General features: G+C 53.8%; 44 protein-coding genes (1 of these 44 only partly in view). 19 read left to right on the forward strand and 25 right to left on the reverse strand.

Annotated elements, in window-relative coordinates:
• Positions 1 to 340: the 5' portion of a 1-acyl-sn-glycerol-3-phosphate acyltransferase gene (locus tag PFRI_RS11730; protein WP_072630898.1), read on the reverse strand. Its footprint begins 1,016 nt before the window's first position; the window shows 340 of its 1,356 coding nt (coding positions 1–340); the start codon lies at positions 338 to 340; its stop codon lies beyond the left edge, outside the window.
• Positions 341 to 411: 71 nt separating this feature from the next.
• On the opposite strand from PFRI_RS11730, the gene PFRI_RS11735 reads away from it, so the two are divergent.
• From PFRI_RS11735 to deoD, 4 genes are all read left to right on the forward strand, one after another.
• On the forward strand, positions 412 to 1,005 hold the full coding sequence (locus PFRI_RS11735; protein WP_072630899.1) for a GNAT family N-acetyltransferase: 594 nt from the start codon (positions 412 to 414) through the stop codon (positions 1,003 to 1,005).
• A gap of 101 nt (positions 1,006 to 1,106) precedes the next feature.
• Positions 1,107 to 3,086, forward strand: coding sequence for an ethylmalonyl-CoA mutase (locus tag PFRI_RS11740; RefSeq protein WP_072630900.1), 1,980 nt, complete (start codon positions 1,107 to 1,109; stop codon positions 3,084 to 3,086).
• A gap of 36 nt (positions 3,087 to 3,122) precedes the next feature.
• Positions 3,123 to 3,569 (forward strand): GNAT family N-acetyltransferase, encoded by a 447-nt coding sequence (locus tag PFRI_RS11745; RefSeq protein ID WP_072630941.1) that lies wholly within the window; start codon positions 3,123 to 3,125, stop codon positions 3,567 to 3,569.
• A 9-nt stretch (positions 3,570 to 3,578) separates the two neighbouring features.
• Positions 3,579 to 4,283: a purine-nucleoside phosphorylase gene (gene deoD / locus PFRI_RS11750; protein ID WP_072630901.1), complete on the forward strand. Its 705-nt coding sequence runs from the start codon at positions 3,579 to 3,581 to the stop codon at positions 4,281 to 4,283.
• On the opposite strand, the gene PFRI_RS11755 is transcribed toward deoD, so the two are convergent.
• The 11 genes from PFRI_RS11755 to PFRI_RS11805 all read right to left on the reverse strand — a co-directional run bounded on the left by PFRI_RS11755 (position 4,280) and on the right by PFRI_RS11805 (position 12,420).
• Complete coding sequence (locus PFRI_RS11755) at positions 4,280 to 5,125, reverse strand: urea carboxylase-associated family protein (RefSeq protein WP_072630902.1); 846 nt, start codon at positions 5,123 to 5,125, stop codon at positions 4,280 to 4,282. The two genes, deoD and PFRI_RS11755, sit on opposite strands and share 4 nt — an antisense overlap.
• A 97-nt stretch (positions 5,126 to 5,222) precedes the next feature.
• Positions 5,223 to 6,002, reverse strand: a complete 780-nt coding sequence (locus PFRI_RS11760) for a succinate dehydrogenase iron-sulfur subunit (protein WP_072630903.1) — start codon at positions 6,000 to 6,002, stop codon at positions 5,223 to 5,225.
• Between the two features lie 12 nt (positions 6,003 to 6,014).
• Positions 6,015 to 6,332 carry a succinate dehydrogenase gene (locus tag PFRI_RS11765; protein WP_072630904.1) on the reverse strand — a complete coding sequence of 106 codons (318 nt, stop codon included), beginning with the start codon at positions 6,330 to 6,332 and terminating at the stop codon, positions 6,015 to 6,017.
• A complete protein-coding gene (gene sdhA / locus PFRI_RS11770) occupies positions 6,332 to 8,137 on the reverse strand; it encodes a succinate dehydrogenase flavoprotein subunit (RefSeq protein ID WP_072630905.1) in 1,806 nt (601 codons plus the stop codon). Before sdhA ends, PFRI_RS11765 begins: the two co-directional genes overlap by 1 nt.
• Before the next feature lie 18 nt (positions 8,138 to 8,155).
• Positions 8,156 to 8,527, reverse strand: a complete 372-nt coding sequence (gene sdhD / locus PFRI_RS11775; RefSeq protein WP_072630906.1) for a succinate dehydrogenase, hydrophobic membrane anchor protein — start codon at positions 8,525 to 8,527, stop codon at positions 8,156 to 8,158.
• A gap of 13 nt (positions 8,528 to 8,540) precedes the next feature.
• Positions 8,541 to 8,924, reverse strand: coding sequence for a succinate dehydrogenase, cytochrome b556 subunit (gene sdhC, locus PFRI_RS11780; protein WP_072630907.1), 384 nt, complete (start codon positions 8,922 to 8,924; stop codon positions 8,541 to 8,543).
• Positions 8,925 to 9,076: 152 nt separating this feature from the next.
• Entirely contained in the window at positions 9,077 to 9,772 is a 696-nt protein-coding gene (locus tag PFRI_RS11785) for a DUF4344 domain-containing metallopeptidase (RefSeq protein ID WP_072630908.1), read from the reverse strand.
• On the reverse strand, positions 9,769 to 10,800 hold the full coding sequence (locus PFRI_RS11790) for a MaoC family dehydratase (RefSeq protein ID WP_072630909.1): 1,032 nt from the start codon (positions 10,798 to 10,800) through the stop codon (positions 9,769 to 9,771). Before PFRI_RS11790 ends, PFRI_RS11785 begins: the two co-directional genes overlap by 4 nt.
• A complete protein-coding gene (locus tag PFRI_RS11795; RefSeq protein ID WP_072630910.1) occupies positions 10,801 to 11,007 on the reverse strand; it encodes a DUF1737 domain-containing protein in 207 nt (68 codons plus the stop codon).
• Positions 11,008 to 11,010: 3 nt separating this feature from the next.
• Positions 11,011 to 11,556 (reverse strand): NnrU family protein, encoded by a 546-nt coding sequence (locus PFRI_RS11800; protein WP_072630911.1) that lies wholly within the window; start codon positions 11,554 to 11,556, stop codon positions 11,011 to 11,013.
• A gap of 6 nt (positions 11,557 to 11,562) precedes the next feature.
• A complete protein-coding gene (locus tag PFRI_RS11805; RefSeq protein ID WP_072630912.1) occupies positions 11,563 to 12,420 on the reverse strand; it encodes an HpcH/HpaI aldolase/citrate lyase family protein in 858 nt (285 codons plus the stop codon).
• A gap of 300 nt (positions 12,421 to 12,720) precedes the next feature.
• On the opposite strand from PFRI_RS11805, the gene PFRI_RS11810 reads away from it, so the two are divergent.
• Positions 12,721 to 13,038 (forward strand): hypothetical protein, encoded by a 318-nt coding sequence (locus PFRI_RS11810; protein WP_072630913.1) that lies wholly within the window; start codon positions 12,721 to 12,723, stop codon positions 13,036 to 13,038.
• Here the strand turns inward: PFRI_RS11810 and PFRI_RS11815 are convergent.
• Complete coding sequence (locus PFRI_RS11815; RefSeq protein ID WP_072630914.1) at positions 13,035 to 13,787, reverse strand: sulfite exporter TauE/SafE family protein; 753 nt, start codon at positions 13,785 to 13,787, stop codon at positions 13,035 to 13,037. The two genes, PFRI_RS11810 and PFRI_RS11815, sit on opposite strands and share 4 nt — an antisense overlap.
• Before the next feature lie 158 nt (positions 13,788 to 13,945).
• On the opposite strand from PFRI_RS11815, the gene mdh reads away from it, so the two are divergent.
• From mdh to lpdA, 11 genes are all read left to right on the forward strand, one after another.
• Positions 13,946 to 14,908, forward strand: coding sequence for a malate dehydrogenase (gene mdh / locus PFRI_RS11820; RefSeq protein ID WP_072630915.1), 963 nt, complete (start codon positions 13,946 to 13,948; stop codon positions 14,906 to 14,908).
• Positions 14,909 to 15,149: 241 nt separating this feature from the next.
• Positions 15,150 to 16,346, forward strand: a complete 1,197-nt coding sequence (gene sucC / locus PFRI_RS11825; protein ID WP_072630916.1) for an ADP-forming succinate--CoA ligase subunit beta — start codon at positions 15,150 to 15,152, stop codon at positions 16,344 to 16,346.
• A gap of 5 nt (positions 16,347 to 16,351) precedes the next feature.
• Positions 16,352 to 16,555 carry a hypothetical protein gene (locus PFRI_RS11830; protein WP_072630917.1) on the forward strand — a complete coding sequence of 68 codons (204 nt, stop codon included), beginning with the start codon at positions 16,352 to 16,354 and terminating at the stop codon, positions 16,553 to 16,555.
• A 53-nt stretch (positions 16,556 to 16,608) separates the two neighbouring features.
• Positions 16,609 to 17,121, forward strand: coding sequence for a hypothetical protein (locus PFRI_RS11835; RefSeq protein WP_084649673.1), 513 nt, complete (start codon positions 16,609 to 16,611; stop codon positions 17,119 to 17,121).
• An 11-nt stretch (positions 17,122 to 17,132) separates the two neighbouring features.
• Positions 17,133 to 18,014, forward strand: coding sequence for a succinate--CoA ligase subunit alpha (gene sucD, locus PFRI_RS11840; protein WP_072630919.1), 882 nt, complete (start codon positions 17,133 to 17,135; stop codon positions 18,012 to 18,014).
• A gap of 6 nt (positions 18,015 to 18,020) precedes the next feature.
• A complete protein-coding gene (locus tag PFRI_RS11845; RefSeq protein ID WP_072630920.1) occupies positions 18,021 to 18,674 on the forward strand; it encodes a hypothetical protein in 654 nt (217 codons plus the stop codon).
• A complete protein-coding gene (locus PFRI_RS11850) occupies positions 18,671 to 21,631 on the forward strand; it encodes a 2-oxoglutarate dehydrogenase E1 component (RefSeq protein ID WP_072630921.1) in 2,961 nt (986 codons plus the stop codon). The genes PFRI_RS11845 and PFRI_RS11850 overlap by 4 nt, the downstream gene beginning before the upstream one ends.
• Before the next feature lie 3 nt (positions 21,632 to 21,634).
• On the forward strand, positions 21,635 to 23,122 hold the full coding sequence (odhB, locus tag PFRI_RS11855) for a 2-oxoglutarate dehydrogenase complex dihydrolipoyllysine-residue succinyltransferase (RefSeq protein WP_072630922.1): 1,488 nt from the start codon (positions 21,635 to 21,637) through the stop codon (positions 23,120 to 23,122).
• A 206-nt stretch (positions 23,123 to 23,328) separates the two neighbouring features.
• Entirely contained in the window at positions 23,329 to 24,312 is a 984-nt protein-coding gene (locus tag PFRI_RS11865; RefSeq protein WP_072630924.1) for a glycosyltransferase family 2 protein, read from the forward strand.
• Positions 24,309 to 24,698: an MAPEG family protein gene (locus PFRI_RS11870; RefSeq protein ID WP_072630925.1), complete on the forward strand. Its 390-nt coding sequence runs from the start codon at positions 24,309 to 24,311 to the stop codon at positions 24,696 to 24,698. The genes PFRI_RS11865 and PFRI_RS11870 overlap by 4 nt, the downstream gene beginning before the upstream one ends.
• Positions 24,699 to 24,789: 91 nt before the next feature.
• Positions 24,790 to 26,178, forward strand: coding sequence for a dihydrolipoyl dehydrogenase (gene lpdA, locus PFRI_RS11875; RefSeq protein WP_072630926.1), 1,389 nt, complete (start codon positions 24,790 to 24,792; stop codon positions 26,176 to 26,178).
• Between the two features lie 32 nt (positions 26,179 to 26,210).
• Here the strand turns inward: lpdA and PFRI_RS11880 are convergent, their stop codons facing one another.
• The 3 genes from PFRI_RS11880 to PFRI_RS11890 are packed head-to-tail and all read right to left on the reverse strand — an operon-like array spanning position 26,211 to position 28,521.
• Complete coding sequence (locus PFRI_RS11880; protein WP_072630927.1) at positions 26,211 to 26,948, reverse strand: lysophospholipid acyltransferase family protein; 738 nt, start codon at positions 26,946 to 26,948, stop codon at positions 26,211 to 26,213.
• The gene (locus PFRI_RS11885) at positions 26,945 to 27,847 is read right to left on the reverse strand and encodes a cell division protein FtsX (RefSeq protein ID WP_072630928.1); all 903 of its coding nucleotides are present in this window, start codon (positions 27,845 to 27,847) and stop codon (positions 26,945 to 26,947) included. Before PFRI_RS11885 ends, PFRI_RS11880 begins: the two co-directional genes overlap by 4 nt.
• Complete coding sequence (locus PFRI_RS11890; RefSeq protein ID WP_072630929.1) at positions 27,844 to 28,521, reverse strand: cell division ATP-binding protein FtsE; 678 nt, start codon at positions 28,519 to 28,521, stop codon at positions 27,844 to 27,846. Before PFRI_RS11890 ends, PFRI_RS11885 begins: the two co-directional genes overlap by 4 nt.
• Positions 28,522 to 28,750: 229 nt before the next feature.
• Here PFRI_RS11890 and PFRI_RS11895 point away from each other — a divergent pair, with 229 nt between their 5' ends.
• Positions 28,751 to 29,560 carry a zinc-ribbon domain-containing protein gene (locus PFRI_RS11895; RefSeq protein ID WP_072630930.1) on the forward strand — a complete coding sequence of 270 codons (810 nt, stop codon included), beginning with the start codon at positions 28,751 to 28,753 and terminating at the stop codon, positions 29,558 to 29,560.
• A gap of 9 nt (positions 29,561 to 29,569) precedes the next feature.
• Here PFRI_RS11895 and PFRI_RS11900 read toward each other — a convergent pair whose 3' ends face one another.
• The 5 genes from PFRI_RS11900 to argH form a co-directional block, all read right to left on the reverse strand.
• A complete protein-coding gene (locus PFRI_RS11900; protein WP_072630931.1) occupies positions 29,570 to 32,167 on the reverse strand; it encodes a TIGR02302 family protein in 2,598 nt (865 codons plus the stop codon).
• Positions 32,168 to 32,201: 34 nt separating this feature from the next.
• Positions 32,202 to 33,467 carry a diaminopimelate decarboxylase gene (lysA, locus tag PFRI_RS11905; RefSeq protein ID WP_072630942.1) on the reverse strand — a complete coding sequence of 422 codons (1,266 nt, stop codon included), beginning with the start codon at positions 33,465 to 33,467 and terminating at the stop codon, positions 32,202 to 32,204.
• Between the two features lie 124 nt (positions 33,468 to 33,591).
• Positions 33,592 to 33,909: a DUF2834 domain-containing protein gene (locus PFRI_RS11910; RefSeq protein ID WP_072630932.1), complete on the reverse strand. Its 318-nt coding sequence runs from the start codon at positions 33,907 to 33,909 to the stop codon at positions 33,592 to 33,594.
• 27 nt (positions 33,910 to 33,936) lie between these two features.
• The gene (locus PFRI_RS21380) at positions 33,937 to 34,104 is read right to left on the reverse strand and encodes a hypothetical protein (RefSeq protein WP_170124826.1); all 168 of its coding nucleotides are present in this window, start codon (positions 34,102 to 34,104) and stop codon (positions 33,937 to 33,939) included.
• Positions 34,101 to 35,492: an argininosuccinate lyase gene (argH, locus tag PFRI_RS11915; RefSeq protein WP_072630933.1), complete on the reverse strand. Its 1,392-nt coding sequence runs from the start codon at positions 35,490 to 35,492 to the stop codon at positions 34,101 to 34,103. Before argH ends, PFRI_RS21380 begins: the two co-directional genes overlap by 4 nt.
• Positions 35,493 to 35,513: 21 nt before the next feature.
• Here argH and PFRI_RS11920 point away from each other — a divergent pair, with 21 nt between their 5' ends.
• Complete coding sequence (locus PFRI_RS11920; RefSeq protein WP_072630943.1) at positions 35,514 to 36,086, forward strand: TlpA disulfide reductase family protein; 573 nt, start codon at positions 35,514 to 35,516, stop codon at positions 36,084 to 36,086.
• A gap of 101 nt (positions 36,087 to 36,187) precedes the next feature.
• Here PFRI_RS11920 and PFRI_RS11925 read toward each other — a convergent pair whose 3' ends face one another.
• From PFRI_RS11925 to PFRI_RS11935, 3 genes are all read right to left on the reverse strand, one after another.
• On the reverse strand, positions 36,188 to 37,252 hold the full coding sequence (locus PFRI_RS11925) for a Hint domain-containing protein (protein WP_072630934.1): 1,065 nt from the start codon (positions 37,250 to 37,252) through the stop codon (positions 36,188 to 36,190).
• 110 nt (positions 37,253 to 37,362) lie between these two features.
• Positions 37,363 to 38,298, reverse strand: coding sequence for a lipid A-modifier LpxR family protein (locus PFRI_RS11930; RefSeq protein ID WP_072630935.1), 936 nt, complete (start codon positions 38,296 to 38,298; stop codon positions 37,363 to 37,365).
• Positions 38,299 to 38,489: 191 nt separating this feature from the next.
• Positions 38,490 to 38,948, reverse strand: a complete 459-nt coding sequence (locus PFRI_RS11935) for an Lrp/AsnC family transcriptional regulator (protein WP_072630936.1) — start codon at positions 38,946 to 38,948, stop codon at positions 38,490 to 38,492.
• 140 nt (positions 38,949 to 39,088) lie between these two features.
• Here PFRI_RS11935 and ald point away from each other — a divergent pair, with 140 nt between their 5' ends.
• Complete coding sequence (ald, locus tag PFRI_RS11940) at positions 39,089 to 40,204, forward strand: alanine dehydrogenase (RefSeq protein WP_072630937.1); 1,116 nt, start codon at positions 39,089 to 39,091, stop codon at positions 40,202 to 40,204.
• A gap of 58 nt (positions 40,205 to 40,262) precedes the next feature.
• Here the strand turns inward: ald and mscL are convergent, their stop codons facing one another.
• A complete protein-coding gene (gene mscL / locus PFRI_RS11945) occupies positions 40,263 to 40,676 on the reverse strand; it encodes a large conductance mechanosensitive channel protein MscL (protein ID WP_072630938.1) in 414 nt (137 codons plus the stop codon).
• Positions 40,677 to 40,739: the final 63 nt, after the last annotated feature.

A 40,739-nucleotide genomic window follows, 5' to 3' on the forward strand; every position in this document is an offset into this window, starting at 1 on the left:
ACGCTGTGGCACTAAACGACGGCACAATCTCGCGCGCATATTTGCGTGCTTGCTCAAACGCCACATTCTCAGGAACGCCATTGCGGCGCGCATGATCTGCAATCGCTTGGCTCACATCTGGATCATAGATCAAACGCTGAATCATGTCGTAGCGCCGCGCCAGCTTGAATGGTTCAATCGGACGCTCAAGCCGTTCATTCACACGTTTTACGACACGTTCCATCCGACGACGGAAAAACCAACGCACAGATGGAAATAGGAAATGCGACGCAAAGGTAACGACCGCAAAAAGCAGGATCAGGCTAAAGAACCAAATGGGCATTTCTACAGTTTGCGTCATGGCGCGACCCTTGCAGTAAGGCGGTGGAGGGTAAATATGATTCTTAGGAACGAGTTAAGGATTGAAGAGACATGTCTGCCATTCGCATCACATCCGGCTTTGCCGAGACCGAACGCGCAGCAGTCGCCGCGCTCTATTGGGAAGCCTTTGCGCGCAAACTCAACTTCGGTCTTGGTCCAATGACGAAAGGCATCGCATTTCTGGCCCGTGTCGCAGATCCGCGTTTCGCCCTTTGTGCACGCAGTGACACAGGCGCACTCCTAGGCATCGCTGGATACAAAACGTCTGAGGGCGCGCTGATTGGCGGCGGCTTTTCCGACCTCGCTGCAATTTACGGTCTTTTGGGCGCAACGTGGCACGCGGCTTTGCTTTCTGTTCTTGAGCGAAATCTCGAAAGCGGCACTTTGTTGATGGATGGCATCTGCGTCACCCGCGAAGCTCAGGGCATGGGGCTAGGCACTGCGCTTTTGCGTGCGATCAAAGACGAGGCAAGCGCACAAAACTGCGACGATGTCCGCCTCGATGTGATCGACAGCAATCCCCGTGCTAAGGCGCTTTATGAACGCGAAGGCTTTGTTACAGGCAAAACCCAGTCACTTGGCCCGCTCAAACATCTCTTTGGATTTTCCACTGCGACTGAAATGCGTTTCATACTCTCACTTTAGCCAATGAAATGCCGCAACGCAGCGAATTGACACTTGCGCAAAATTACATATACATATCTTCAAACGTAATAAAATTACCAAGATGATTCATGAGGGCCGCTATGACCGACACATCGAATGCTGTGAAAAAAGATCGCCCTTGGCTCATTCGGACCTATGCTGGCCACTCAACAGCGAAAGCGTCAAACGCACTCTATCGCGGCAATTTGGCGAAGGGTCAGACGGGCCTGTCTGTGGCTTTCGATCTGCCCACGCAAACAGGCTATGACAGTGATCACGTACTCGCGCGCGGCGAAGTCGGCAAAGTTGGCGTGCCTGTTTGTCATTTGGGCGACATGCGCACATTGTTTGATGACATCCCTCTAGAGGACATGAACACATCCATGACAATCAACGCGACGGCCCCTTGGTTGCTGGCGCTTTATGTCGCTGCTGCCGAAGAACAAGGCGCGGATGCCTCCAAGCTGCAAGGCACGGTGCAGAACGATCTGATCAAGGAATACCTATCGCGTGGCACCTACATTTGCCCCCCGAAGCCCTCGCTCAAAATGATCGCGGACGTGGCTGAATATTGCTACACGAACATCCCAAAGTGGAACCCAATGAACGTCTGTTCTTACCACTTGCAAGAGGCAGGCGCGACACCGGAACAGGAACTCGCGTTTGCTCTGGCGACTGCTACTGCCGTCCTCGATGAACTGCGCCCGCGAGTTCCAGCCGAAGATTTCCCGACGCTTGTGGGTCGTATCTCATTCTTTGTGAATGCAGGTATCCGTTTCGTGACCGAGATGTGCAAAATGCGCGCGTTTGTTGATCTCTGGGATGAGATTTGTCTAGAGCGGTATGGTGTTGAAGACCCCAAGATGCGTCGTTTCCGATATGGCGTTCAAGTGAACTCGCTCGGTCTGACAGAGCAACAGCCAGAAAATAACGTCTACCGCATCCTTCTTGAGATGCTCGCAGTGACTTTGTCGAAAAACGCCCGCGCCCGCGCTGTACAACTGCCCGCTTGGAACGAAGCCCTTGGTCTGCCGCGCCCTTGGGATCAGCAATGGTCCATGCGCATGCAGCAAATCCTAGCCTATGAAACGGATTTGTTGGAGTTCGACGACCTCTTCGATCAAAACCCCGCTGTGGATCGCAAGGTTGAGGAGCTCAAAACGGGCGCGCGCGCAGAGCTTGCCAACCTCGGTTCCATGGGCGGCGCGATAGACGCAATTGATTATATGAAATCGCGCTTGGTGGATTCCAACGCGGACCGCCTTAACAAGATCGAGCGCAATGAGACCATCGTTGTTGGCGTGAACAAGTGGCAGCAAGGTGAGCAATCACCGCTTCAAACAGAAGACGGCGGCATCATGGTTGTTGATCCAGCCGTAGAAGATGAACAAATAGCGCGCCTGGAAGAGTGGCGTTCAAGCCGCGATGACGCCGCGGTTCAAGTCGCCCTAGCCGCGTTGCGCGAAGCGGCGCGCAATGGCGAAAATGTCATGCATGCCTCAATCCAAGCCGCGAAAGCTGGCGTCACGACGGGTGAATGGGCCGCACAAATGCGCGCAGTGCATGGCGAATATCGTGGACCGACGGGCGTGTCTGCGTCTGTGTCCAACAAGACCGAAGGCCTTGATGACATCCGTGATGCGGTAAATGTTGTAAGTGACAAACTGGGTCGTCGCCTGAAGTTCCTCGTCGGCAAGCCGGGGCTTGATGGTCACTCCAATGGCTCTGAACAGATCGCTTTCCGCGCACGTGATTGCGGCATGGACATTGAATATGACGGCATCAGGCTCACACCTGAAGAACTCGTTGCCTCCGCGTTGGAAACCCGCGCGCATGTTGTTGGCCTCTCAATCCTTTCAGGCAGCCATATTCCGCTGGTTGAAGACTTGATGAAGCGCATGCGAGAGGCAGGTCTTGGTGACACGCCGGTGATTGTTGGCGGGATCATCCCCGATGACGACGCAGATCGCCTTCGTGCAATGGGTGTCGCGCGGGTCTACACGCCGAAAGATTTCGAACTGAATGCGATCATGAAAGACATTGTCACCCTGGCTGATCCCGCGCCGATTGCCGCTGAGTGATTGACGCTATCGCGCGGCGGACTTACCGTCGAGCGCATGAACACATCCCTTATCATCCGCCCACTTGAGCAAAGTGATGAAGCCGATTGGCGCCGTCTTTGGACCGCCTATCTAGAATTTTACGAAAGCTCGGTGAGCGAGGAGGTCTATGCGACCACTTTCGAACGCCTCCTCGATCCTGCGAACACTGCTCAATGCGCGGCCTTGGCGCTCTTGGACGGTACACCTGTAGGGCTCGTTCATTGGATTTATCATCCGCATAATTGGAAGATTGAGGACGTTATCTACCTGCAAGACCTCTATGCGGATCCATCTGTGCGCGGCACAGGTGTCGGGCGTGCGCTGATTGAACATGTCTACGACGTTGCGGATCAAGGCGAAACGCCAACAGTCTATTGGATGACCCAAGAGTTCAACGCGACAGCGCGACAGCTTTATGATCGCATCGCGAGCAAAACCGTTTTTGTGCAATACAAACGCTAGGAAGTTATCATGACCATTCATATCGGTGCAAAACCTGATCAAATCGCTGAAACAGTCCTGATGCCCGGTGATCCCTACCGTGCCAAATGGGCGGCGGAGACGTTTTTGAAGGATGTCGAACTCGTCAATGAAGTGCGCGGGATGCTGGGATTTACGGGCACTTGGAACGGCAATCGCGTCACGATCCAAGGCAGCGGAATGGGCATGCCATCTTTGTCGATTTACGCCAATGAATTGCTCAAAGACTATGGCGCGAAAACACTGATCCGCATCGGATCATGCGGGGCGATGCAACCTTATGTTGGCATCCGCGACGTGATCATTGCGATGACATCTTCGACACTTTCGACACCTTCACTCGGGTTTTTCAAAGAGCTGAATTACGCGCCTTGCGCTGATTGGAGCCTGCTACGAGCGGCTGTGAATGCGGCTGAAGCAAAGGGCACTAAGACCCACGTTGGTGGCATTTATTCTGCCGATGTTTTCTACGATGAACGCCCTGATCTCAATGAGCAAATGATGCGCCATGGCATTCTTGGTGTCGAGATGGAGGCAGCCGAGCTCTACACACTTGCCGCGCGTTTCAATGCACGCGCGCTTGCGGTTCTGACAGTCTCCGATCACCTGATCACAGGCGAAGCGCTGCCGTCCGAAGATCGCGAGCGAAGCTTTGGCGAGATGGTTGAAATCGCGTTGGAAGCCGCTTTCACTTAACGCCCATGCGTGCCGTCGTACCCGTTTGGTTGCGGCGGCTCCCACCCGTCCAGCGCACCTACCGCAGGTTTGAACACCTCAACCAAAAGCGGGTGACATTGCGCTTCGTCGCTTGAATGCTCGCTTGAACAATCTCCGCCTGGGCAAGCGCTGAGAGCGCCCAGCAGATCAATCTCTGCAAACAGTTCGAGATAATCGCCTTGCCGCACAGGGCTGGCCTTCATGAAGTACTGCCCTGTATCGCGTGTAAAACCAGTGCACATGAAGACATTGAGAACGTCATGAACATGCGGTTCCGCCTCTTTCAACGCTACATCGAGATGATCCGCCAACGCACGCGTCAGGTTGGAATGACAGCAATGATGATAGTGCGTTCCAGAGAGCAAGTTGCCCGTATACGGATCACAGCGCGTACCAATTACATCGTGCACAGAGCCACCGAAGGGATCGATGCCATACCAACCAAGCGTGTCAGTTGTGACTGTTGCCATGGGGCGAAGCATAGGGAAGGAGCTCCACAGGCTTTCCCCCGTTGTGACATGCGTGCCGTGCAATGCTCGGGTTTTTCCAGTGTAAAACCGTTCCGTTATGTCATCAGCATTCCACAGATTGAGATCGCCAACCTGCGGACCTTCAGGGCAGGACATACGAAAAAAATGTCCCGCAGGAACAGTAAACATGCGCGCATCACGTGCCGGCACGAGCGTTTCACCGATTTTCTCTGCTCCTTCAAGCGCTTTGGCATATAGCAGCAAATCGCGTCGCGGCAGACCATCTACAGGATAGCAAATGACAGGTTTAATGTTGCGCCGCTGATCCGCGTCGCTGGGTGGGCTTTGCATCATCTGCTCCTTGAGACCTTAAGAGGACGGATCAAAAGAAAACCCGCCGCACCAGAGTACGACGGGTTGTTTCGATTTTTCTAGAAAAATCGTGCGCTTAAACAGTGCGCTCGACCATCATTTTCTTGATCTCTGCGATTGCGAGCGCCGGATTCAATCCCTTTGGACAGGTCTTGGCGCAGTTCATAATCGTGTGGCAACGATAGAGCTTGAACGGATCTTCCAATTCATCCAAACGCTCGCCCGTCGCCTCATCACGGCTATCGATGATCCAACGATAGGCATGAAGCAACGCCGCAGGTCCAAGGTAGCGATCACCATTCCACCAGTAAGATGGGCAAGACGTTGAACAGCATGCGCACATCACGCATTCATACAGACCATCAAGCTTTTTGCGATCTCCGATAGACTGCTTCCACTCTTTCGCAGGGCGGTTTGTTTTCGTCTCAAGCCACGGCATGATGGATGCATGTTGCGCATAGAAATGCGTCAAATCGGGGATCAAATCCTTGATTACAGGCATGTGCGGCAGCGGGTAAATCTTAACGTCGCCTTTGACTTCATCCATGCCATAGATACAGGCAAGCGTGTTGATCCCGTCGATATTCATCGCACAAGACCCGCAAATGCCTTCACGACAAGAACGGCGGAACGTCAGCGTTGGATCAATCTCGTTCTTGATCTTGATCAGCGCGTCCAGAATCATCGGACCACAGTTGTCCATATCCACCCAATAGGTATCCACAGACGGGTTTTTGCCGTCATCAGGGTTCCAGCGATATATCTGGAATTTGCGAATGTTGTTCGCACCTTCGGGCTTTGGCCAGGTTTTGCCAGTCGTCATGCGGGAATTCTTGGGGAGGGTCAGTTGTACCATCGTCTCACTCCTTTACAGAAACAGGCCAAGGCCGTTTTTGGAAATGCATTGCACCGTTTCAGGACGCGATGCGATTGCTGTTACGGTTTCGACGGTCGCGGGCGTCACACCTGTGGCACCCGCTTTGGCGATGTCGAAAATTTCAAAACGCGAGGCGTTGTCGATCACACAATCCGTCACCGGTGCGGCATTCACACCTGGAAACTTTTGCGCGACCACATCGTTCACAACACCTTTGGCAGTATTGCGAGCGACCGTGTCAGCTGCATCATTCGCTTGGACACAGGCACCCAAAGTCAGCGCGATCGTCAAGATCAAAACCGCGCGCATTAGAACGTCCGCTCTTTCGGAGCAATCCTGTTAAGGTTAATGCCACCTTCCGCTTCCGTCGAAAGCGGAGCGGTGATCACTGGGCGATGGCTCAACTCAACATCTTTGCCATCAACGCGGCTGATCGTGTGGACACGCCAGTTTTCGTCATCACGCGTTGTGTAATCCTCATGGGCATGAGCACCACGGCTTTCTTTGCGCGCTTCAGCACCAACAATCGTCGCCAATGCGTTTGGCATCAGGTTTGTCAGCTCGAGTGTTTCCATAAGATCAGAGTTCCACACGAGCGAGCGATCCGTTACTTTCAGATCATCCACTTTCGCGGCAACATTGGTCATCTTCTCAACGCCCTCTTTCAATGTCTTGTCGGTGCGGAAGACGGCTGCATCTTCTTGCATGGTCTTTTGCATCTCGAGGCGCAACTCCGCAGTCGGCGTGCCACCATTCGCATTGCGCAGACCATCAAAACGATCAAAGGCCGCATCGACAGAAGCTTGGTTCAAAGCCCCATTTGCCGCTTCAGCATCCACAACCTTGCCCGCGCGGATCGCAGCGGCGCGGCCAAAGACCACAAGGTCAATCAAGGAGTTTGAGCCCAAACGGTTTGCACCGTGAACCGACGCACAGCCCGCTTCGCCAACAGCCATAAGGCCAGGAACAACTGCGTTGGGATCTTTCGCAGTGGGGTCGAGAACCTCACCAAAGTAGTTCGTGGGAATGCCGCCCATATTATAGTGAACTGTCGGCAAGACCGGAATTGGCTCTTTATTAACGTTCACGCCTGCAAAAACCTTGGCAGATTCGGAGATGCCGGGCAGGCGCTCAGCGAGAGCCTCCGCAGGAAGGTGCGATAGGTTGAGGTGGATGTGATCCCCACCAGCACCGACACCGCGACCTTCGCGAATTTCCATTGTCATGCAACGCGAGACATAGTCGCGCGGCGCGAGGTCTTTGTAGTTCGGCGCATACCGCTCCATGAAACGCTCGCCTTCGGAGTTGGTGAGATACCCACCTTCCCCACGCGCACCCTCGGTTATAAGACAGCCGGAACCGTAAATACCCGTCGGGTGGAATTGAACGAACTCCATGTCCTGCAAAGCAAGACCTTGACGTGCAACCATGCCGCCGCCATCGCCTGTGCATGTGTGCGCTGAGGTGGCAGAGAAATAGGCACGACCATAGCCACCCGTCGCCAGCACAACCATCTTCGCGTTGAAGACGTGCATCGTGCCGTCGTCGAGCTTCCAGCAGACAACGCCTTGGCAAACGCCGTCATCCGACATGATCAGATCAATCGCGAAATACTCAATATAGAATTCCGCATTGTTCTTCAGGGACTGCCCATAAAGTGTGTGCAGGATCGCGTGACCCGTGCGATCTGCCGCGGCGCATGTGCGCTGAACGGGAGGACCTTCGCCAAATTCAGTGGTGTGACCACCGAATGGACGCTGGTAAATCTTGCCTTCTTCCGTGCGCGAAAACGGCACGCCGTAGTGTTCTAGTTCGTAAACCGCTTTGGGCGCTTCGCGCGCGAGGTATTCCATCGCGTCCGTGTCACCGAGCCAGTCAGAACCCTTGACCGTGTCATACATATGCCACTGCCAATTATCGGGCCCCATGTTGGACAAAGACGCCGCAATGCCACCTTGCGCCGCAACAGTGTGCGAACGCGTTGGGAAAACCTTGGTTACACAAGCGGTGCGCAAGCCTTGCTCGGCCATGCCAAGTGTTGCACGCAAACCAGCACCGCCGGCACCAACCACAACAACATCATAGTCGTGGGTTTCATATTCATAAGCTGCCATTTGGGTCGCTCCGAAAAATTATAGGGCCAGCTTAGCGATGGCGAAAACGCCGACCGCTGCTGCACCGTAGCTGAGGCAAGTAAGAACGATGATAAGGACTTTCTGCATGAGGCCATGCACGTAATCCTCGATCAGCACCTGTGCGCCATCGTTGAAATGTTTGAACCCGACGAGGATCGTCAAAGCGGCTACAATCGCCGGGAATGGCCGCGCAAAGTAGGCTGTAACCTCTGTGTAGCTGGATCCAAGGATCCCGCCGAACGTGAAGATGAAAACGGGTACGAGAAATAGCAAAGCAACGGAGCTTACTTTCATCGACCAGAAATGATGTGTGCCGGATTTTGCGCTGCCCATGCCGGTTGCGCGTTTGCGGTCTGTTAAAAATGCCATGTCTCGCGCTCCCTTAGATGATGATGACAGTGAGAAGCGTCAGAACGATAGAGCCGCCGATGACTGCATATCCCATCTTTTCCGCTGTCTTAATCTCGAGGCCAATCGCATTGTCCCAGATCAAATGCCGCACCCCAGCGAGCGTGTGATACCACATGCCCCAGAGCGAGAAGAACAGGACCAAATCACCAAACCAGCTGGTCAGAAACCCATTCGCCACTGCGAAGTAGCTCTCTGATGTCGCGGCGGCCAAGAACCACCAAACGATAAGCAAAGACGCGATCAGCATTGCGTTGCCAGTAATCCGTGTGAGAATGGAGGTCATCGACGTCAATTGCGGACGATAAATCGATAGATGCGGTGAGAGCGGGCGATTGCCCCTGTTCACATCAGCCATAGCTGTTTCCTTTTGATGTCCCTTGACCTTGTTCTAACGTATTATTCGCCGCTGTCACCTAACAGGAGATAAACAACGCGCGGTAAATTGGCGCAATTTGCAGAAATTTTCAACTTTGTGATCACACGCAAAGTTTGCGTGATCACAAAATGCTAATCCGCAGCAATCTGAGTCGCAATACCATCAAGCCAATCAACGAGCTCAGTGCACATTGTGATGCTTTGCGCGTCCAGATCGTAAAAGGCGTTCGCCTCGTCGCAGCTTTCAAGGGTCACAGTTATATTGCGTGGCCATTTGAACTCAGCATTCAGAGCTTTGATTTCGTGCGAAATCAACTCCATCGCGACGGAGCCGTTCAGCACCAGTTGACCTGTTAAGCCTGAATTCGCGCTCATGCCATCCAGGACAGAATGCCAACTGTCAGCTGCCAAAGCGAATTCATCTTCGCAACCCTCTGCGCGCTCTTCAGGCAATTCCAAATCCTGCGCAAACTCTTCGCGCCCGTCCGGATCAGCCCCATAAAACAAGCAAACGGTGTTAAAATAGCGCTGTTCATCTGGACCGTGGGTGTCCCAGAACGCGGGCTCATTCTGCGCTTCTGCCCAAAACAGATTGGCACTGTCGTAGGCAATCACTTCAGCATCTTCGGCCTCATAGAGCGCATCAATCAGAAGGATCGACAAAGCGTCCGCCGCATCCTCTTCCTGACCAAAAATCGGCACATCCATTTGATGGATCACAGCATGGCCAAGCTCATGATAAAAAATCGCGAGCAAGTTGCTTTCAGTGAAGTCCGCCATCGCTGGCGCAGGCACAAGCGCCAAACACAATGCCCCCGCGCGCATCATTTCGGCATCACCACCCAGTAATCAAGATCGAGCAAAACCTGCGGCATGTATTTACCGTTCTCTTGCTTCAACTGGAAAACCGCATCGCTCTTATAAGCCACCAATCGCAAACGCACCGCGCCAACGCTCGGTGTGTTTGTGTCTGCTTTATCAAGCACTTCAGACCAAGCGCGCACAGTATCCCCGCTAAAACAAGGGTTCGCATGCGCACCGCCATTTAAACCGATAATCATCTGCGCGTTCGCCAAGCCGTTAAACGAAAGCGCTCGTGCCATCGAAATCACATGACCGCCATAGATCAACCGTTGGCCATCATCGCGGTGCGTCGCATCGAAATGCACTTTTGCAGTGTTCTGCCAAAGACGCGTCGCCATCATGTGTTCTGCTTCTTCAATCGTCACGCCATCGACGTGATCAATCTTTTCACCGATTTGGTAATCACCCCAACGATGCGGCTCACCAGAAAGCGCAATGTCGTATTTACCAAAATCGAGACCCTCGGGGATCAACAGATCAGCAATCTCCAAAGTGCCCTTGAGCTCTGGCACAACCGTTTCAGGCGCAGGCGCGTTTTCATCGCGTTTGCGTACCATGACCCAACGCACGAATTGCATCACAGGTTCATCGTTCTGATTAATGCCCGATGTGCGCACGTATACGACACCCGTTTTACCGCTGGAATTCTGCTTAAGCCCAATCACTTCCGACACAGAACGCAGCGTATCGCCAGCATAAACAGGTTTCAGCCAGCGCCCTTCTGCATAGCCAAGGTTGGCAACGGCGTTGAGCGAAATGTCAGGGACCGACTTTCCAAAAACCACATGAAACGCTGCAAGATCATCCAGAGGGGATTCTGGCAAACCGCTCGCACGGGCGAATTCATCCGACGAATACAGGGCATGACGCGCAGGATAAAGCGCATGATACAAAGCGCGTTCGCCCCTTGATACAGTGCGTGGTACAGCATGGTGGATCACATCGCCAATGGTGTAATCCTCGAAAAAGCGGCCCGCGTTGGTCTTGAGCATTTATTGTGCTCCTAGTTTCATATCTGGCGAGTAGTCCGCTTCGACAGCTTTGGTCACAGCTTGGCCACACCGCATGTTGCCTTTGACGGGATCAAACGTTTGCGTCGGCGCGCCGTAGAGCTCCCAGCCTTTGGCCAAAGCATCACTCACCTTATGGCAAAAGGCCGATGTGTCGTCCTCACTAAGAAAGCGGTAAATCGTGCTCATGGTTTAGCCCCCAAAAGGTGAAACGCCCAAAAGCGCGTGAATGACAGTGATGACCACAAAGCTCACCACTGTAATGATAACAAGTAGTTTGTCTTTTTTCGCGTCACCCGCCTCTGGGCGCACCCATTCTTCGCTGCGATTGATCAAAATGACCGAGGCCACAGCCCAAACCAACATGCCACCGAACAAGATGATCGAAGCAAGATCGCCATTCACCATCAGGTGCGCAATCGCCCAGATTTTCACGGCAACAAGCTGGGGGTGACGCATCTTGCCACGCAAACGGCCGGTTGTCGCGCTCATACCAAAGACAAATAAAGCAATCAGCATCAGAAGGTTGTTGATATGTGTGAAAAAGGCAGGCGGCGACCAAACCGGAATGAATTCTGCCCAACGATACCCGAAGATCATCAAAAGCAGCGCAATGATAAGCGCGATAGCGATCGGACCTTTGCCCTTATCGCCCAGTTTGGCGCGATGGGCTGGCATCAAGCGTTTGTAAAAGTGGGCCAAGCTCCACAAGATAAGGCCGAGAATCAAAAGGGTCATGGCGGGTTATTCCTTTGCTAGCGCGTCTATCGCTTTCGCTTTTGCCAGTATTTCACGTCCGCTGGCAACGTGTAGGTTTTCCACAATGCGCCCGTCGACGACTGCAACACCTTGTCCAGCCGCTTCGATCTCTTCAAAGGCAGTGATCTGACGCTCAGCCAGATCAATTTCTGCCGCACTTGGCGCGAACGCTTCGTTGGTGACCGCCACCTGCGCAGGATGGATCAAAGTCTTGCCATCAAAACCCATATCGCGCCCTTGATCACATTCGACTTTTAGCCCTTCGTCATCTTTGAAGGCATTATAAACGCCATCAATAATGACGAGCCCTTCGGCCTTGGCCGCAAGTAGGCACAGCTGGAGCGATGTCAGCATCGGCATGCGGTCCGCGCGTGTGCGACATTGCAACTCTTTGGCAAGGTCATTGGTGCCCATCACCATGCCCGCAAGCTTTGGATGTGCTGCGATTGCACCAGCGTTTAACATGCCACGCGGGGTTTCCATCATCGCCCAGATCGCCAGATCACCCGTAATTGCGGCCAACGCGTCGAGATCATCAGGGCTTGCCACCTTCGGCAATAGAACTGCATCCGCGCCCATGTCTTTCACGGCTTTTGCATCATCCATACCCCATTCAGTGTCGAACCCGTTGATGCGTACAATCTTGAAGCGTGCGCCATAGCCGCCTTGATCCAGTGCCTCTTTCAACGTCGCGCGTGCTGCCACTTTTTCATCAACAGTCACGGCATCTTCTAAATCAAAGATGATCGCATCGACTTGTAATCCACGGGCTTTATCAAGAGCACGCGGTTTGGACGCGGGAATATAAAGTACAGAGCGAAACGGGCGTTGACGCAGATCCATGAGAGAGTCCTGACTGAAGTTTTGTAATAATGTTGCGCGCAAGTGCGCATTTATTTGCATTTCATTCAAGGTGAAAATGCCGCGATGCAGCAAAAATAGTTAAAATACGAGTGAGCCGCTCGGATCGCACGCACGCTTAACCTTATCTATACACCTGTACCTGCATCCTTGGTTAGGTCGAGCACTTGAACGCTTCACCCGATGATGAGCGTTCATAAGGTCGGCCAGACATATTAATTGGCGCGCCTCCTCTCACACTCAGGACGCAAATTCAGCGCCACTTTCGAAAAGGATGACGCTATGAATAAGCAATTGATTATTGGCGCGCTCGGATTTGGAATTCTTGCGCTTGCAGCAACGACAGGCTTTACACAAAGCCAACGTAACTGCGCACCGCGCGATATCGTGGTAGAGCGATTGGCCAGTAAATATGGAGAAGCACGCCAGTCTATCGGCATCGGTGCAAACAATTCGGTGGTAGAGACATTTTCGTCCCAAGAAACCGGCTCTTGGACAATCACAGTGACGATGACCAATGGCACGACTTGCTTGGTGGCCTCTGGCCAAAACTTCGAAGCAACCGCCGAAGCTTTGCCAGCCGCAGGCAATGACGCTTAATTTAATGCGTCGAAAATCAACTTGGTGCCTGTGATCGCTAAAAGCACATATGTTATGGCATAAAACAGCTTTTCAGGCACCAAATGATGCGCCTTTACACCTAGCCACGCGCCTAACAAAGCGAACGGTGCCAGGATAAGGTCGACCATTAATAGATCTAAAGTGAAGATGCCCAGAAACGCGTAAGCCGCCGCTTTCAGGCTATTCACAATCCAGAAAACCAGCACTGTATTGCTTTGGTACTGTGTTTTCGTCAGCTTCAACGACAGCATGTAGATCGCCGCAGGTGGCCCGCCTGCATGGCTGACGAAACTGGTAAACCCAGCCGTCGTTCCGGCAAGAAGCCCCGCGCTATTTCCGAGCGGACGCTCTGAAATTTTGATCAAACCGCGTGCTTTTGCAATTTGCCAGACCACAAATAACAAAGACATCGCACCAATCAAAAAGCGGATCACATCATCATTCGCCACGCGGTAGACCAGCGCGCCGATAATGACCCCCGGAACACCACCAAGGATCAATAGCTTTGCGGATGGCCAATGCCACTTGCGCCAGTAAGGTCCCAAAGTAGCCACATCAATCAACATCAACAGCGGCAACATCAGACCCAACGCCTGCCCCGGCGGTAAGATCAGCGCGAGAATCGAAGCTGAGGCAAACGCAGCCCCCGAGCCAAACCCCCCTTTGGAAATGCCCGCAAAGAGAACCGCAGGGGCCGCAATGGCAAAAAAGCTTAGATCCCAGATCACATCGAGGCCTTTCAATTTTATAGACTTACTATGACTTTAGCCGTCAGCCGTCGCAGTTGCCAGTTATCACAATCTTAACGCTGCATCGCAGCACACTTGCGCAAACGCGCATAAACCACTAGCCATGCGCCAAATTTAATAGGACCGGAGAGAGATCCATGGCCAGACCTAAGATAGCACTTATTGGAGCAGGACAGATTGGTGGCACACTTGCTCACCTTGCAGCATTGAAAGAGTTGGGCGACATCGTCCTCTTCGATATTTCCGAAGGCACGCCTGAGGGCAAAGCGCTCGACATCGCAGAATCGGGCCCATCCGAGGGTTTTGACGCCGCTATGTCCGGCACGCAGTCTTATGAAGATATCGCAGGCGCAGATGTGTGCATCGTGACAGCGGGCGTTCCGCGCAAGCCCGGCATGAGCCGCGATGACCTGCTTGGTATCAACCTCAAGGTTATGAAATCCGTTGGCGAGGGCATTCGCGATCACGCTCCAGACGCGTTTGTGATCTGCATCACCAACCCGCTCGATGCGATGGTTTGGGCCCTGCGTGAATTCTCTGGCCTGCCGCATGAAAAAGTCTGTGGCATGGCGGGTGTTCTCGACTCCGCACGCTTCCGTCACTTCCTCTCGACTGAGTTCAACGTTTCCATGCGTGACGTCACAGCCTTCGTTCTGGGCGGTCACGGCGATACGATGGTTCCTTTGGCGCGTTATTCAACGGTTGGCGGCATCCCACTCCCTGATCTGGTTGAAATGGGTTGGACGACGCAAGACAAGCTTGATGCAATCGTTCAGCGCACACGCGATGGCGGTGCCGAGATTGTTGGTCTGTTGAAAACAGGCTCTGCCTTCTATGCCCCTGCCACATCTGCGATTGAGATGGCTGAAGCCTTCCTCAAAGATCAAAAGCGCGTCTTGCCATGTGCAGCTTATGTTGACGGTGCTTATGGGCTTGACGGTTTCTACGTTGGCGTTCCGACTGTAATCGGCGCGGGTGGTGTTGAGAAAGTGGTCAACATCAACATGAACAAAGACGAGCAAGCGATGTTCGACAAGTCGGTTGATGCGGTCAAAGGCCTTGTTGCTGCTTGTAAAGAGATCGATCCTTCGCTCGCGTAAGATCAACAAAAAAGCAATCAATAAGCCCCGGAGTTCTTCTCTGGGGCTTTTTTGTATGCATTGAGTCGTTTTCAGAGGTTTCGCTGCGAAACCTCTTGCTTGCTCATTTTTGTGATCACAGAAAATTTGCGTGTGATCACAAATGTGCGATTTATCCTGTCTGCGTCATTTTATCGTTTAATCTAGCCTTAATACACACACTATAGAGGCAAGTAATAGAAGCAAGACGGGACCGTTTCTCATGAACATCCATGAATACCAAGCCAAAGCGCTGCTTGCCAGCTACGGCGCGCCAATTTCTGATGGCCGCGCTGTGTTAAAGGCAGAAGATGCAAAAACAGCCGCTGGCGAGATGGACGGCCCGCTTTGGGTTGTTAAGGCACAGATCCACGCAGGTGGACGCGGCAAAGGCACCTTTAAGGAAGCCGACGCAGGCGAGAAAGGTGGCGTTCGCCTTGCTTTCTCCGCAACAGAAGCCGCCGAAGAAGCCAAGAAAATGTTGGGGCGCACATTGGTGACGCACCAAACTGGACCTGCGGGCAAGCAAGTGAACCGCATCTATATCGAAGATGGTTCCGATATCGAGACAGAGCTTTACCTTGCTCTACTCGTTGACCGCCAAACATCGCGCATTTCGTTCGTCTGCTCCACAGAGGGCGGCATGGACATCGAAGAAGTGGCAGCCTCGACACCCGAGAAAATCATCAGCTTCTCCGTTGATCCTGCGACGGGTTACCAAGCGTTCCACGGCCGCCGCATCGCATTTGAGCTCGGCCTAAAGGGTGCGCAGGTTAAGCAGTGTGTCAAACTGATGGGCCAGCTTTACCAAGCCTTCGTCGAAAAAGACATGGAACAGCTAGAGATCAACCCGTTGATCGTTCTTGAAGGTTCTGGCGATCTTAAAGTTCTCGACGCCAAAGTCGGTTTCGACGGCAACGCCCTTTATCGCCACGCCGATATCATGGCTCTGCGCGATGAGACGGAAGAAGACAGCAAAGAGCTTGAGGCGTCCAAATACGATCTCAACTATATCGCGCTCGATGGCGAAATTGGCTGCATGGTCAACGGCGCGGGTCTTGCGATGGCGACCATGGACATCATCAAACTCTACGGCGCTGAGCCTGCCAATTTCCTAGACGTAGGCGGCGGCGCGACCAAAGAAAAGGTGACGGAAGCGTTCAAAATCATAACCTCTGATCCACAGGTCAAAGGCATTCTCGTGAACATCTTTGGCGGTATCATGCGCTGCGATGTGATCGCGGAAGGCGTTGTCGCTGCGGTGAAAGAAGTCGGCTTGAAAGTTCCACTCGTTGTGCGCCTAGAAGGCACGAATGTGGAAGAAGGCAAAGCCATCATCAACAACTCAGACGTCGACGTGATCGCGGCGGATAACCTAAAAGACGGTGCTCAAAAAATCGTCAAAGCTGTTAAGGGATAAAAATTATGACATGTATTATTGTATCAATCGCACTCATCGGTTCTTTGACGGCTTGTGGCATGTCACGCGACACAACCAACCTGCCGGTACGCAATGGTCCGCAAACGCAAAACCCGAACCTTCCGTTTGATCCGAACCAGCCAAGCGGTGAGATGATCAATTCAGCGCGCACAACGTTTGGTGTGAACAACAGCGGCTTTATTCGCTAATCGCTCATCAGATGTAAATAGGCCCGCGCAGAGTGGGTTGAAAGGGAAACATTTTGCCTCACAAAAGCATCATCACGCTTGCAAGCATCTGCTTTGCAAGTATCGCGGCGGCTGGCACTAGCGTGCCGTCCAAAGCGATGCGTGGTTTTGCAGAGCATTGTTTCTCTCCCTATTTGACGGCTGAAAAGGCGACAACGCGTTTGGGAATGACAGGCGTGCGATTGGAATTTTACGACCTTGATCCGTTCTCCAGCGCGGCACCTTCGCCCGTAACAGGGCGTGCCGCAAAGGTTGGTACAGATCGGCGCTGCGAAGTGGCCTTTGACGGGGATCATGCTGCGCAAGCTGCAAAAACCGCTGTTGATGCACTCACGAGTCAAGGGATCGTTACACCAGCAGCGCTTCCAAGTTCCTTCCAATCGACAACAGGCACAGAAATTCTCGCCGCGCGTCAGCTAAATCCCAAACGCATCGCAGTTGTTCACGTCGGGACCCGAAAAGGTCCGGGCGGCATCGAAACATTCATGACAGTGGAGCGGCTTTTGCCCTCCGAACTCAAAGATTAAGGAGCCAGAAAATGGCAGTCCTCGTAGACGAAAACACAAAAGTCATCTGTCAGGGCCTCACCGGCTCGCAAGGTACGTTCCACTCCGAGCAAGCGATTGAGTACGGCACAAAGATGGTCGGCGGCGTGACACCGGGCAAAGGCGGCTCAACGCATTTGAACTTGCCTGTGTTCAACTCCGTACATGAAGCCAAGCACGTCACCGAAGCGAACGCTTCTGTGATTTACGTCCCTCCGCCCTTCGCAGCCGATTCCATTCTGGAAGCGATTGATGCCGAGATGGAGCTTATCGTGTGCATCACAGAGGGCATTCCAGTCCTCGACATGATGCGTGTGCAACGCGCGCTTGAGGGTAGCAAAAGCCGTCTCATCGGGCCGAACTGCCCCGGTGTGATCACGCCTGACGCATGCAAAATCGGCATTATGCCCGGCCACATCCACAAGCGCGGTTCTTGTGGCGTTGTCTCCCGCTCTGGCACGCTGACCTATGAAGCGGTGAAGCAAACGACAGACCTAGGCCTTGGCCAGTCCTCAGCGGTTGGCATCGGTGGTGATCCAATCAAAGGCACGGAGCATATCGACGTCCTCGAGATGTTCTTGGCTGATCCTGAAACCACGAGCATTATCATGATTGGTGAAATCGGCGGTTCTGCGGAAGAAGAGGCCGCGCAGTTCCTCGCGGATGAGAAGAAAAAGGGCCGTTGGAAACCAACAGCTGGCTTTATTGCTGGCCGCACAGCCCCTCCCGGCCGTCGCATGGGCCACGCTGGCGCGATTGTTGCTGGCGGCAAAGGTGGTGCCGAGGACAAAATCGAAGCCATGCGCTCCGCTGGTATCATCGTTGCAGACAGCCCTGCGACTTTGGGCGAAGCTGTGATCGAAGCGATCGGGTAAGATCAGATGTCAGGGTTCAGCAAATACGGATTTATCGGGTTGAGTGCGTTCTTCTTCGCGCAAGCCGAAACCGTTGCTGCGGACTCAACACGTGAGTCCATCCGTGCGGCCATAAAAATCTGCACGGATATTCCAAAAGAGATCGACGTGGCCCGCGCCAACCTGTTGAAGAACGGTTGGGAGAGGACGAAGGAAGGGGCGTTGATTGCTTTGTTCAATGGCATGATCGCTTCCAAATTCAGAGCACATGATCTTGATTACACGATCAGAAACGCATTCTTTATGTCTGCATCTATTCTGGGAAATTCTAGTTTAGGCGCGAACCAAATCAGCATGGAATTCGGCAGCTACCATCTCGCTTTGTTAGGTATACGCGAGGGGTCACCTTATTGCGTATTGTCTGGTCCAAGCGAGCTAAGCACTCTAAATTTTTCAGCTGAAAGTAACCTCACATGGGCGTATAACGTTAACACTGAATTTTCTAGGCGTACCGCATTTGCGCTGAGCAACACACATTTGATCTCAGGAAACCACTTCACAGAAGAAGGTTTCCAAAAGCTACGCGCGTCTTCAGATTTATCTGCTGATCATATCGCTGCTATCGATGAGTATCTAGCCTTCACCACACTTCACATCTCACCTCTGGAGGTCCAACAATGACCGACCAATCCTCTAACGACCAGTTCCACGCATCCAGCTTTATGCAAGGCCACAACGCCGAGTATCTTGAGCAGCTTTATGCGCAATACGCCAATGACCCGAACGCGGTCGATGCGGCGTGGCAGGACTTTTTCTCCCAGCTTGGCGACGCTGATCTGGATGTGAAGGCTGAGGCCGCTGGCCCCTCTTGGGCACGTGCCGATTGGCCGCCTATGCCCAACGATGATCTGACGGCGGCGCTTGACGGGCAATGGCCTGCACAGCCAGAAACCAAAGCCGCAGGCGACAAGATCAAAGCGAAGGCCGCAACTGCCGGTGTTGAGGTCAGTGACGAGGCGATCAAACGCGCTGTGCTCGACTCCATCCGCGCGTTGATGATCATTCGTGCCTACCGTATCCGGGGCCACTTGGCCGCCGATCTCGACCCGCTTGGGATGCGCGAAGCGTCCAAGCACCCTGAGTTGGACCCAAAATCCTACGGCTTCACAGAAGCTGACATGGACCGCCCAATCTTTATCGACAACGTTTTAGGGCTCCAGATCGCCTCCATGCGTCAAATCGTGGACATTGTGAAGCGCACCTATTGCGGTACTTTTGCGCTGCAATACATGCATATTTCCGACCCTGAAGAAGCGGCTTGGCTCAAAGAACGCATCGAGGGGCTTGGCAAAGAAATCGAGTTTTCACGTGAAGGGCGCAAAGCGATCCTGAACAAGATGGTTGAGGCCGAAGGTTTCGAAAAATTCCTGCATGTGAAATACATGGGCACCAAACGTTTCGGCCTTGATGGCGGCGAAAGCTTGATCCCTGCGATGGAGCAGATCATCAAACGAGGTGGTGCTTTGGGTGTGCGCGACATCGTCATTGGCATGCCCCACCGTGGCCGTCTGTCGGTCCTTGCGAATGTGATGAGCAAACCCTACCGCGCGATTTTCAACGAATTCCAAGGCGGTAGCTTCAAGCCGGAAGATGTTGATGGGTCCGGTGACGTGAAATATCACCTTGGTGCCAGTTCGGACCGCGCGTTTGACGGCAACAACGTTCACTTGTCTTTGACCGCAAACCCATCTCACTTAGAGGCGGTTAACCCTGTCGTCATTGGCAAAGTCCGCGCGAAACAAGATCAGCTAAACGACACGGATCGCACCAAAGTTATGCCGATCCTTTTGCATGGCGATGCAGCCTTCGCGGGCCAAGGCGTGGTCGCAGAGTGTTTCGCGCTGTCTGGTCTGCGTGGTCACAAAACTGGTGGCACCATGCATATCGTTGTGAACAACCAGATCGGTTTCACGACTGCACCACACTTCAGCCGTTCGTCTCCTTATCCGACGGACAACGCGCTGGTTGTTGAATCGCCAATTTTTCATGTGAATGGCGATGATCCAGAGGCGGTTGTACACGCTGCAAAAGTTGCGACAGAGTTTCGTCAGAAGTTTCACAAAGACGTCGTCATCGACCTCATTTGTTACCGCCGCTTTGGTCATAACGAGGGGGATGAACCGATGTTCACAAACCCCGTCATGTACAAGAAGATTAAAACGCATAAAACCACGCTTAGCCTGTATACAGAGCGGTTGGTCAAGGACGGTCTGATCCCTGAGGGTGAGATCGAAGACATGAAAACGGCGTTCCAAGCGCATCTGAATGATGAGTTTGAAGCAGGCAAAGACTACAAACCCAACAAGGCCGATTGGCTCGATGGCAAGTGGTCCCATCTTGATAGCCGTAAGGAAGAATACCAGCGCGGCGAAACTGCAATTGCGCCTGAAACACTCGCGGATGTGGGCAAAGCGCTGACGCGCGCGCCTGATGGCTTCCCGTTGCACAAAACGGTTGGTCGTTTGCTCGATGCGAAGACTAAAATGTTTGAAAGCGGTGAAGGTTTTGACTGGGCGACGGGCGAAGCCTTGGCGTTTGGCTCGTTGTTGACAGAAGGCATGGGCGTCCGCCTCTCTGGCCAAGACAGTGCGCGCGGCACTTTTTCGCAACGCCATTCCGCATTGATCAACCAAAATACGGAAGAGCGGTATTACCCGCTCAACAATATTCGCGAAGGTCAGGCAAATTACGAGGTCATCGACTCGATGCTCTCTGAATATGCGGTTCTTGGGTTCGAGTATGGCTACTCCATGGCAGAACCCAACGCGCTGACCCTATGGGAAGCGCAGTTTGGTGATTTCGCCAATGGTGCGCAGATCATGTTTGATCAATTCATCAGTTCCGGTGAAAGCAAATGGTTGCGCATGTCAGGTCTGGTTGTTCTCTTGCCGCACGGCTTTGAAGGACAAGGTCCAGAGCACTCTTCCGCAAGATTGGAGCGCTTTTTGCAGATGTGCGGTCAGGACAACTGGATCGTCGCAAACTGCACGACACCTGCGAACTACTTCCACATTTTGCGTCGTCAGCTCCACCGCACTTTCCGCAAGCCGCTTATTTTGATGACGCCGAAATCCTTGCTGCGCCACAAAATGGCTGTCAGCAAAGCGGAAGAATTCACCACAGGGTCCAGCTTTCACCGCGTCCTTTGGGACGACGCACAATATGGAAATTCGGACACGAAACTGGTGGCTGACGACAAAATCAAACGCGTCGTGATGTGCTCTGGCAAGGTCTACTACGATTTGCTTGAAGAACGTGACGCACGCGGCATCGATGACATTTACATCATGCGATTTGAGCAGTTCTACCCTTTCCCTGCGAACTCCGCGGTGAAAGAGTTGGGCCGCTTCACAAATGCGGACATGGTTTGGTGTCAGGAAGAACCCAAGAACCAAGGCGGTTGGACCTTTATGGAGCCGAACCTTGAGTGGGTGCTAACGCGCATCGACGCAAAACATCAGCGCCCTGTGTTTGCGGGTCGTTCGGCAAGCGCCTCACCTGCGACAGGTCTGGCCAGCATACACAAAGCACAACAAGCAGCGCTGATTGACGACGCGCTGACACTGGAAGGGAAATAACCCATGAGCACTGAAATTCGCGTTCCAACATTGGGCGAGTCGGTCACAGAGGCGACTGTCGCCACATGGTTCAAAAAGCCCGGCGACGCCGTGGCCGTTGATGAAATGCTCTGCGAGCTTGAGACGGACAAAGTAACCGTCGAAGTTCCTGCCACTGCCGCTGGTGTTATGGGCGAAATCGTTGCAGCTGAGGGTGAAACTGTCGGAGTCGATGCTTTGCTCGCGACGATTGTCGAAGGATCAGGAGCAGCAAGCGCGCCTGCGAAAGCAACGAAAGCACCTGCCAAGGCAGAGGGATCGGGCGATGCAAGCGTGGACGTCATGGTCCCAACTTTGGGTGAGTCCGTGACGGAAGCAACAGTCAGCACCTGGTTCAAAAAGGTCGGCGACACTGTCGCACAAGACGAAATGCTTTGTGAGCTTGAGACAGACAAGGTTTCGGTCGAAGTCCCCGCGCCCGCCGCTGGAATTCTATCTGAAATCGTCGCGGCTGAGGGCACAACTGTCGGCGCTTCTGCAAAACTCGCGGTGATCGGTGGCGCCACAACCAGCGCAAGCGATACGCCAGTAACGGCCGCCTCTGCGACCAGCGTTGGTGGCAAAGACGTGGAAGATGCACCATCTGCGAAAAAAGCGATGGCCGAGGCAGGCGTGTCGCGTGATGCGGTGACGGGCTCAGGCCGTGATGGTCGCATCATGAAAGACGACGTTGCCAAAGCACTCGCAGCAACACCTGCACCAAGCGCGGCACCTGCAAGCGTGCCACGCGCACCTGTCACAGCGGACGACGCATCCCGTGAAGAGCGTGTGAAGATGACGCGCCTGCGTCAGACCATCGCGCGTCGCTTGAAGGAAAGCCAGAACACAGCCGCGATGCTCACCACCTACAATGAGGTTGACATGACCGAGGTGATGGCGCTTCGCAAAGAGTACAAAGAGCTGTTCGAAAAGAAGCATGGCACAAAACTAGGCTTCATGTCTTTCTTTACCAAAGCTTGCTGTCATGCGCTGCGCGAAGTTCCTGAAGTGAACGCAGAAATTGATGGTACAGACGTCGTTTACAAGAACTTCGTCCATATGGGCATCGCCGCTGGCACACCTTCTGGACTTGTTGTGCCTGTCATTCGAGATGCGGATTCGATGTCCTTCGCGGATATCGAAAAAGCGATCGCGGAAAAGGGCAAACGCGCTCGCGACGGCAAGCTCTCGATGGCCGAAATGCAGGGCGGCACCTTCACCATTTCCAACGGTGGTGTCTACGGCTCGCTCATGTCCTCGCCCATCTTGAACCCCCCACAGTCGGGCATCCTCGGCATGCACAAAATTCAGGACCGCCCAATGGCGATCAATGGACAAGTGGTGATCCGCCCGATGATGTATCTCGCCCTGTCGTATGATCACCGCATCGTGGATGGCAAAGGCGCTGTGACCTTCCTTGTGCGCGTCAAAGAAGCGTTGGAAGACCCACGTCGCCTGTTGATGGATCTGTGATCCAACGCGATGGCCTATCTTCAGCCCAAAACGCTGACCTGCCCCAAGTGCAGCTTTAGCGCCAAGGTGAATTGGGTCATCGGAGTGGGACCAAATAGCAAACTTGGTCAGACGCCCTATCGGCGTCTGCACCACATCGCGCCTTTTACACGTGATCCTGAGGATCGAAACATTTTGATCTGCCCTGAATGCAAAGCAATTGTCACATGAGCGCCGTTGAGAAAACGGCCATTGTCGCATGTATGCGCAACGAAGGGCTCTTTATTGTCGAATGGGTCGCCTATCACCGTGTCATCGGGTTCGACCAAATTGTGATCTGCTCAAATGATTGCACCGATGGTTCTGACGTGCTGTTGGATGCCCTCGAATCCGCAGGTGCCCTCACTCATTTACGTCACACCGTACCGCCACAAAGCACTCCACAGGACAGCGGAATACGCAAAGCTTTCGCACATCTCGCTCACACCAACATTGAGTGGATCGCGCACATAGACGCTGACGAGTTCATCAATATCGCGATTGGCGCAGGCTCTGTTTCGGATTTACTTAAAAGCGCGGGACAAGGGGACGTGATCGCGCTTCCTTGGTGGGCATTTGGCGATAGCAATCATACTGCTTGGCCTGGTGATATTCTGGACCAGTTCACTCTGGCCGAAAGCCAACCCACTGAAAAACGTGTAAAATTCAAATCCATGTTTCGCTTTCGTAAGTTCACCCACGCAAATGATCACATGCCAATCGGGCCTAAAGTGCCCTCTCCTGATGTGCGCTCTGCCCTTGGCGCGCGCCTCAGCGACGAAGGTCTCTATGATAAAAAGCGTGCGAAGTACCGCCCATTGGAACGCGCGCTGCAGCCGAACACTGCATGCATAAATCACTATGCCGTCCCTTCACGCGACGTGTTCTTGATGAAGAATGATCGCGGTGATGGGCAGGGTAAAACTACCGATAAATACCATCTCGGCTCTCGCTGGCATGAAATCGCCAACCAAAACGAGCGCCAAAACACGACAATTCATCGCCACCTCATAGCGGTGCAAGCAGAAATCAAACGCCTGCGCGCTATTCCTCAAATCGCAACCGCCGAACGCGCCTGCCAAGACTGGTTTACAGCACGCCGCGAGGCTATCCTAACCCCCGATCAAATCCGACATTGGTCAAAACCACATGCAAGGACTGCGCAAACATGACACCCGAACTCATGGCCCTCACGCTCGCCGCGCTCCTGCAAGTTTTGCAGTTTTGCGCCTATTCCCTCGCCTCCATCATGCAAGTGGGCGTTAACAAGGCCGCTGGCCCGCGCGACAAAGCGATCGTGCTCACGGGCACTGCTGGCCGCCTACAACGCGCAATGAACAACCACTTCGAGGGTCTCATTCTCTTCACCATTGCCGTTGTTGTGATCACCTACACAGATCAATCTGATAGCAAAACGATGCTCTTCGCCTTTACCTATCTCGGTGCGCGAATTTTATATGTGCCTGCCTATGTGTTCGGCCTCGCGCCATGGCGTTCGCTCATATGGTTCATCGGACTGGCCGCAACTGTTGCCATGTTACTGTCCGCTCTGTTTTGACCCTTCATCTTTCTAAATAAACTTTGGGGGAGGCTCGGCTTGCCGAGACGGGGGCAAAGCCCCCACCCCAACAAATCAAAAAGGATACATCATGTCTGACTATGACGTTATCATCATCGGGTCTGGTCCCGGCGGCTATGTCTGCGCAATCCGTTGCGCACAACTCGGCTTAAAAACAGCCTGTGTTGAAGGGCGCGACACGCTCGGCGGCACCTGCTTGAACGTAGGTTGTATCCCCTCCAAGGCGCTCTTGCACGCCTCGCACCAACTTCATGAAGCTGAACATAACTTCGCTAAAATGGGGCTCAAAGGCAAAACGCCATCTGTCGATTGGACACAAATGCTCGCCTACAAAGACGAGGTGATCGAGGGCAATACAAAAGGCATCGAGTTTCTGTTCAAAAAGAACAAAATCGACTGGCTCAAAGGCTGGGGAAGCATTCCCGAAGCGGGCAAAGTCAAAGTGGGTGATGAGACTCATAGTGCGAAGAACATCATCATCGCTTCTGGTTCCGAACCCTCGTCCTTGCCCGGTATCGAGATTGACGAAAAGATGGTCGTTACCTCGACGGGTGCGCTTGAGCTTGGCAAAATCCCCAAGAAAATGGTCGTGATCGGCGCGGGCGTCATTGGTCTTGAGCTTGGCTCTGTCTACGCACGTCTTGGCGCTGATGTGAGTGTTGTTGAATTCCTCGATACGATCACGCCGGGCATGGACGCTGAAGTGCAAAAAAGCTTCAAGCGTATCCTTGAAAAACAAGGTTTGAAGTTCGTGCTCGGGGCCGCGGTTCAAGGTGTCAGCACCGACAAAACCAAAGCAAAAGTCACCTATAAACTGCGAAAAGATGACAGCGAACATGTGATCGATGCGGACGCCGTTCTGGTCGCAACAGGACGTCGTCCCTTCACCGATGGTCTGGGACTTGAAGCGCTTGGCGTTGAAATGTCAAAGCGCGGACAGATCAAGACAGGCAGCGATTGGCAAACCAACGTCAAAGGCATTTACGCGATTGGCGATGCGATTGACGGCCCGATGCTCGCACACAAAGCCGAGGATGAAGGCATGGCCGCCGCCGAGCAAGTGGCAGGCAAGCATGGGCATGTGAACTACGGCGTTATTCCCGGTGTGATCTACACGCACCCCGAAGTCGCCAATGTGGGCAAAACAGAACAAGAGCTGAAAGAGGCCGGCACAGACTACAAAGTCGGCAAGTTCTCTTTCATGGGCAATGGTCGCGCGAAAGCAAATTTTGCGGCAGACGGGTTTGTCAAAATTCTAGCTGACAAAAAGACGGATCGTATTTTGGGCGCGCATATCATTGGCCCAAGTGCAGGTGATCTGATCCATGAAGTCTGTGTTGCGATGGAGTTCGGAGCCTCTGCCGAGGACCTCGCGATGACTTGTCACGCACACCCAACTTATTCAGAAGCCGTGCGCGAAGCAGCACTGGCCTGTGGGGATGGCGCAATACACGCGTAAGGGGGCCACGATTTTTCTAGAAAAATCGCGCGCTAAACGTCGAAACCCGCTTCACGCATCAAAGCGTTGGAGCGGGTCTCGACCCGCTCTTCTAGTACACGCATAAACTCGCCGCGTTCCAAGCCCGCTTCAATCGGTTCCAGAAATTCCACAACAGCAACGCCGGGCTTGCGATAAATACCTGTCTTGGGCCAGAACACACCCACGTTGGTTGCGACCGGATAACAGGTCTGCTCCATTTGCTCATAGAGCACACCGGTCCCAACCTTATACGGCAACTTCGCACCTGGTGCGACGCGCGTGCCTTGGCTGTAGATAATCAATTGTCCCGCTTCAACGAGACCCGCTTTCACATCAGCAACCATCTTTTCAATCGCCGCCCCGCGCTTGCCACGATCCACGGCGATGCAGTTCAAAAGCTTGGCGTACTGACCAATAACCGGCGTCCACAAAATCTGCTTTTTCATGATAAACTTGCCAGCAGGAATAGCCGTGAAGATCATCATAATATCAAGGAAACTCTGGTGCTTGGCCGCAACGAGCCCCGGCTCTGTCGGAGGGGTGCCGCGTACTTCAACCTTCAAGCCAACCATCCAACTGGCGGTCCAAAACACCCAACGGCTATAGCTTTTGCAGCACGCGCGTGCACCGCGCTTGGAAAACAACGCCCATGGGGCGAACAAAAGCCCGATAATTGGCATCATGAAATAGATTTGCCCAACGAACAAAAGGGAGCGCAGCCACTGCACAGGATTTTTCTTTTCACTCATGTGAGGCTCCGTAACGTGTTATGTGCCGCAAGACGGGTCGCAAGGAAGGCGACGACCGCTGCGAGAATGGGTATCAAAATCAGCAAAAGCCAATGCGCCCCTTGAAGGCCAAGTCCAGTAAGGAACCCGCCTTCTTCAGACGCGCTTGGCAGCAACAGCAAGGCCAGAGCCCCAAACACTGTTCCAGCCGCCGCCCCAGCCAATGCGCGAAGGGTGAAACGGCGCATAAAGGCCTGCGCGATATAGCTGTCGCGCGCACCGACCAGACGCATCACCGCGATGACCTGTGCATTTGCCGCAAGTGCTGCGTTGGCCGCCAAAGTGATCATCGCGCCAGTCGCGAAGGCAATCAAAATAATCGAAACCCAACCAAGCAACCGCAAAGAGCTGGCAGCCGACACAAGCGGGCCGCGCCAACGCGCATGATTGTCGAGCACCGCGCCCGGCACCTCACCTGCGAGACGTAGACGTAGCCCGTCTCCATCAAAGCCCGAGGCCGTTTCGATCACTTCAATCATCTGTGGCAAAGGCAACGCATCAAGCGGAAGCTCTGGCCCGAACCAAGGCGCCAGCAATTCTCGTTGTTCCTCCAAGGTAAGAGCGCGCGCAGACTCGACACCTTCGGTCGTGCGAAGCACATTCAAAGCCGCTTCTGTCTGCGCCGCCATTTGCTCCACGGGGGCCGAAATACGCACAGTTGCACTGCGTGCCAGTTCATCACTCCAACGATCTGCAAGCCGTCCTGCCGCAAGAGACAGCGCCAAAGCAAAGACCACCAAAAACGCCATAGCAGCCGCGCTGAACACTGTCAGGCGCACGGTAAAGCCAGTGGGTGGCACCGCTTTTTCTGCCTGCGCATCGCCAATTGCGAAATCTATAACAGAGCGAAGCGCGCTCATAGGTCTGCCCCAGCAAGCTGCAAGCGGCGTTCGGAAATACGCAACACGCGTGCTTGCACATGGTTTTTTGCAGCGCGGATCAAACCCAGATCATGGGTCGCGATCATGATTGTTTTGCCCATACGATTAAGCTCGATCAACAACGTCAAAAGGCGTTGCGACATCTCCCAATCCACGTTTCCTGTCGGTTCATCTGCCAAAATGACATCCGGCGACATGATCAAAGCGCGCGCAAGGGCTGCTCGTTGTCGCTCTCCGCCCGACAATTCTGGCGGCAACGCATCTGCACGCGATGTCAGGCCAACCCAGCCCATCAATTCTTTCAGGTTTGCATAGTCATCAAGTGCTTCGTGGCCACTGACAGTCAAAGGCAATGCAAGGTTTTCTTGCAAACTCAAGTGGTCAAGAAATTGGCAATCTTGGTGCACAACGCCAACGCGGCGCCGTGCAAGCGCGATATCATCGCGGCTCATCTGGCGCACATCGTCATCAAAGATACGCACCACACCCGATGAAGGCACCAAAGCGCCGTAGCACAGTTTCAGAAACGTCGTTTTGCCAGAGCCGGACGGCCCCGTTAGAAAATGAAACGACCCGGGCGCGAGGCGCAATGAGACCTCATTGAAAAGCTCTCCGCCGCTATAGCTGTGGGCCACTCTTTCGAACTCGATCAACTTTCGACCTTTCTAACGTGCCGCTTTCGCACTCATATCCGAACGTGAAATAATTAACCTGTTGTGCCTGAGCTTGCGATTGGTTTCAATCACCCGTCTTCACCCATGAATTATGAGCGCAGCACTGCTTGTTTGAATGGGATTTACGATATCTTAAGGAAAGCATAAGGTGCGCGCGACAAGAGCCTTTGACAGGCTGGTGAATGCGCCGAAAAGGCAAGGTAATATTATGCGTTTGATTTGCCCAAATTGCGGGGCTCAGTACGAGGTCCCTACGGAAGTCATCCCGACAGAGGGGCGTGACGTGCAGTGTTCTGCTTGCTCGAACACATGGTTTCAAGCGCATCCTGATCATGACACAGCTTTGGCCGACGAAGTTGATCGCCCAAGCGTTGAGCCTGTCGCTCCACCGCCGGAGCCAGAACCGCAGCCAGAAATGCCAGCGCTGGAAAGACGTGCGCTTGATCCCAATGTCTCTGATGTTTTGCGCCAAGAAGCCGAGTTTGAAGCGAACGCGCGTGCTGCTGAGCATGGTGGCGCGTTGGAAAGTCAGCCAGAGCTTGGCCTAGAGGGCCAACGCGAGGATGAGGGAGAGCGACGTGCGCGCGAAGCACGCGAGCGTATGGCGCGCATGCGGGGAGAGCCTGTTCCCGCCGAAGTCGCCGTCGCCGCCGTGACCGCCACCGCTGGTTCGCGCCGTGATTTGCTGCCTGATATCGAAGAAATCAACTCGACGCTGCGCTCATCCGGTGAGCGTCGTCGCCCCGCTGAAGCCACCGACGCAGATTTGCCCGGTACGACGCCTAAAGTGCGACGCAAGGGGCAAGGGTTTCGTCGTGGTTTCTTTGGCATGATGCTATTGGCTGTGCTTGCCATAGGAGCCTATGTTTTTGGCCCGAAAATCAGCGAAATGGTCCCCGCAGCAGAACCTATCGTCGCGCAATATAGCGCTGGCATTGAAAGTGCGCGTTCTTGGCTTGGTAGTTCTGTTGAGCGCGGATTGGGCTGGCTGGATCAGATGGCCTCTGAAAACCTATAAGCTTTCGGGTTAAAACCGATCCAAAAGGCGGCGCAGGTAATCGCGCTCTTGCTCTGGGCGTAGGCTTTCACCGCTGCGTTTGCGGATTTCATCGAGCAATTCACGCGCGCGGCGATAGACGTCTTCGCCTTGCAGCAACCCTTGATCCGTGCCGGCTTGACCATTGGCCCCGGGGCTGCGCCCCAGTGGGTCGCGTTGCTCGCCACCTTCGCGTCCATCAGCAGTGCCTTGCTGGCCTTCGCGACCTTCAGCCTCTGCCATAGCCTCACCTAAGTTTTGCATCCCTTCGCGCAGCGCATCCATGGCTTCCGCCTGACGATCAATCGCTTCTGGCAGATCATCACGCCCAAGCGCATCACCAGCACCGCGCATCGCCTCTTCTGCGCGCCTCAAAGCATCACGCGCGGCGTCGCCCGCCTCAGAGCCCGCACCGGGAAGCGATCCGCGCTGACGCTCTACTTCGCGACGCAACTCGTTTTGACGCTGCGCAAGACCTTCGCCCTGCCCTTCGGCCTGCTGGCCCTCTTGGCCCTGACCCGTTTGACCCTCTCCTTGGCCCTGGCCCTGGCCTTCGCCGCCTTGACCCTCATGAGATTCACCACGGCCTTGACCGCCATTGCGCCCTCCGTTGCCTTGGCTTTCGCCCGCTTGTGCATTTGGATTGTACTGTTCTTGCAAATCACGAAACGCTTGATCAGAGAGGCCTTGCTGATCGCGCAGAGTCTCAGCGAGCCCTTCCATAGCTTGCTGACCTTCGGATTGTTGGCCTTCGCCCTGCTGACCTTCAGCGACTTGCATGTTCTCCATCATCTCTTGGAGCTCTTGCAGCGCTTGCTCGGCCTCGGCCATACGGCCTTGTTCCATCAACTCTTGGATACGGTCCATCATGTCTTGCAAATCGTTCTGCGTCATTTGCATCGCATCATCTTGCGCACCCGGTTGGCGCTGTTGCTGCTCACCATTGCGTGCCGCTTCGCGTTGCAACTGGTTGATGTAATTCTCATTGGCGCGGCGCAACTCGTCCATCAGCTCTGCGATTTCTTCGACACTCGCGCCGTTCTTCATCGCTTCCGAAAGACGTTCTTGCGCGCGCCGCATCCGCTCAAGCGCATCTTCGACATCACCGTCCTCTATAAACAACGCAAGGTCCCATAGCGCTTGCGCCGCTTCATCACGTGACTCAGGCGAAAAGGCATCATATGCAACTTGCGCTTCTATGCGACGCAAAATCACACGTAGTTTGAGATAGGCGGTTTCAGAGCGAAACACATCATCGGGACGGTGAGAAATCGCGCGCAGCATTTGCGCTGTTCGCGCCCCGTTTGCTTTCGACCACATCAGCCATTGACGCTGCTCCACCAAAGCGCGCGCCATCGGGTCAAAGAAGCGCCGTCCAGGCAAAGTCATCTGGTAGGTATAAGGCTCAGAGCTTTGCCCTTTCGCGTCTTGCACCGCCATCGAGAGTTTTACAGGCAGATTTGCAAAAGGATGCTCTGAGAAGTCACCAAACAGCGTTTCGCTGAAATCGCTGCGATCTCCTGCAATCGGCAAGGGCAAATCAAGCGATATGCTCTCTCGTGGTTCCGGTTCTGCCTCAAAGCCGTAGCGTCGCGTGATTGCCGCTAGATCAAGCGTAATTTCAGCGCTTCCAGAGGTCACTTCGTAGTCGTCAGACGCGGCAAACGGCAGGCTCATTATTCCATCGGCACCTCGTTCTGGCGCACCTGTGACTTCGATTCGCGGAGCGCTATCAGGCGTTACAGAGACATCCCAGCTACGGCCATTCGGGCCAGCGATTTCCAAAGTACCGCTGGATTGCGCAAGGAAGTTCTGCTCTGGATCTGCTGCGCTACCAGTATTTTCCAGCCGCTGCGAAACCGTCTCTGCAACAGTCAAAGCGCCAATCTCTCCATAAAGGCGCAAAGAAATGCTACTGCCTTCTGGAACGACAAACTGGCCATCTTGGTCATTCAAATAAAGGCTCGGCTTGCCCGTATACGCTGGCGGTTCAACCCACCCTTCCCAAACAGGGCCGCTCGCCAGATCTGTCGTGCCTTGGGCAATGTCAGTAACTGTGCCGACCCGCCAAAGCGAGCCGAACAACAGCGCGACGCCCAAAAATAAGGCCGCAACATAGCGTAACGCAAAGGGATCCCTCGCCGCCAAACGCACTTTTGGCTGCACAGCCTTAGCATTGGCCGCGCGTTCCGCCATGCGCGCCTGATGCACACGCCAAACCGCGGCGGAGGCTTCGTCTTCCGGCCCAATCACCTGACTGTCGATCAATGCTTGGATGGGGCGGCCCTTCAGACTGCCGTCGAGCCGCGCAAGAGCGTCCATGCGGCTGGGTAGTCGAAATTTGATAAACCCACGCACGAGAAAGAAAAGCGCTGCGATGGTCGATAGAACACCTACGCTCCAAACCACTTCGATCGGGAAGCTTTCATGCCAGCCCAGCATCAAAGCCGCGAGCACCGCAATCACGATACTCCAAAGCGGCCAAAGCGCGCGAGCTGCGCGCTCTGCCGTCATGCCAGCCCAAGTCAACAAAAGCGGCCCACGCAAGCGCGCGATCACTTTGGAATGCTGAGTTGGTTCAGTGCTCATTCAGTGCTCCCCGCTCTGTAACGCGGGGTGCGCTTCAAAGCCATTCTGGGATGGTATCTCGATTTATCATTTCGTCAAAGGTCGGACGCGCACGAATGACAGCAAATTGATCACCTTTGACCAAAACTTCAGGAATAAGCGGGCGCGTGTTGTACTCGGACGCCATCACCGCGCCATATGCACCCGCCGAGCGAAACGCGACCAGATCACCGGCTTTGAGCGGTGGCATTTCGCGCCCTTTGGCAAAAGTATCGCCGCTTTCACAAACGGGGCCAACGATGTCGTAGGGCTGTGGCAGCACACCCGCTTCGGGTTCGATCACCGGAATGATATCGTGGTAGGCATCATACATGGCAGGGCGGATCAAATCGTTCATTGCCCCGTCAATTATAAGAAATTCGCGGTCTTCGCCGGATTTCACATAAATCACTTCACTCACCATCAAGCCCGCGTTGCCAGCAATCAAACGGCCCGGCTCAATCTCGATCTCACAACCAAGATGCCCGACACATTTCTTGATCAGCGCACCGTAATCTGTAGGCATTGGCGGAGCTTCGTTCGAGCGCGTGTAAGGGATGCCCAAGCCGCCACCGAGGTCAAGACGCGAGATTTCGTGCCCATCGGCACGAAGTTGCTCAGTTAATTCAGCAACCTTGTTATAAGCCGCTTCAAACGGTGCCAATTCAGTCAACTGACTGCCAATGTGCACGTCGATTCCAATGATCTTTAGACCGGGCAAAGACGCCGCCAGCGCGTAAACTTCGCGCGCGCGACTGATTGGAATACCGAACTTGTTTTCCGCCTTACCCGTTGCAATCTTCGCATGGGTTTTGGCATCCACGTCGGGGTTCACACGAATAGTTATTGGTGCCTCAACGCTCAGCTCAGTCGCAATCTCGGAAATGACCTGCATCTCCGGCTCGCTCTCTACATTGAACTGACGGATGCCACCTGTCAGCGCCATGCGCACTTCTTCACGCGTTTTGCCGATACCGGAAAAAACAATGCGTTCGCCCGGCACACCCGCTGCCTTCGCGCGCGCGTATTCTCCGCCCGACACAACATCCATGCCAGCCCCTAAAGCAGCCAAAGTCTTCAAAATCGCCTGATTAGACGCCGCTTTCATCGCGTAGCATACAAGGTGATCCATCCCCTCCAGCGCGTCATCGAACAGTTTGAAGTGGCGCTCTAGCGTTGCTGTGGAATAGACATAAAACGGCGTGCCAACGCTGGCGGCAATCTCGCTCAACGGGACATCTTCGGCGTACAAAGCGCCGTCTCTGTAAAGAAAATGATCCATGCGCGGGGAAGTAGCTTCAAACGCGCCTGCGTTCAATCTTTAACCACCACCACCGCTTCATCTTTCCAGATAAACTTCGGGGGAAGGCTCAGCTTGCTGAGACGGGGGCTGGCCCCCTTCCCACTTAAACCACTGGGCGTGAACGCAAAAACAGATAAAGCGGCAAGCCACAGCTTACCCCAATGCAAAACGTCGCAGGGATCGCGATCAACGCGCTCCAATTGCGACGCGTGAACACCTCTGCCAAAATCCAGACCGTCAGCGTGATAGCAGCAATCGTCAAATCCCAAACAAGGCCGGAGCTCGCCATGTTGGTATGCCACGCATCCACCATTTTCATGATATCCCAACCCTCGGCCTGAAACCAATGGATGAAATAATACATCGGGTGGATCGCGCCCCAAACGGCAAGGGCCAAATAGATCATACGCAAAACTGACATTCCGGCTTCCTTTGTTTGCGGCCGCGCTTAGCTTTCTTCTGAGGCAAGCACTTCCGCTTCGGTTTCAGCCGCCTCTGCCGCCGCTTTTTCTTCAAGGCGTTCTTTTAACGGCTTCGTTGGTTTGGTGGGCGCACCATCTGCACCGCACCCTACCAGCAAGACTAGCGCCAATGCTCCCGCGATCAAACGCGTCACGCGAGAACCTCACGCCAGCGCGCCACTTGGCTGCGCACTTGATCCGGTGCCGTGCCTCCGTAAGACGTGCGCGATGCGACCGATGCGTCAACAGTCAAAACACTGAACACATCCTCAGTAATTGCGCCATGAACTGTCTGCATTTGCGCAAGTGTCAAATCTGGCAAGTCGCAGCCTTCCTTTTCCGCCATCGCCACCAGTGACCCTGTTACATGATGCGCATCGCGAAACGGCATGTTCAAAGCACGCACACACCAATCCGCCAAATCCGTCGCTGTCGAAAACCCCGATCCAGCAGCAGCAGCCAAACTTTCACGGTTCGCCGTCATATCGCGCACCATCCCATCCATCGCAGCCATCGCGAGCATCCAGTTGTCCGCTGCATCAAAAACCTGCTCTTTGTCTTCTTGCATGTCCTTGGAATAGGCCAGTGGCAGCCCTTTCATCACAATCATCAGCGCCGTATTGGCCCCAAAAATCCGTCCGATTTTTGCGCGGATTAGCTCAGCCGCGTCAGGGTTCTTCTTTTGGGGCATTATAGACGAGCCCGTCGAAAACCGATCTGACAAAGTCACAAATCTAAACTGCGCAGAGGACCAGATCACCAACTCCTCAGCCAAACGGCTGAGATGCATTGCCGTGATTGACGCGCAATTCAGGAAATCCAAGGCAAAGTCACGATCACTCACTGCGTCCAGTGAATTGGCCGATGGCCGATCAAAGCCAAGCGCTTTCGCCGTGGCGTCCCGATCAATCGGAAACGACGTCCCCGCAAGCGCAGCTGCCCCCAAAGGACACTCATTCATCCGCGCCCTTGCGTCGCGCACACGGGACAAATCACGTCCCAACATCTCAACGTAAGCCATCATATGATGACCCCAAGTCACAGGTTGCGCAGTTTGCAAGTGCGTAAAGCCGGGCATCGCCCAATCTGCACCTGCCTCTGCTTGGATCAACAACCCGTCGATCAAAGACAGCAAAGCCCCTTCAGCCGCATCAAACTGATCACGCACCCAAAGCTTGAAATCTGTCGCCACCTGATCGTTGCGCGAACGCGCTGTGTGCAAACGCCCCGCTGGTTCGCCAACAATTTCCTTCAAACGCGCCTCGACATTCATGTGAATGTCTTCCAAAGCCGCCGAATACTCGAATGTTCCTGCTTCAATTTCTGACAAGACCGTGAGCAGCCCTTCCCGAATGGTCTCTGCGTCGGTATCTGTGATGATACCTTGTGCAGCCAGCATGCTCGCATGAGCGCGAGAACCGTCGATGTCCTGACGTGCCATTCGCTTGTCAAACCCGATTGAGGCGTTAATTGCCTCCATAATTGCATCGGGTCCAGCAGCGAACCGGCCGCCCCACATCGCATTGGAAGAAGATTTGGTCATATGCCTACCCTTGGAGGGAAAATGAAAAAAACTGTTGTTGCGCTGATGTATACCGCTCTTTTGATGGGTGCAAACATTGCACCACAAATTGTTCATGCTGACCTAGCCAACATCACCGCGATGCGAGATGGCGAAATGAAAAAGCTCAACTTTCACTCAGTGGCAAAAGCCGTCTCAGACAAATCCTACATCAAAGCCAATGGCACTACAGGCACACTTGCAGATCACACAGGAAAAGTAGTGCTGCTGAATTTTTGGGCCACTTGGTGTGCACCTTGCCGCAAAGAAATGCCGATGCTTTCAGAGCTTCAAGCAGAACTTGGGGGTGATGACTTCGAGGTGGTCACACTTGCCACAGGACGCAACGCCCCCCCTGCGATGAAGAATTTCTTCAAAGAAATCAATGTAGATAACCTGCCACTTCACCGTGATCCGAAACAGAAAATCGCGCGCGATATGGCTGTTTTGGGCCTTCCCATCACGGTGATCCTTGATAAAGATGGCGCTGAGATCGCACGCTTGCGCGGCGATGCGGATTGGGCTTCAGACAATGCCAAAGCCATTTTGCGCGAGGTCATCGCCGCACAAAAGTAACCGTTTCATCTTTCTTATAAACTTCGGAGCTTGAGGCAGCGCCTCAATATGCCCCTCTTGGGGCTAAACCTGCGCGCCCCTCTAGGGGCGCACAATTTTCTTCAGGCCGCTTGATGCGCCAAAATCGCGGCTTCGGATTGCGACAAAATCCGACGCGCGTATCCGCCATAGCTGTTGGGATCTGCTTCGATCTCACTATTCACCTCTGCCAAACGCGCCCGATCAGCTTCGGGAATTGTCGACAGTGCTGTGGACGCAGGATGGAAACTTTCGGTCTCGACACCATTGGCCAGAACAATCTCATGTTTTGGAAGCATCAGGTGAATATACGTCACTTCTTTGACCTGAGTATCACGCGTTACGGTGGATCCGTTCACCAAATCCTTCGCTGCAACCAGAACCTCGGACGTATTGAACAAATCACGCGCAATCCCGCCTTTGACCAACATCCGGTGGTTCGGGGAAACCAGAAACTCCTGATCAGGCTTTTCTAGTTCAAAAGCACCCGCGCGAATGCGGATTGGGCGCAACTCAGGCATTGCAAACAAACGCGCGCCTGTCATCCGTCTGGACCCAATCCATTGAATATCCTGCGCACCGCTGTCGCGTGTTTGCAATTTATCGCCTTCGCAAAGGTCCTCGACCAATCGAGGCCCTTCAGGCGTGTCAATCATCGTACCCGGCGTGAAACAAATAACACCGCCTGACGACACAGACACCATGTCTTGTCCGCGAATATCGATCGTGTGGTGTACAACCCAAAGATCGATGTTCTTGGGTGGCATCTCATCTAGAAACATCAATAGCGGCGCTTTACTGCCCGCGACGTCAATCACGGTCAACGTGTAGCTTTGCGCACCATCTGTCACCACGAAACTACTGTCGCGGATCGGGTGCTCTACATCCACTCTCTCTAAATTAGTCTCATCTGTCAGCGCAGCGCCAACTAGCTTGCGCACCATTTTTGCTGCGCGTTTGCGAATACTCGCATCGCCGTCTGCCTCATCCAATCGCAACAGCTCCGCAGGTCCGTCAACGCGTACAGCGTCTCCGGTCCAGCTCCAAGCCGTACCAACATCCAAGGACTGTAGTGGAACAGCCCCCATACCGTCTAACTTTGTTTGCGACCATGAAATGACAAACGTGCCTCGAAAGCCCGTTTTCATACTCTAGTCCTGCCTCGTTCGTATTTTTTTTATTACCAAAAGGTTAACAAACGAAGTTTCGGCTGGAAAGAATATTCTGTAATACACCTAGAGATTGTGGCCAGAATGCCTCAGAACTTCAGACCGAGCCTGATAGAACCAACAACCTGCTCGTCTGCTTGGGTGGTAAATTCACGACCCAAATAAGTGACCCCGAAAAAACCATGACTGTTCTTTCGTTGCCAGTGCACCCCTGCACGCGCGCGATCACGGCGGTCTGATAGTGTAAGACCAAGGGACGCGGGCAAGTAAGCGCTTTCGCCGACAAAGGCCGTATCAACGCCAACAACAAACGAGAGCCCCGCCCCCCCTGATGTGATCGTGCGGTAGCGTTGTCCTGTGATACCATCGCGGATCATCAAATCGCTGCGCGTTAGACGACCAATCTCAAGATCCATCCCGGCGCGCAGAAGATTTTCAACACCAACTCGGCCTTCAAAAAATGGGCGCAACTGCGAGCGTGACCCAATGTCAAAGGAACTACCGAATTCGACAACGGCACCGGGATAGGTTTTGTTTGCGATCTGATTTGCACGCGTCGTTGCAGACAAAGGTGCAACGCCAAGCCCATCATGGAGCGCAGTTTGAAACTGGTCCAAACGCGTCTGCGGACCGACAATAACAAGCTCGCCTCCATAGGAGATATCGAACCCAGCATGTTGATAATGTGTATGTAATCCGAGGCTTACCGAACCTGCAAACGGACGATCCCCCGCGAAAGGTGTTACCAGATTGTCAGGGGCTTTGATGTCCGCTTGCAATCGAAATTCCAAAACTTCGCCCGCGCGTTCAGGTACATTGCCATTCCAAGACTTACCAAAAATTCGGCTAGACACGTAAGATCCCGTTTGGCCACGGTCCTTCAAATCGCCGATAAAATCATTCGAAATGAGTCGCCCATACCCAAGTTGCACAACATCTTGTGCAGCAACAAGCGTCGGCAACAAGACTGCGCAAGCAACGCTAAAGCTGCGTAAGATAAGCGCGACACTTTGAAGGTTTTTCATCTCGATCTTGTCCCTCTAGACAACGGTTTTCTTACCCGTTTGCCGTGCATGGAGCGAGTCATCTTGCATGTTAAGATCGAGCGCGCTCAGCCCTGTGTCAATTCCGCCGCGCAGTAACCTACGCGATAGTTCGTGCTAATCACTAGGTGTTAATATTGTCTGAAGTTTGACACGCAGAGCAAATAGAGCCGTCAAACTGGAAGAGCCGTCGTTTTAAAAACGGTTCTCAACGCGAATGAACTTTGCATTTGCGCGACTCCCGGGAGCCGGGCAAGATACTGGCGGTGGATGCGTGCAAAATCTTCTGTACCTTCTGCTACAACCTTAAGCAGGTAGTCAGCCGAACCCGCCATGAGGTGACATTCCAGTACATCCGGGATGCGCGCGACTGATTTTTCGAAGGCATCAAGCACATCATCTGCCTGCCCGCGCAATGTAATCTCAACAAAAACTGTCGAAGGGACACCAATCTTGCGTGCATCGAGCAAGGCGACATAGTCACGAATGTAGCCATCTGCCTCTAAACGCTGAACCCGTCTATGGCACGCGGAGGGCGAAAGATTCACCTCTTCCGACAGGGCCGCGTTAGACATGCGTCCACTCTTTTGCAGAGCACTCAGGATACGCTTATCTGTTGTATCTAAGCTCATTAGGTCAATTTCCTTGCAGCTTTGGCCGTCTAATTCGAAGAATCTTGCGATTATGTACGCTACCATAGGGTAAGTTTCACAGCACTTGCAGCCCCATACTTGTCATCCTCAAGCCAAATCGTAAACGGAGGAGATGCGAGATGAAAATTGGGTGCCCTAAAGAGATCAAGCCACAAGAGTTCCGCGTTGGAATGACCCCGAATGCCGCGCACGAAGCTGTCGCGCATGGTCATAGCGTGCTGATCCAAGCTGGCGCGGGTGTTGGCGCAGGTTTCGCAGATGAAGATTACATCGCCGCTGGCGCAGAAATCGCGGGTAACGCGAGCGATGTTTTCGCGAAAGCGGACATGATCGTAAAGGTCAAAGAACCTCAAGCAGGCGAGCGCAAGATGCTGCGTGAATGCCAACTTTTGTTCACTTACCTGCATCTCGCACCTGATCCAGAGCAAACGAAGGACCTGCTCGCCTCTGGCTGCACAGCGATTGCCTATGAAACTGTGACCGACCGCAACGGCGGTCTGCCTTTGCTCGCCCCTATGTCTGAAGTTGCTGGTCGTCTTGCCCCGCAAGTTGGCGCATGGACATTGCAAAAAGCCAATGGCGGGCGTGGTGTCTTGATGGGCGGCGTGCCCGGCGTTGGCCCTGCACGTGTTGCCGTGATCGGGGGCGGCGTTGTTGGCACCCATGCGGCGCGTATCGCTGCGGGTATGGGCGCGGATGTGACTGTTTTGGATCGCTCGCTTCCTCGCATGCGTTACCTCGATGATGTTTATGGGGGCACATTCAAAACGAGCTATGCAAGCGCGGGAAACACCGCTGAATTGGTTGCAGAGGCGGACATGGTCATCGGTGCCGTACTTATTCCCGGCGCTGCTGCGCCAAAGCTGGTCACACGCGAACAGCTTTCGAGCATGAAACAGGGGGCCGCGATTGTGGATGTGGCGATTGATCAAGGCGGTTGCTTTGAAACCTCCAAAGCCACAACGCACGAAGATCCGATTTATGATGTCGATGGCATCATGCATTACTGCGTCGCCAATATGCCGGGCGCAGTGGCGCGCACCTCAACGATTGCGCTTGGGAATGCCACGATGCCGTTCATGCTCGCGCTAGCGGACAAAGGTTGGAAACAAGCCTGCGCAGATGATCCCCATTTGCTGGAAGGGTTGAATGTTCATGCAGGTAAGCTGACCTACTTCGCGGTTGGCAAAGCTTTGGGCATGGATGTGATCTCCCCCCAACTTGCAATCAAGTAACGAAAAAGGGCGACCCTATTAAGAGGTCGCCCTTTCCAAACTCAAAACCTTGAAAGAATTACTTCTTCAAAGCCGCCAAGATGTCTGCAAGCAGCTCTTCTTGTGTTGGGCCCGCTGGTGCTGGCTCTGGTGCTGGCTCTTCCGCTTTTTTCGTCTTGTTCACAGCTTTTACAAGCATGAACACAACGAACGCGATGATGAGGAAGTTGATGATCGCCATGATGAAACGGCCCCATGCGAAGACTGCGGCGCCTGCTTCTTCTGCTGCTGCGATGGACGCAAATTCGCCTTCACCCAACAATGTATATTGGCCAGCAAAATCAATGCCGCCCATGAAGAGGCTGATGATCGGGTTGATCAAATCGCCAACAAGCGATGTCACGATAGCAGTGAACGCCGCACCGATGATGATACCAACAGCCATGTCCATGACGTTGCCTTTGGCGATGAAGTCTTTAAATTCTTTTAACATGATATACCGCTGCTACCCCAAAACCCGAATTTTTTCATGGGTTATGACGCGGAAATTGTCTGA

Source organism: Planktotalea frisia, assembly GCF_001890925.1.
GTDB lineage: Bacteria > Pseudomonadota > Alphaproteobacteria > Rhodobacterales > Rhodobacteraceae > Planktotalea > Planktotalea frisia.

Bases quoted from the DNA above. Each gene is read 5' to 3' on its own strand.
- PFRI_RS11785 (WP_072630908.1), bottom strand. From the start codon at position 9,772: ATGATGCGCGCGGGGGCATTGTGTTTGGCGCTTGTGCCTGCGCCAGCG.
- PFRI_RS11865 (WP_072630924.1), top strand. From the start codon at position 23,329: ATGAGCGCCGTTGAGAAAACGGCCATTGTCGCATGTATGCGCAACGAA.
- PFRI_RS11880 (WP_072630927.1), bottom strand. From the start codon at position 26,948: ATGAGTGAAAAGAAAAATCCTGTGCAGTGGCTGCGCTCCCTTTTGTTC.
- sucD (WP_072630919.1), top strand. From the start codon at position 17,133: ATGGCAGTCCTCGTAGACGAAAACACAAAAGTCATCTGTCAGGGCCTC.
- PFRI_RS11845 (WP_072630920.1), top strand. From the start codon at position 18,021: ATGTCAGGGTTCAGCAAATACGGATTTATCGGGTTGAGTGCGTTCTTC.
- PFRI_RS11810 (WP_072630913.1), top strand. From the start codon at position 12,721: ATGAATAAGCAATTGATTATTGGCGCGCTCGGATTTGGAATTCTTGCG.
- PFRI_RS11920 (WP_072630943.1), top strand. From the start codon at position 35,514: ATGAAAAAAACTGTTGTTGCGCTGATGTATACCGCTCTTTTGATGGGT.
- PFRI_RS11925 (WP_072630934.1), bottom strand. From the start codon at position 37,252: ATGAAAACGGGCTTTCGAGGCACGTTTGTCATTTCATGGTCGCAAACA.
- PFRI_RS11895 (WP_072630930.1), top strand. From the start codon at position 28,751: ATGCGTTTGATTTGCCCAAATTGCGGGGCTCAGTACGAGGTCCCTACG.
- PFRI_RS11910 (WP_072630932.1), bottom strand. From the start codon at position 33,909: ATGTCAGTTTTGCGTATGATCTATTTGGCCCTTGCCGTTTGGGGCGCG.
- PFRI_RS11790 (WP_072630909.1), bottom strand. From the start codon at position 10,800: ATGCTCAAGACCAACGCGGGCCGCTTTTTCGAGGATTACACCATTGGC.
- sdhA (WP_072630905.1), bottom strand. From the start codon at position 8,137: ATGGCAGCTTATGAATATGAAACCCACGACTATGATGTTGTTGTGGTT.
- sdhC (WP_072630907.1), bottom strand. From the start codon at position 8,924: ATGGCTGATGTGAACAGGGGCAATCGCCCGCTCTCACCGCATCTATCG.
- PFRI_RS11900 (WP_072630931.1), bottom strand. From the start codon at position 32,167: ATGAGCACTGAACCAACTCAGCATTCCAAAGTGATCGCGCGCTTGCGT.
- PFRI_RS11740 (WP_072630900.1), top strand. From the start codon at position 1,107: ATGACCGACACATCGAATGCTGTGAAAAAAGATCGCCCTTGGCTCATT.
- sucC (WP_072630916.1), top strand. From the start codon at position 15,150: ATGAACATCCATGAATACCAAGCCAAAGCGCTGCTTGCCAGCTACGGC.
- PFRI_RS11930 (WP_072630935.1), bottom strand. From the start codon at position 38,298: ATGAAAAACCTTCAAAGTGTCGCGCTTATCTTACGCAGCTTTAGCGTT.
- PFRI_RS11755 (WP_072630902.1), bottom strand. From the start codon at position 5,125: ATGCAAAGCCCACCCAGCGACGCGGATCAGCGGCGCAACATTAAACCT.
- ald (WP_072630937.1), top strand. From the start codon at position 39,089: ATGAAAATTGGGTGCCCTAAAGAGATCAAGCCACAAGAGTTCCGCGTT.
- mscL (WP_072630938.1), bottom strand. From the start codon at position 40,676: ATGTTAAAAGAATTTAAAGACTTCATCGCCAAAGGCAACGTCATGGAC.
- PFRI_RS11760 (WP_072630903.1), bottom strand. From the start codon at position 6,002: ATGGTACAACTGACCCTCCCCAAGAATTCCCGCATGACGACTGGCAAA.
- PFRI_RS11870 (WP_072630925.1), top strand. From the start codon at position 24,309: ATGACACCCGAACTCATGGCCCTCACGCTCGCCGCGCTCCTGCAAGTT.
- lysA (WP_072630942.1), bottom strand. From the start codon at position 33,467: ATGGATCATTTTCTTTACAGAGACGGCGCTTTGTACGCCGAAGATGTC.
- PFRI_RS11745 (WP_072630941.1), top strand. From the start codon at position 3,123: ATGAACACATCCCTTATCATCCGCCCACTTGAGCAAAGTGATGAAGCC.
- PFRI_RS11850 (WP_072630921.1), top strand. From the start codon at position 18,671: ATGACCGACCAATCCTCTAACGACCAGTTCCACGCATCCAGCTTTATG.
- PFRI_RS11805 (WP_072630912.1), bottom strand. From the start codon at position 12,420: ATGGATCTGCGTCAACGCCCGTTTCGCTCTGTACTTTATATTCCCGCG.
- PFRI_RS11830 (WP_072630917.1), top strand. From the start codon at position 16,352: ATGACATGTATTATTGTATCAATCGCACTCATCGGTTCTTTGACGGCT.
- PFRI_RS11735 (WP_072630899.1), top strand. From the start codon at position 412: ATGTCTGCCATTCGCATCACATCCGGCTTTGCCGAGACCGAACGCGCA.
- PFRI_RS11935 (WP_072630936.1), bottom strand. From the start codon at position 38,948: ATGAGCTTAGATACAACAGATAAGCGTATCCTGAGTGCTCTGCAAAAG.
- PFRI_RS11800 (WP_072630911.1), bottom strand. From the start codon at position 11,556: ATGACCCTTTTGATTCTCGGCCTTATCTTGTGGAGCTTGGCCCACTTT.
- deoD (WP_072630901.1), top strand. From the start codon at position 3,579: ATGACCATTCATATCGGTGCAAAACCTGATCAAATCGCTGAAACAGTC.
- sdhD (WP_072630906.1), bottom strand. From the start codon at position 8,527: ATGGCATTTTTAACAGACCGCAAACGCGCAACCGGCATGGGCAGCGCA.
- odhB (WP_072630922.1), top strand. From the start codon at position 21,635: ATGAGCACTGAAATTCGCGTTCCAACATTGGGCGAGTCGGTCACAGAG.
- lpdA (WP_072630926.1), top strand. From the start codon at position 24,790: ATGTCTGACTATGACGTTATCATCATCGGGTCTGGTCCCGGCGGCTAT.
- mdh (WP_072630915.1), top strand. From the start codon at position 13,946: ATGGCCAGACCTAAGATAGCACTTATTGGAGCAGGACAGATTGGTGGC.
- argH (WP_072630933.1), bottom strand. From the start codon at position 35,492: ATGACCAAATCTTCTTCCAATGCGATGTGGGGCGGCCGGTTCGCTGCT.
- PFRI_RS11765 (WP_072630904.1), bottom strand. From the start codon at position 6,332: ATGCGCGCGGTTTTGATCTTGACGATCGCGCTGACTTTGGGTGCCTGT.
- PFRI_RS11795 (WP_072630910.1), bottom strand. From the start codon at position 11,007: ATGAGCACGATTTACCGCTTTCTTAGTGAGGACGACACATCGGCCTTT.
- PFRI_RS11885 (WP_072630928.1), bottom strand. From the start codon at position 27,847: ATGAGCGCGCTTCGCTCTGTTATAGATTTCGCAATTGGCGATGCGCAG.